The 56,817-nt window shown below is 67.6% G+C and carries 50 protein-coding genes (1 of these 50 only partly in view); 32 read left to right on the top strand and 18 right to left on the bottom strand.

Going from position 1 to position 56,817, the window contains the following annotated elements; translation table 11 throughout:
* Positions 1–750 carry the 5' portion of an AcaB family transcriptional regulator gene (locus tag FJ694_RS02815; RefSeq protein ID WP_157264138.1) on the bottom strand. The gene continues 87 nt to the left of window position 1, outside the view, so 750 of the gene's 837 nt are visible here — the first part of the coding sequence; the start codon lies at positions 748–750; its stop codon lies beyond the left edge, outside the window.
* A gap of 495 nt (positions 751–1,245) precedes the next feature.
* On the opposite strand from FJ694_RS02815, the gene FJ694_RS02810 reads away from it, so the two are divergent.
* The 4 genes from FJ694_RS02810 to FJ694_RS02795 all read left to right on the top strand — a co-directional run bounded on the left by FJ694_RS02810 (position 1,246) and on the right by FJ694_RS02795 (position 4,296).
* On the top strand, positions 1,246–1,848 hold the full coding sequence (locus FJ694_RS02810) for a hypothetical protein (protein WP_157264136.1): 603 nt from the start codon (positions 1,246–1,248) through the stop codon (positions 1,846–1,848).
* A gap of 13 nt (positions 1,849–1,861) precedes the next feature.
* Positions 1,862–2,179 (top strand): hypothetical protein, encoded by a 318-nt coding sequence (locus FJ694_RS02805; protein ID WP_157264134.1) that lies wholly within the window; start codon positions 1,862–1,864, stop codon positions 2,177–2,179.
* Between the two features lie 10 nt (positions 2,180–2,189).
* Entirely contained in the window at positions 2,190–2,486 is a 297-nt protein-coding gene (locus FJ694_RS02800) for a hypothetical protein (RefSeq protein ID WP_157264132.1), read from the top strand.
* A 208-nt stretch (positions 2,487–2,694) separates the two neighbouring features.
* A complete protein-coding gene (locus tag FJ694_RS02795; RefSeq protein WP_157264130.1) occupies positions 2,695–4,296 on the top strand; it encodes an ATP-binding protein in 1,602 nt (533 codons plus the stop codon).
* A gap of 70 nt (positions 4,297–4,366) precedes the next feature.
* On the opposite strand, the gene FJ694_RS02790 is transcribed toward FJ694_RS02795, so the two are convergent.
* From FJ694_RS02790 to FJ694_RS02780, 3 genes are all read right to left on the bottom strand, one after another.
* Positions 4,367–5,641 carry an RNA-guided endonuclease InsQ/TnpB family protein gene (locus FJ694_RS02790; protein ID WP_157264128.1) on the bottom strand — a complete coding sequence of 425 codons (1,275 nt, stop codon included), beginning with the start codon at positions 5,639–5,641 and terminating at the stop codon, positions 4,367–4,369.
* A 584-nt stretch (positions 5,642–6,225) separates the two neighbouring features.
* A complete protein-coding gene (locus tag FJ694_RS02785; protein ID WP_157264126.1) occupies positions 6,226–6,861 on the bottom strand; it encodes an RES family NAD+ phosphorylase in 636 nt (211 codons plus the stop codon).
* Complete coding sequence (locus FJ694_RS02780; RefSeq protein ID WP_157264124.1) at positions 6,858–7,688, bottom strand: hypothetical protein; 831 nt, start codon at positions 7,686–7,688, stop codon at positions 6,858–6,860. The genes FJ694_RS02785 and FJ694_RS02780 overlap by 4 nt, the downstream gene beginning before the upstream one ends.
* A 321-nt stretch (positions 7,689–8,009) precedes the next feature.
* Here FJ694_RS02780 and FJ694_RS02775 point away from each other — a divergent pair, with 321 nt between their 5' ends.
* Positions 8,010–8,513, top strand: coding sequence for a hypothetical protein (locus tag FJ694_RS02775; RefSeq protein ID WP_157264122.1), 504 nt, complete (start codon positions 8,010–8,012; stop codon positions 8,511–8,513).
* A gap of 354 nt (positions 8,514–8,867) precedes the next feature.
* Positions 8,868–9,416 (top strand): RNA 2'-phosphotransferase, encoded by a 549-nt coding sequence (locus tag FJ694_RS02770; protein WP_157264120.1) that lies wholly within the window; start codon positions 8,868–8,870, stop codon positions 9,414–9,416.
* A 33-nt stretch (positions 9,417–9,449) separates the two neighbouring features.
* Here FJ694_RS02770 and FJ694_RS02765 read toward each other — a convergent pair whose 3' ends face one another.
* Both FJ694_RS02765 and FJ694_RS02760 read right to left on the bottom strand, forming a co-directional pair.
* On the bottom strand, positions 9,450–9,758 hold the full coding sequence (locus tag FJ694_RS02765; protein ID WP_157264118.1) for a hypothetical protein: 309 nt from the start codon (positions 9,756–9,758) through the stop codon (positions 9,450–9,452).
* Between the two features lie 127 nt (positions 9,759–9,885).
* On the bottom strand, positions 9,886–11,331 hold the full coding sequence (locus FJ694_RS02760; RefSeq protein WP_157264116.1) for an MFS transporter: 1,446 nt from the start codon (positions 11,329–11,331) through the stop codon (positions 9,886–9,888).
* 151 nt (positions 11,332–11,482) lie between these two features.
* Between FJ694_RS02760 and FJ694_RS02755 the strand changes: the two genes are divergently transcribed.
* A complete protein-coding gene (locus FJ694_RS02755; RefSeq protein WP_157264114.1) occupies positions 11,483–12,424 on the top strand; it encodes a LysR family transcriptional regulator in 942 nt (313 codons plus the stop codon).
* A 76-nt stretch (positions 12,425–12,500) separates the two neighbouring features.
* Here the strand turns inward: FJ694_RS02755 and FJ694_RS02750 are convergent, their stop codons facing one another.
* From FJ694_RS02750 to FJ694_RS02740, 3 genes are all read right to left on the bottom strand, one after another.
* Complete coding sequence (locus tag FJ694_RS02750) at positions 12,501–12,845, bottom strand: hypothetical protein (RefSeq protein WP_157264112.1); 345 nt, start codon at positions 12,843–12,845, stop codon at positions 12,501–12,503.
* An 18-nt stretch (positions 12,846–12,863) separates the two neighbouring features.
* The gene (locus FJ694_RS02745; RefSeq protein WP_157264110.1) at positions 12,864–13,559 is read right to left on the bottom strand and encodes a UPF0149 family protein; all 696 of its coding nucleotides are present in this window, start codon (positions 13,557–13,559) and stop codon (positions 12,864–12,866) included.
* 139 nt (positions 13,560–13,698) lie between these two features.
* Positions 13,699–15,423, bottom strand: coding sequence for a site-specific integrase (locus FJ694_RS02740; protein WP_375140189.1), 1,725 nt, complete (start codon positions 15,421–15,423; stop codon positions 13,699–13,701).
* A 306-nt stretch (positions 15,424–15,729) separates the two neighbouring features.
* Here FJ694_RS02740 and FJ694_RS02735 point away from each other — a divergent pair, with 306 nt between their 5' ends.
* From FJ694_RS02735 to leuB, 4 genes are all read left to right on the top strand, one after another.
* On the top strand, positions 15,730–16,635 hold the full coding sequence (locus tag FJ694_RS02735) for a LysR family transcriptional regulator (RefSeq protein ID WP_157264106.1): 906 nt from the start codon (positions 15,730–15,732) through the stop codon (positions 16,633–16,635).
* Positions 16,636–16,807: 172 nt separating this feature from the next.
* On the top strand, positions 16,808–18,775 hold the full coding sequence (locus FJ694_RS02730) for an aconitase family protein (protein ID WP_157264104.1): 1,968 nt from the start codon (positions 16,808–16,810) through the stop codon (positions 18,773–18,775).
* An 80-nt stretch (positions 18,776–18,855) separates the two neighbouring features.
* Positions 18,856–19,794, top strand: coding sequence for a Bug family tripartite tricarboxylate transporter substrate binding protein (locus FJ694_RS02725; protein WP_157264274.1), 939 nt, complete (start codon positions 18,856–18,858; stop codon positions 19,792–19,794).
* On the top strand, positions 19,791–20,891 hold the full coding sequence (gene leuB, locus FJ694_RS02720; RefSeq protein WP_232539870.1) for a 3-isopropylmalate dehydrogenase: 1,101 nt from the start codon (positions 19,791–19,793) through the stop codon (positions 20,889–20,891). The genes FJ694_RS02725 and leuB overlap by 4 nt, the downstream gene beginning before the upstream one ends.
* 13 nt (positions 20,892–20,904) lie before the next feature.
* On the opposite strand, the gene FJ694_RS02715 is transcribed toward leuB, so the two are convergent.
* The gene (locus FJ694_RS02715) at positions 20,905–21,837 is read right to left on the bottom strand and encodes a LysR family transcriptional regulator (RefSeq protein WP_157264103.1); all 933 of its coding nucleotides are present in this window, start codon (positions 21,835–21,837) and stop codon (positions 20,905–20,907) included.
* Between the two features lie 111 nt (positions 21,838–21,948).
* On the opposite strand from FJ694_RS02715, the gene FJ694_RS02710 reads away from it, so the two are divergent.
* The 15 genes from FJ694_RS02710 (at position 21,949) to FJ694_RS02640 (ending at position 41,422) form a co-directional block, all read left to right on the top strand.
* Positions 21,949–25,482 (top strand): indolepyruvate ferredoxin oxidoreductase family protein, encoded by a 3,534-nt coding sequence (locus FJ694_RS02710; RefSeq protein WP_232539869.1) that lies wholly within the window; start codon positions 21,949–21,951, stop codon positions 25,480–25,482.
* Between the two features lie 116 nt (positions 25,483–25,598).
* A complete protein-coding gene (locus tag FJ694_RS02705; protein ID WP_310735027.1) occupies positions 25,599–26,774 on the top strand; it encodes an isovaleryl-CoA dehydrogenase in 1,176 nt (391 codons plus the stop codon).
* A gap of 9 nt (positions 26,775–26,783) precedes the next feature.
* Positions 26,784–27,428 (top strand): carbonate dehydratase, encoded by a 645-nt coding sequence (can, locus tag FJ694_RS02700; protein WP_157264101.1) that lies wholly within the window; start codon positions 26,784–26,786, stop codon positions 27,426–27,428.
* 27 nt (positions 27,429–27,455) lie between these two features.
* Positions 27,456–29,063 (top strand): carboxyl transferase domain-containing protein, encoded by a 1,608-nt coding sequence (locus tag FJ694_RS02695; RefSeq protein ID WP_157264100.1) that lies wholly within the window; start codon positions 27,456–27,458, stop codon positions 29,061–29,063.
* Between the two features lie 8 nt (positions 29,064–29,071).
* Complete coding sequence (locus tag FJ694_RS02690; RefSeq protein ID WP_157264099.1) at positions 29,072–29,866, top strand: enoyl-CoA hydratase/isomerase family protein; 795 nt, start codon at positions 29,072–29,074, stop codon at positions 29,864–29,866.
* An 18-nt stretch (positions 29,867–29,884) separates the two neighbouring features.
* On the top strand, positions 29,885–31,885 hold the full coding sequence (locus FJ694_RS02685) for an acetyl/propionyl/methylcrotonyl-CoA carboxylase subunit alpha (protein WP_157264098.1): 2,001 nt from the start codon (positions 29,885–29,887) through the stop codon (positions 31,883–31,885).
* Positions 31,885–32,808, top strand: a complete 924-nt coding sequence (locus tag FJ694_RS02680; protein WP_157264097.1) for a hydroxymethylglutaryl-CoA lyase — start codon at positions 31,885–31,887, stop codon at positions 32,806–32,808. Before FJ694_RS02685 ends, FJ694_RS02680 begins: the two co-directional genes overlap by 1 nt.
* Positions 32,809–32,812: 4 nt before the next feature.
* Positions 32,813–33,478: a glutathione S-transferase family protein gene (locus FJ694_RS02675; protein WP_157264096.1), complete on the top strand. Its 666-nt coding sequence runs from the start codon at positions 32,813–32,815 to the stop codon at positions 33,476–33,478.
* 85 nt (positions 33,479–33,563) lie between these two features.
* A complete protein-coding gene (locus FJ694_RS02670; RefSeq protein WP_157264095.1) occupies positions 33,564–34,313 on the top strand; it encodes an electron transfer flavoprotein subunit beta/FixA family protein in 750 nt (249 codons plus the stop codon).
* Between the two features lies 1 nt (position 34,314).
* On the top strand, positions 34,315–35,259 hold the full coding sequence (locus tag FJ694_RS02665) for an electron transfer flavoprotein subunit alpha/FixB family protein (RefSeq protein WP_157264094.1): 945 nt from the start codon (positions 34,315–34,317) through the stop codon (positions 35,257–35,259).
* Between the two features lie 204 nt (positions 35,260–35,463).
* Positions 35,464–37,104 (top strand): electron transfer flavoprotein-ubiquinone oxidoreductase, encoded by a 1,641-nt coding sequence (locus FJ694_RS02660; protein ID WP_157264271.1) that lies wholly within the window; start codon positions 35,464–35,466, stop codon positions 37,102–37,104.
* A gap of 65 nt (positions 37,105–37,169) precedes the next feature.
* On the top strand, positions 37,170–38,378 hold the full coding sequence (bioF, locus tag FJ694_RS02655; RefSeq protein ID WP_157264093.1) for an 8-amino-7-oxononanoate synthase: 1,209 nt from the start codon (positions 37,170–37,172) through the stop codon (positions 38,376–38,378).
* Positions 38,375–39,106 carry a dethiobiotin synthase gene (gene bioD / locus FJ694_RS02650; RefSeq protein WP_198320697.1) on the top strand — a complete coding sequence of 244 codons (732 nt, stop codon included), beginning with the start codon at positions 38,375–38,377 and terminating at the stop codon, positions 39,104–39,106. The genes bioF and bioD overlap by 4 nt, the downstream gene beginning before the upstream one ends.
* A 34-nt stretch (positions 39,107–39,140) precedes the next feature.
* Positions 39,141–40,193 (top strand): biotin synthase BioB, encoded by a 1,053-nt coding sequence (bioB, locus tag FJ694_RS02645; protein WP_157264092.1) that lies wholly within the window; start codon positions 39,141–39,143, stop codon positions 40,191–40,193.
* Positions 40,190–41,422 (top strand): cytochrome P450, encoded by a 1,233-nt coding sequence (locus FJ694_RS02640; protein WP_157264091.1) that lies wholly within the window; start codon positions 40,190–40,192, stop codon positions 41,420–41,422. The genes bioB and FJ694_RS02640 overlap by 4 nt, the downstream gene beginning before the upstream one ends.
* Positions 41,423–42,262: 840 nt before the next feature.
* On the opposite strand, the gene FJ694_RS02635 is transcribed toward FJ694_RS02640, so the two are convergent.
* From FJ694_RS02635 to mhpA, 7 genes are read right to left on the bottom strand one after another with little or no spacing between them, the layout of a single operon-like run.
* Positions 42,263–43,126: an alpha/beta fold hydrolase gene (locus FJ694_RS02635; protein WP_157264090.1), complete on the bottom strand. Its 864-nt coding sequence runs from the start codon at positions 43,124–43,126 to the stop codon at positions 42,263–42,265.
* A gap of 34 nt (positions 43,127–43,160) precedes the next feature.
* Complete coding sequence (gene dmpG / locus FJ694_RS02630; RefSeq protein WP_157264089.1) at positions 43,161–44,204, bottom strand: 4-hydroxy-2-oxovalerate aldolase; 1,044 nt, start codon at positions 44,202–44,204, stop codon at positions 43,161–43,163.
* A gap of 16 nt (positions 44,205–44,220) precedes the next feature.
* Positions 44,221–45,165, bottom strand: a complete 945-nt coding sequence (locus FJ694_RS02625; protein ID WP_157264088.1) for an acetaldehyde dehydrogenase (acetylating) — start codon at positions 45,163–45,165, stop codon at positions 44,221–44,223.
* Positions 45,166–45,176: 11 nt separating this feature from the next.
* Positions 45,177–46,160, bottom strand: coding sequence for a Bug family tripartite tricarboxylate transporter substrate binding protein (locus FJ694_RS02620; RefSeq protein WP_232539868.1), 984 nt, complete (start codon positions 46,158–46,160; stop codon positions 45,177–45,179).
* A gap of 36 nt (positions 46,161–46,196) precedes the next feature.
* Positions 46,197–46,985, bottom strand: coding sequence for a 2-keto-4-pentenoate hydratase (gene mhpD / locus FJ694_RS02615; protein WP_157264087.1), 789 nt, complete (start codon positions 46,983–46,985; stop codon positions 46,197–46,199).
* Positions 46,986–47,004: 19 nt separating this feature from the next.
* Complete coding sequence (locus FJ694_RS02610; protein WP_157264086.1) at positions 47,005–47,955, bottom strand: 3-carboxyethylcatechol 2,3-dioxygenase; 951 nt, start codon at positions 47,953–47,955, stop codon at positions 47,005–47,007.
* On the bottom strand, positions 47,952–49,739 hold the full coding sequence (mhpA, locus tag FJ694_RS02605; protein WP_157264085.1) for a bifunctional 3-(3-hydroxy-phenyl)propionate/3-hydroxycinnamic acid hydroxylase MhpA: 1,788 nt from the start codon (positions 49,737–49,739) through the stop codon (positions 47,952–47,954). Before mhpA ends, FJ694_RS02610 begins: the two co-directional genes overlap by 4 nt.
* 130 nt (positions 49,740–49,869) lie before the next feature.
* Here mhpA and FJ694_RS02600 point away from each other — a divergent pair, with 130 nt between their 5' ends.
* Positions 49,870–50,685, top strand: a complete 816-nt coding sequence (locus FJ694_RS02600) for a DNA-binding transcriptional regulator (RefSeq protein ID WP_157264084.1) — start codon at positions 49,870–49,872, stop codon at positions 50,683–50,685.
* A 365-nt stretch (positions 50,686–51,050) separates the two neighbouring features.
* Here FJ694_RS02600 and FJ694_RS02595 read toward each other — a convergent pair whose 3' ends face one another.
* On the bottom strand, positions 51,051–51,962 hold the full coding sequence (locus FJ694_RS02595; RefSeq protein ID WP_198320696.1) for a LysR family transcriptional regulator: 912 nt from the start codon (positions 51,960–51,962) through the stop codon (positions 51,051–51,053).
* Positions 51,963–52,181: 219 nt separating this feature from the next.
* On the opposite strand from FJ694_RS02595, the gene FJ694_RS02590 reads away from it, so the two are divergent.
* The 5 genes from FJ694_RS02590 (at position 52,182) to FJ694_RS02570 (ending at position 56,751) form a co-directional block, all read left to right on the top strand.
* Positions 52,182–53,000 carry an ABC transporter substrate-binding protein gene (locus tag FJ694_RS02590; RefSeq protein ID WP_157264083.1) on the top strand — a complete coding sequence of 273 codons (819 nt, stop codon included), beginning with the start codon at positions 52,182–52,184 and terminating at the stop codon, positions 52,998–53,000.
* Between the two features lie 46 nt (positions 53,001–53,046).
* Positions 53,047–53,745, top strand: coding sequence for an amino acid ABC transporter permease (locus FJ694_RS02585; RefSeq protein ID WP_157264082.1), 699 nt, complete (start codon positions 53,047–53,049; stop codon positions 53,743–53,745).
* Positions 53,746–53,752: 7 nt separating this feature from the next.
* On the top strand, positions 53,753–54,505 hold the full coding sequence (locus tag FJ694_RS02580; RefSeq protein ID WP_157264081.1) for an amino acid ABC transporter permease: 753 nt from the start codon (positions 53,753–53,755) through the stop codon (positions 54,503–54,505).
* Between the two features lie 59 nt (positions 54,506–54,564).
* Complete coding sequence (locus FJ694_RS02575; protein ID WP_157264267.1) at positions 54,565–55,293, top strand: amino acid ABC transporter ATP-binding protein; 729 nt, start codon at positions 54,565–54,567, stop codon at positions 55,291–55,293.
* A gap of 162 nt (positions 55,294–55,455) precedes the next feature.
* Complete coding sequence (locus tag FJ694_RS02570; protein WP_157264080.1) at positions 55,456–56,751, top strand: aminotransferase class V-fold PLP-dependent enzyme; 1,296 nt, start codon at positions 55,456–55,458, stop codon at positions 56,749–56,751.
* The last annotated feature ends 66 nt before the right edge of the window (positions 56,752–56,817 follow it).

Here is a 56,817-nt window from a genome sequence, read left to right as displayed (position 1 = left end):
CGACCGCCCGACAGGGAGCACCGGTGCCGCCACCGCTGCGGTCTGGGCCAAGGCAAGGACGTCGCTGCACGCGCTGATTCCCGCGTCCGACCCGGCCGGTGCTGCCTCATCCAAGCCGGTGGCAACAGCGGCGGGCAGGGCCGTGGGCCCCGGATCGCGCATCTCCATGCGCAACCGGTCCGCCAGCAGCCTTGCCAGGGAGGCAGGGCGCCCGGTGATGCGCTTGGCCTTGGCCCGCATCCTGTCAAGCTCGGTCTCGGTCACCAACTCCTCGATCTCCAGTGTCTGCAGCAACGGCATCAACTGGTCGAGCTTGTGAATGAGCTCGAAGTAGCGCCTGCCAATGGCCGAGACGATTGCAACGTCCTCTTCCATGGGGGTCGTCGTGAACGAGGCAACAGCGTCTATGCTGGATTCCTTCAGGCGCTGCTCCATGGCGTCCATGAGCCTGTCGATCAACTTGCTGGCATCGGCGATGGCCTGCTTGATCTGTAGTTCCAGGGCTTCGATTTCCTGATGGCTCTTGCGCGTGCGGCCGATCGTGGAGATGTAGTACACCCTGGACTGCAACACGTAGAAGAAGCGCACGAACAACCGCTTGCCCTCCGCGCTGTGCAGCGAAGTACGGCGCGTGATGGCCGCGGCTTCGACCCGGCGGAAATCCGTTGGCGTTTCCTTGGCCAGGATGCGCCTGTTGGCTTCGCCATGGTCGGTCCGGACCATCGCCGGTAGCTGTCTGGAGTTGTCCATTGTGCGGATCACTTGCGTGAGGGACCTGGCTCATCATCACGAAGCATCCGGATTGTTTCCAGGAAAAATCCCGCCGTTTTTTCCGAAGATCAGGCCCCAACCCCCCGCAGACCCCTCGTTGCGGGCTGGCGTTGACAGCGGCCGTGGTCGGATTTACTTTGGCGGCATGTGCAGCAGCTGGCCCTGCACTCAAGCATCAGGCAAGCCACCCAAGGCGCCGCCCCAGTGGCCGGCGCACCCCCGCTCGCAGCGGGAACGTTCTTACCAGCCGAGCTGTCAGCTTGGCTTTTCGAGGCGCGACGCCACGCCCTGAGCGGGATCGTGCGCCGAAAAGCTTTCTGATCGGTAGCTGGTAGACCGATCAAGCGGCTCACGCCGCCAGTTCAAACCAGCGCAAGCGGTCGGCATCGATGCCGACGTCATCAACCCTGCGGGGCAATGTGCCTCGCAGGAGTTCTCCTGCAGCGCATTGCTTCGCCCGTTTGGGAGACAGCAATGTCCGTTTATCACCGGGCGTGTGCGTCATCCGCGCGCGACCCAACTACCGTACCCGTTCCCGGGGCACTGCTTGGTCAGGAAGAGCTCAAGCTGACCTTCGAAGACCTGCCGCCCAGCGCGCAGCAGGCTGTAGCTGACATGCTTGGCGACCTCGGCGGACGCACCGTCGAATGGTCCGAGCAGGACGTCGTGTACCTGCACTGGCGGCTGCTGCAGGAACTGCCTCGCCTGGCAGACCCTGAAACGCCGCTGGAGGAAAAGCTCGACACGTTGGCCTGGGCCTTCGCGGAGTCCGAGCACGATGGCGAGCCTTTCAGCTTCGCGCAGTGCCTTCGGGTCGTCGGCACGAGCCCACTGTCGCCTGCGCCCTACGTCGGCCTGGTGGATGTCGACGACATCCGTGCATGGCTGCGCTGGCACTCGCGGCGCTGGATTGCAGCGACGCTGGAACGGTACCCCCAGTGGGTGCGCGATCTGGTTCGGGCCCAGCCCGACATGGTGTGCCGGGAACTGCAGCGCAATCCCCAGTGGATCAACGAGCAGATCCGAGCACGAGAGCAGGGCCCTCAAGGGGACCTGTTTGGTTCGGATTGCCCGTAGGCGGGAGCTGACCATGCAACTTCCCGCGATTCCCCCGCGGCTCGCGCTGGCCATGCTGATCGTGCTGTTCGGCTTGGCAGGTGCGTTGGACCGTGACACGACTGGCGATCCGGTCGCTCCTGCTGCTTCGCACGCCACGGCCGGGTCGCAGGCCCACGCCTTCCGGCGTGCGCCGCAGCAGCTGCGCTTGCTGTGCCAGGTGCCAATCGAAGAGCGACACGAGGCGGTACGCCGTCTCGTGCGCGCCTCGGCGGAGGCCGTGACGATCGTCCAAGGTCAATCAGAAACCGGACCGGCGCGCGAACTGCGTTGCACGGTCATCGACGAATAGGAGAGCTGCCATGAACACGGCTGTTGAGTCCACTCTGCGTCAGGTCCTGTCGCGGGAAATGCTGGACTACTACGTCAAGGAGTACGAACTCCTGACCGCAGAGCGCGGCCGCGAGTTCGTCGTGCTTGGGGCAGAAAAGATCGCGTACCGCGTGGGGCTTTGCCAGAACGGGTACGAAATCCAGCGCGAGTCGGAGAGCGGGACGGCGGTGCATCCGCTGCTTCGCGCGCCAGCTCACGATCTGCACAAGCACGCGATCGGCAAGGCGATGGTCAGTGGTGCGCTCTTCACGAGCGCGCTCCATTGACACACCCGATGCCGGCTTGATCGATGCACGCGGCTGCAACTGCAGCTGTCGTGCACCGCAAGCATGAGGCCAAGCAACCCCACAGGGGCTTGGTTCGATACCGGCTACCCGCGGCTTCATGCCGCGGTGACGCCAACCACCTCAACCCGAAGCGGGTCGCGCATCCGCCTCGGCGGCGCCGCGTCCTGCTTTCCCACTGGAGATGATCATGAAAGTGCATGTTCAAGTGAATGAGCAAGGCGCGTTGCGCAACGGTCGTTACGCCTTCGGCAACCGCTATACGGTGCTGTCGGAGTTGCTGCAAAACGCCCGCCGGGCCGGCGCATCGGCTGTACACGTCGAGTACCTGGACGTGATTCAGCGGTTGCGCGTCACCGATGATGGTTGTGGCATCGATGACTTCCAGAAGCTGCTGAGCCTTCACGAAAGTGGCTGGGACGAGCAGCTGGCCAACAGCGAAGGAGCTTTCGGCATGGGGTTCTCGAAATGCCTGTACGCCGCCAAGTCAGTGTCCGTGACGTCCCGCGGGATGACGCTGGCGTTCGAATGCGCCGATGCGCTGGCACAAGCCGAGCTGGAAGTCGTTCCGGCGCCTGAGACAGACCGTCGCAAGACGGTCGTACAGCTCGATGGCGTCGAGCTGCCGCACCTTCGCGTCATCATCGGCCGCATGGTGCGGGGCTTCCCGATCCCGGTGTACTTCAACGGCGAGCCGTGCGAGCGTTCCCATGCGCTCGATGCGCGGCTCTTCGTGAAGACGCCTATCGGCATGGTGCACCTCGCCGGCGTCGAAACCGGTAGGCCTTCCGACCTGGTGGCCGTCTACCTGCAGGGGCTGCTCGTGGCCGACGCCGCGCTCGCTGGCTACCTGTCGCAGGATGAAGTTGACGTCATTCACCTTGACCTGCAGCGCTTTGCCGCTCGTCTGCCAGACCGTACGGAGCTCATCGACCCGCTGGAGGCACGCGAGCGCATCGACCGCAGGATCAAGCGGACGTGGAGGCTGACGCTGCTGCAGCACAAGGCCTTGATGGCCCCGCAGGACTTCGTGGATCGCTACTACGAGGCCGCGCGCTGCAAGGACCTGCTCGAGGTCTTCGACGACGTGGACGTGTTGCCACGCCGCGCGTACTCGCTGGTGTCGGCCTATCCGGGCGTACCGATGCGGGAGGAATGCGACTACCGCCTGGTCGGGGAGTCGCATCTGCATCGCTCGGATATCAACGCCGGCGTGGTGCGGTTGGCCGCGTACGAACCTGGCCTGAAAGGCCCGAACGTGGCCACGCTGATGTACGCCCAGGCCGCGTCGGTGGTGCTGGTCGATCTCGGCATGCTCGGACCCAATCATTGGGTCCAGCACGGCCTGCGCGACTTGACACGGGAAGCCGTGACCGTGACGGCCGTGGACGTCACCGCGGAGGCCAGCTTCCGTGGCGCCTACGCGCAAGCGCCGGTGCGTGCCTGCGACCACATCGAGATCGTCCACGGCAACGACAAGGTGGTGCTCCGGGACAAGGCCATCTTCTGGGACGGCGCGATCTTCTACCCACGCAGCTGCCGCGACGGCCAGGTCGTGATGCAGGTCAGCGACTACAGGACTGCGCAAGACCATGTCGATGAACTGGCTTGCGGGGTTGATGAGGACCTGCTCGCGCGATTCATGCGCAAACTTCGTTGTCCTGACCCGGTGGCCTTGCTCCAATGTGTGCTGGAGGAGATCTGCTGGACGGACTACCCGCAGCTCAGTGGCAGACGGTTCCGAGTGATCATCGGTTCGTCCGACGCCACGCTCACGGTCATCCAAGCGTAATACGCTGGGTAGGCCGGGAAAGATTCCTTCGTGGTTCTTTCCACAGCGTGCTCGGGTTGTGCGCTATGAACTACTCCACCCTTTGCTGCGCAAAGGATGGAGTTTCACAGGGGCGCTCACGCGCCCCTGTACCGGCCAGTTCCTGACCGTCATGTGTACCCAGCGCCCAGTTCAGCACGACGCGCGCCGAAGCCAGGTCGCGAGGTTCGGTGTGCCCGCATTCCGTGCATGTATGCGTGCGCACCGACAGGCTCTTTTTCGCCAGCGCCCAGCATGCGGGGCATCGCTGGCTCGGCTTGAGCTTGCGCGTCGGCGCCTCTACCCATTCGCCGCCAGTCTCCGTCACTTTGAGGCGAAACAGGGAAGTGAACAGCGCGGGGGCTGTGTCCAGAATCTCGCGGTTCAGGCCCGCTTTCTGTGCAACGTTCTTGCCGGGTTTCTCGACGGTCCCGGTGGCGCTGCGCGTCATGTTGGCGATGCGCAGTTCTTCGGTAGCAACCAGCGCGAAGCGGCTGGCGAGCTTGGCTGTTTCCTTGTGCGCCCAATCCAGGCGGCGCCGTGCGGTCTTGGCGCGTGCGCTGGCGAGCCTTTGCACGGCCTTGCGGCGGCGGTTGCTGCGCTTGTTCTTCTTGCGCGAGACGGCCTGCTGCAGCCCGGTGATGCGGTCCTTCTCGGAGCGCCACCAGCGCGGGTTGTCCAGACACACTTCGTCGCCCGCGTGATCCAGCCCCGTGAGGAAGGTTTCGACGCCCCAATCGAAAGCCATGGCCGCGTCGCCCGTGCGCGCGCGCTGCGGCGTGCCGATGTCCAGCGTGAGCGACAGGAACCACTTGCCGTCGCGGTGCAGCACGTCGCTGGCGCGAATGTCGCCACCCTGGCGGGCTTGCCCGCGTGCGCGCAGGTGCCCGATGCCCGACAGCCGCAGCGTGCCGTGGCGCCAGTCAGCGCCGGGCGTGAAGCGCCAGCCATCGCCGTGCCCCTTGAACGAGAAACCGGGGAAGCGCGCGAGCGACTTGAACCTTGGGAACCCCGGCGCCTGTCCCGCCTTGACGCGGCGGAAGAACGCGGCAAATGCCTTGTCCAGCCGGCGCAGCGTCATCTGCTGGCTGGAGCAGTTCGCGGCTTCGGCCCACTCTGGGCATTCCTTGCGCAGCACGGTGAGCGACTTGCACTGCGCCGCGAAGGTGAGCGACTCGCCGGTCTTGCGGTAGCAGTCGATGCGTTCCTCAAGAGCGGCGTTGTAGAGCTGCTGGTGCGAGCGCAGCAGCGCATGCAAGGCCGCCTCCTGCTTCGGCGTCGGGTACAGCCGAAGAGTTGTCTTGCGAAGGTTGCACGGTGCGTCCATAGCAAAGTCACTGTAAAAATCACATACCACACGGCAACGCAGAAATGGTTTCGTACGTAACTGAAATCAGGACTTGCGGCCGGCGCGCTATCCCTCTCCACCCAATGCGGACGGCTTTGCCTCCAGGCCGATTACGCGGCCGACCTCACTGGATGGAGACCCTCGCGCTTTCGGTGGAAAGGGTCGTCCCGTTTCGCAGGCTTCGCTGAAGCGGAATGCGCTTCTGGCGATGCGGATCCCTACGGCTCATAGCCGCCGAGCCAGATTAGGCGGTTGATATTTCCGCTTAGCAGCGGCGAGGTCAAGCGCACAGACGACAAGGCAGGCTGCCTGCCGTTGCTGCAACGGGTCACCGGCAAGCCCATGCGCGAGAAGACCCTATAAACTTGCGCACGCAACGCTCTCGCGGTGTCCACCACTGGCGTGAGAAGTGCCAACTGAACCAGTTTTCAGGGCGATTTGCAGAGGTGGGCCCTGTCCTCTAAGGTACATCCAGCCTCCAATTCCCGTCCTGCGCAGCTTCGGCTGCCGCCATTTTTCTCACAGACCCCATCGCTCATGACACTGCGGCAGTTCGGTCTACCTCAAACGAAGAACTCTATGCCCAGGTCGCGGCAGATCCGGTCGATGCCCTTCACGTTGGGCAAGGCGGTGTAGATCGGCGGCCCCAACTTGGCTCGGGTGGAGGACTTGTCGAAGAGCACGACAGCCGGACGATCATTGAGCTTGCGCGACAGGTAATGGATGCCGTCGAAGCCCGCAGGGTGCGTATGGACCTGGTGGCTCCACTGCTGCGGCACGTCATAGGGCACGACGGCGGACAGTGCGGCATGGCCGCCGGCGCGCAGCAGCCCGATGCCGGTCAGGTCCGCCAGCTTGAGCCTTTGATCATCGACATTCTCGAAGCGAACGATCCAGCGGGAAGCAAACTGTGCTGCGGCCACGAGGAACCGGCCGCTGACGGGCCGCAGGTCGTGCAGCAGCGTCTCGGCAAGGGCTGTGTGAAGATCCAATCCCAGGTAGCAGGTGCCATAGGCCTTATCCGGGGCGTCGAAGCGGTTGGCCGCAGTCCGACCAAAGAAGGGTTCGCCGCTGTCACGGGGGCCGCTACGGTAGAGCTTCGAGGGCAGAACCTGTTTGATTCTGAGATTGAGCTTGTGAAAGTCGTTCGGAGGACGTGGGCAGATGTCTGGGAGCGGGCTCTTTTTCTTGTCGCTCATGTCTGGGCGAAGGCCTGCGCCGCGTTGAGCACCAGGGCCATCTTGCCGGCTGCTAGGGCTTCCAGCGGCGTCTGGTCGGCCAACGAGCCGCGGGGAACAGTGAAGAACGCCAGCTTGGCGCTTCCCGGCATGTCGCCCAGCGTTTTCGACACCTTCTCAATCTGCTTGCGATCGTGGCGTGGGTCCGCCAGCCAGGCCGGGAAGTAACGCACGCCCTTGTGTTCGACGCAGAACATGCGCCGCGCAGCGAGGGCCTTGCTCACCGCCTGCATGCTCATGCCCAGCCGCTCGGCGAGCACGTCGCCCCTGACAAGTTCGCCGCTGCCGATCATCCGGCGCAGGCTTTCTTCGGCTTCGCAGCGTATCTTCTCCATGAAGGCCGTCGTCTGCTCGGCCGACTGCTCTTCGACGCGGGCCGGTTCAAGCCGGCTTTGCGCCTGCTCGACATCGGCGACCACTTGCCGGAACCGGTCTAGCATCTGCTTGCGCTGGCGGTAGTAGGTGCTGCGCGCGCCGCTGCGGCTGCGCAAGTCAGGCATCACGCCGTCCAGGGGCAACGCCTTGAGCAGGCTGCTGGCGCTCTCCATCAGCGCCAGGACGTCCATGACCACACTGGGCTCAACCGGTGCGGCCGCGGTCTTGTGCTGCGTTATCTCCCGCCGAGCCTGCTGCAGCTTCTCGGCCGCTTCCGCCAAGGCCGGTGTCAGAGCGAACTCCCGGTGAAGGTGCATGGACACCTCGGCCAGTGGGAGCTGTTTGCCCGCCTTGGCCGTGCCGGTACGCGCTGGGCGTTGGACGGACTTTGCGACAGCCGGGACAGCAGCCATGGTGTATCTCCTGAGTGCGCCCATTGTAGCGCTCAGGAGAGACTTGCTAAACAGAATCAACCGCTACTTACGCCAGAGAAGAGGCCTTCTCGTCAAGAGGACAGGGCAGCGACCTACTGCCTGTCCGATTCCAACATGCCGACTACTCTTGCAGGACGCAACGGTTGGATCGACTTCCAAAAATCCAACCATCAGTCATGTGTGCAGACCCAGCAGGGAGTTGGCCTGCGAAGGCAGACGCTCCGGTTTGTCGAAGCAGTGCCGTGTCAGTGATCTGGAACTTGTATATTTATACAGTATTCCGCTGGAACGATTGCGTGTGTGGCCGATCCCGCGAAGTTCCCCCTTCCAGTTCTTCCTGGCCTGTTCATGACTCACGGTTTGCCTCTGCGTCCCAGCCGTCTGCTGCTGGACTTCTACGCGCGCCTGGCCGCACGCCACATGGGCCCTCAGGTGCAGTTGGCCGGCTTTCAGCGGCGCTGGACTGCTTGGCGGCACGACGACCTTGTGCAAGGCGTCGAGCGTGCCGTCCTGGACTGCTACCCGGAGGTACCGTTGCACGAAGTCGAAGACATGCTCTTGGCACAGGCACATGACTTGGCCGGGGCGGACACGGCACTTGTCACGGCAGAGACTTCCTTGCAGCGTTACCGGACCGAGGAAGGGGATGAGTTGGGTGAGGAGGACGAGGGCTTGGTTCTCACGATCAAGTTGGAGGAAACCGGACAGCCCACCGGGGTGCTGGGCTGGATAGAGCTGGATGCGCAGCGCCGCCCGGTGCGGGCCTGTCGCCCACTGCCGCTAATGCTGCCCGGTGCCAACTGAACCGGCAGCCATGAGTTCGTCGGCGTCTTCACATGATGAACGTTCAACGAAGCCCAGGCACCTGGATGACAGTGGTGCTGGCCGCACTGCTGCTACTTTCCATGGAGGTTCTTTTAGCTTTTCGCAGCAGCGAGCAGGCCGAGCGTGCCGATTGCGAGTCGCGTGGCGGGCGTTGGCTAGACCCGCGGCGGCATGATCAACGCTGCTTGGACCCGGGCCAGCCGCTTGGGCCTTGAGCCCGAGCTTGCCAAGCTTGCACGCAAGGCGGTGTCAGCTTGACGCGGCAGGTACTGCGTGAGCGCGGACAAGCTCTCGCTGGTAACGGCTGAGCGCCAATTCGGACCGGGGTCCTGCTTGAGCGGCAGGCTTGTCGAGGCCAGCAAGTTCCTGAGCTTCGTATTGCGCCACCAGCCCGAGGCCGTTGGCCTAGTACTCGACGCCGACGGCTGGGGCAACGTGGACGAGCTCATTGCCGGCACTGCGCGGCAAGGGAAGCAGCTTTCCCACGAGCTCATCGAGCAAGTCGTGGCCACCAACAACAAGAGGCGCTTCGAGCTTTCCGATGACGGCCAGCGAATCCGCGCCATCCAGGGCCACTCGACGCGCAGCGTGGACCGTCAGTTCGAGCAGCGGCAACCGCCTGAGGTGCTGTTCCACGGCACGGCCTCGCGCTTCGTCGCGGCGATCAGCCGGGAAGGCCTCAAGCCCGGCGCACGGCACCACGTGCACCTGTCGGCCGGCGAGCAGACGGCCCGCGCTGTCGGCCTTCGCTACGGGCTGCTCGTGGTGCTCGCGGTGGACGCCGTGCGCATGCATGCGCAGGGCTTCGTGTTCCACCAAGCCGAGAACGGGGTGTGGCTGACGGTTAGGGTGCCGCCGGCCTTCCTGTGCCGCGCCGGCTGACGTGGCAGCGATGCCGGCGCCGGCATCAGGTCTTCAATGCGAGGTTCCGCGCCGCGGGGCAGGCCAGGCATCGTCCCGGGATGCCTCGCCCACGACGGCGGCCAGGTCCCACTCGCCGGTCGCGTCCTCGCACACCAGGATGTAGAAGCCCTCGTCGGTGGAGACTTTCCACCAGGTGCGATCCCGGCCATGCCAGCGGTCGCACACCTCGTTGACCGCCACGCGCCGAGTGCCGAAGTGGACGGCGCAAGGCCGGGCCTCGCTGCCGGCGGTGTCCAACTCTACCGACAGGCCCATGCTGACCGACCCGATCCACGATTCATGCACGGGCTGCGGCAACACGCGCGCCTGCGTCCATCGTGCGGCTCCCGCGGCCCGGCCATCCGGACGCCAGACCATCGCAGGGCTCTCGGGCGGTGCCGAGCAGCAGGCCAGGGCCGTTCAGGGCCTCGGCTGCGTCGCGCATGGCCTACGCCCTCCAATGCCGCCCAAGCCGCAGGCCGCCCCCGCTGAGCGCCGCGACACCCAGCGCGACGCCGATCAGTCCCGCCGCCACCGCGAACGTTGTGCGCATGCCGCCGGCAACCGCCTCGGGCAAAGCCGCAGCGAAGTCCACGCCTGCAGCGGCCCATGCGAACACGCTGCCCATGACGGCCGCCCCGGTGACCAGCCCCAAGTTGCGCGAGAGGTTCAACAATCCGGACACCACGCCACGCTGGTCCGCGGCCACGTCCGCCATGACCGCGGTGTTGTTGGCCGCCTGGAACAGCGCGTAGTGGCCCGTGAGGAGGGCCATGGGCAACACGTAGCCGGCAACGCCCCAGGCGGTCGGCGCCAGGCACAGCGCCAGGCAGCCCGCGGCCATTCCGGCCAGCGCTGTGACGGTCATGTGCCGCGCCCCGAAGCGGTCCACCAGGCGCCCGGCGGGCACGCCGGCCAGCGCCGCGACCGCCGGGCCGGCCGACAGGGCCAGGCCGACGTGCAGGGTCTGCAGGCCCAGCGCGCGCCCGAGGTGGAAGGGCCCCACCACCAGCGTCGCCATCATCACCGTCGAGACGAGCGCGCTCATCGCCAGGCCCGCTCCCAGCACGGGGTCGCCCAGCCGGGCCAGCCGCACGAGCGGCGCCGCCGAGTGCGCCTGCACCCGCAGGAACAGCGCCAGGCCCGCCAGGGCGACCAGCAGCAGCGCCAGGTTGAGCGCACCGAAGCGGCCGCGGCCTGTGGTCATCGCCAGTGCATAGGCCGCCAGCGTCAGGGCCAGCAGCAGGATGCCCATCCCGTCGAAGCCGGTCCGGGCCGCGTCCGGCGCGCGGCGGTCGCGCGGCAGGTGGCGCCATGCCAGCCCCAGGGCCAGCAGGCCCAGCGGCACGTTGACCAGGAAGACGGCCGGCCAGCCCAGGCCGGCGATGAGCAGTCCGCCCAGGGTCGGGCCCAGCGCCGTGCCGACGGCCGAGGCCGTGCCCAGCAGCCCCATGGCCCGCCCGGCCTGAGCCTTGGGCACCACCTCGCCCACCATCGCCACGGACAGCGCCATCAGCACGGCCGCTCCCACGCCCTGGACGGCCCGGGCGGCGATCAGCAGCGCGAGCGACGGTGCCGCGCCGCACAGCGCCGAGGCGGCCGTGAAGACCAGCAGGCCGGCCAGCAGCAGCCGGCGGCGCCCGGCCAGGTCGCCCAGCCGCCCGGCGCCGACCACCAGCGTGGTGTTGGCCAGCAGGTAGGCCAGCACCACCCACTGCACCTGCTGGAACGAGGCAGCGAAGGCCTCGGTGAAGGTCGGCAGCGCCACGTTGGCGATGCTGGTGCCCAGCGCGGGCAACAGCGCGCACAGCGCCAGCGCCCACGGCGCCCGGCCGGCCGGCGCAATGACGCCTGCCGTAGTCGCGACTTTGTGACCTGCTGAGGTTCCTGACATGTGCCATCTCCTGATCAAGGGCTGCCAGTGCAGCCGTCACGATCACGATAGGCACGGGCCGGTCACGGCGGAAGGCGCATCATTTGCACTCCATTCGTGCGTCTGACGCCATGTCAGCGCCGTTTACGCCGTTTACGCTGGTGCGTTTGCCATGTCACAGCCCGATCTGAACCTGCTTGTCGTGCTTGACGTCCTGCTGGCTGAAGGCAGCGTCGCGGGCGCGGCCCGGCGGCTGCGCCTGAGCCCTTCGGCGATGAGCCGGGCCCTGGCACGGCTGCGCGAGACCACGGGCGATCCACTGCTGGTGCGCGCTGGGCGGGGCTTGGTGCCGTCACCGCGGGCGCTGGAGTTGCGCGAGCAGGTGCGCCGCATCGTGCAGGACGCCGAAGCGGCGCTGCGCCCTGCCACGCCGCCGGATCTCGTCAAGCTGGAGCGAACCTTCACGCTGCGCACCAGCGATGGCTTCGTGGAGACCTTCGGGCCGGGGCTGATCCGGCGTGTCGGTGTCGAGGCGCCCGGCGTGCGGCTGCGCTTCATGCCCAAGCTCGACAAGGACAGCGCGCTGCTGCGCGACGGCACGGTGGACCTGGAGACCGGCGTGGTCAGCAGCGCGATGGGCCCGGAGGTGCGGACGCAGGCGCTGCTGCGGGACCGCTTCGTCGGCGTCGTGCGCGCCGGTCACCCGCTGGGCGAGGGCGAGGTCACGCCCGCACGCTACGCGCAGGCTAAGCATGTGCTCGTCGCGCGGCGCGCCCAGGCTCAGGGGCCGGTGGAGGAAGCGTTGGCCGCTGTGGGCCTGCAGCGCGACGTCGCGGCGGTCGTGGGCGGGTTCTCCGCGGCGCTGGCACTGGCGCGCGCGTCGGACCTCATCGCCAGCGTTCCCGAGCGCCACACTGCCGGACTGCGCACGGGCATGCTGTGCTTCCCGCTGCCGGTCCAGGTACCGGAGATCACGGTGTCGCTGCTTTGGCATCCGCGGCTGGATGCCGACGCGGCCCACCGCTGGTTGCGTGGCTGCGTCCGGGACGCCTGCGCCGAGCCGGCCGCGCTGATGGCGCATCGGCCCCCAGCGCTGCCCGAGCAGGCCTCGTAGGCGCCGAGAACTCGGCAAGGCAGGACGCGCTTGTCAGACGTGAGGGCGGTGGCTGGCTTTGAGGCTCGACCCCGGCTCAGGGCGCGTCCAGGCCCGCCAGGCCGGCGACGTCGCCCTCGCGCTCGATCAGCGCCAGCCAGCTGCGCAGCTCGGCCTCGCTGCCTTCAAGCAGCCGCAGTGCCAATGATTGGTCATTGGCCTTGGCCAGCATGTTGTGCAGACCCAAGTGCGCCACGAGCAGGTAGTACATCGGCGCAACCAGCGCCTGCCGCTGCTGCGGATGATGGCGGGCGAAGTGATGGAGTTCCTCGATCGCGTGGCCCAGCTTCTCGCCGACGTAGACCAGCGGCACGCCATGGCGCTGCTGCGGTGTGGTGTAGGCCGGGCCGTTGGCGTCCAGCGGGAAGTCATCCTGGCTCACGGGAGTTGTCCTGTGTCTTCAGTGCAGCGTCTGGGCGCAGCAGTGTTTGTACTTGCGCCCGCTGCCGCAGGGGCAGGGCTCGTTGCGACCGATCTTGGGAACATGCCGGCGCAGTGGCGCGGGCCCGGCGGCACCCGCGCGCCGGGCCGACTCGAAGTGGCGGTAGCACTGGGTCGCGCCGGCAATCATGGAGGCGATCACCTCCTGGCGCTTCTGCGCATCGATGGGCGGCGGCCGCATCCCGGGATCTGGGTCGTGCTCGTGAACGAGCATCATCATCGGCACCACGCAGCCGCCGTCCTTGTCGCTGGCAATCAGCTCGTTCCAGCTGCCCGGGCGTGCCTGCATGCCGCGCATGAAGCCGCGCGCCCAATCGTTGCCGTGCGCCACGCCCGCGTCGTCCTCCAGCAGCACCGGCAGGTACACATCCGGCTCGGTCAGGGTGCGCTGCAGTTCCGCGGCGATCCAGTTCCAGTGCCGCATCATCAGGCCGGTGATCCTGCCGGCCTGCTCGTCGCTGTCGAAGGTGAACTGGTCGCCCAGTACCTGCTGCACGGCCTCGGTCGGCGGCACGAACACCGGCCCGCAGATCAGCGCCGCGAAATACCCGTCCATCGCTTCGAGCTTCATGGCCGCTGGGCCGGCTTGCAGGGCCTCCTGGAGCTGGTCGAACTCCTGCTCGGTGAGGGAAACGGGGGTCGAGGCGGCAAGCATGGGCGTGAGGGTCGGACGTGCGGCGCACTGCTGCGGCATTGTGGCGTATCGGGGCTGTCCATCACTGCAGCCGCACAGCTGCAAGCCACCGGGGCCCTTCAGGCACGCGCTGGAGGCAGCCGGCCGGAATTTGCTCCAGTCACACTCCTCGGTGCGAGGCCCAGCGCCGTTGAGCACCGAAGGCAGCCGCCATCTCGCGTGCCCGCTTGGTGTCGTCGCTGTGCAGGTAGGTCGAGGTGGTGGAAATCGAGGCGTGACGCAGGTTATCGCGCACGGTGGTGAGCTCCGCGCCGAGTTCAAGGGCGTGCGTGGCATGGGTATGCCTTGTCCAGTGCGGGCTGGCGCGGCGCAGCTTCTCGGCCAGCGGCGGGTTGTCGGCTTCGAGGAGGCCGGCGGCCGTGGCGAAGAAGCGCCGCATCAGCGCCCACAGGCGCGCCGTCGTGATGCCGCCGACGTCATCGGCCAGGCGGCCCACCAACGGCGTGTCGGACGCCCATCGCGTGGGCGTCACGGGCAAGCCCCGTTGCACCAGGTAGCGCTCCAACGCCGTGAGGGCCAGCGGCGGCAGGGTCACCTTGCCGGTCTTGGCGCCCTTGCCCACGAGGTGCAGCCAGGATTCCTGCCGCGCGTCGGTCTCGATGGCGCCCAGCGTGGCGCCCACCAGCTCGCTCGCGCGCAGGCCCGTGGCATAGGCAAAGTCGAGCACGAAGCGCAGCCGCTGCGCCGCCGGCGCGCTCCAGCCGTACGACCATTCCAACCCGTCGGCGACGACGCGCAGCAGCCGCCACTCGGCCTGCGAGAAGCCGCGCGCGGCGTCCAGCGGCGCCGTCGATGAGGCGCCGCGCACCCTCATGCCCGCAAACGGGTTGGCCAGCACGTAGCGCTGCTCGACCAGCCAGCGAAACAGCGCCCCCAGCACCGACACCGAGTACTTGATGGAGCGCGCTGACAGCGCCCCGGCGAAGGGCCGCCACTCGGGCGAGTGCCGTGGCCGCGGCGGCCCGATCCAGCGCGCCGCAGGTGCAGGCCGGCGCAGGAAGGCGAGGTAGGCGGTGGCGTCCTCGGTGGCCAGCGAAGACAGCGCCTTGCCGCGCTCCAGCACCGCCCACAGGATCAACCGCTCGGCCTCCTTGCGGTACGCGCGCCGCGTGGCCTCGGACTCGTGGCGCTGCAGCCAAGCCTGTACCGCGGCGTAGTCATCGCGGGCGTCGAGCGCGCAACTCTCGCGCGGGGCACGGAAGCGCCCTTGCGAGCCGTCGAGATCCTGCGGCAGCGCGATGCGCTCCCACGGCTGCACGTCTGTGGGTGCTGCCGCCACCAGCGCGCGGGCACGCTCGGTGAGCTGGGGGTGCGCAGTGAAGAAGGCTTCCACCTGGCGCGCGCCGGTGGCGCCCAGCCCGGGCACGGCCGTCCACCAACGCCGGCGGCGCGGCACGCGCACCGTCAGCGCCGCGAGCGTGTCGATGCCTGCGGCCTGCAGCGCGGCGGCGATACGCGCGGGCAGCCAGGCGTCCACCCGATCGCCGATGAGCGGCTGCGGCGGGGGCAGGGTGCGCAGCGTCTCGATGGCCTGGGCCACGGCGCGGGCGTGGGCGGCGTCGCCGCGGTGCTCCACGGCGAAGGTCTGCGCCAGGTCTGCCCGGTGGCGCGAGCGCGCCAGGCGCTGCAGCCGCCGGCGGATGCCCCCGAGCACGCCGCGCGCTGACGAGCCGTCCTGCAGCGCCTGGGGCAGGTACTGCTCGACCGCGGCGCGTGCCGGCAGGCCCTCATGCCAGGCGCGCAGCGCCGCCAGCGCTGCGGCGTCGGGCAGTTCGTCCAACCCGGCAGGGGTGCCAGGCGCTTTTCGCGAGGTGAGTTTGCTCACCTGAGAATGCTACTGTGATAGATAAGACTTATCTCGATAGCACCATGAAATAGGCAGCCATTGAAGATCGATTGCGGCTCACCCAACTAGACAAGACGACTTAACTTCTTGAAGTGGTTCGCCTCCAGGTCGAGGATCGGTTGGAGTCCAAGAGGAACAGCGCTCTGGACGGGTGGCGACATTCCTCGTGTGAACGAGCAGTTCTCAGCATCCGACCACGGACGCATTTCGTTAAAGCGAAAGCTATTGATGGCGGTCATCGAAGTGCCTGTGCAACACTTCACCGCTCTGTCTTGAGCTACCCCAATGTCTGAGCCAACGTCGCATGTTCCCCGTCTTGACGTGTACAGCCTGCGCCTGTTCGTCGCGGCTGCCCGGGAAGGGTCCATCGCTCGTGCGGCTGAGCGGGAGCACATCGCGGCGTCGGCACTGAGCCGGCGCATCGCTGATCTGGAGCACGCTCTGGGCGTGCCGCTGCTGGTGCGCTCGGCCCGCGGTATTGAACTCACGGAGGCTGGCCGTTGCGTTTTCGAGCGGGGGGCACGCGTAGAGGACGAACTGCTCACGTTGGTCAAGGACGTGTGGGAGTTGAGCGGCAGCGTGGTCGGCACGGTACGGCTGTGTGCCAACGCGTCGGCCATCGTTGGGGAGTTGCCCGAACGGTTGCAGGCTTTCAAGCACGCCTACCCGGCGGTGGAGATTGCTCTGCAGGAGCAACGGAGCTGGGAAGTCATCCGGGCCTGCCTGGACGACCGTGCGGACGTCGGGATTGCTGTGGCCACGGAAGCGCCCAAGGGGCTGGATTCCTGGCATTTCGCCACCGACCCGCTCATTGTCCTGCTGCCGGCAGGGCACCCATTGGCCAGCCAGCAGCACATCACGTTCAAGGAAGTTGCAGCCAGTGGCCTGGTTGGGATCCAGCCTGGCGGTGCGTTGGACCAGTTGATCCATGAGCAGGCCCAGATGGCGCAGATCTCGCTGTGCATCGGCGTCACGGTCAGCAGTTTTGACGCCGCCTGCCGCATGGTGCAGGCCGGGCTGGGGGCTGCCATCGTGCCGACCAGCGCGGCCGCAGCCTATGCCGGCACCGACCCTTTCGAGCGCCGCGAACTGGCCGAGTCCTGGGCCGCACGGGATCTATGGCTCTACGCCCTTCGCAAGGCGCCGCGGTTGCGAGCAGTTGAGCTGCTGATCGACGCGCTCAAACGCTGACGGCACCAGCAGCCTAGGGTTTTCCTGGGGCATCGTTTGTCGCGATGCCCCGCATGCCGCATGAGCACTTCTTGGGCGGGGGTGGTGTGACTAGATTCACGCCACTTTCCCACGCCCTGTGTGGAGTCCCGTGCCCGGCATTTGCGCCGGCCCGCCTCCGCCCGACGACTCCATGCAAACCCTTCAGCTCGATGGCCGCATCCTGTTCCTGAGCCGGTCTGCCGACGCCATAGCGCGCCAGCTCGCGGGCGAGGCCATCACGCCAGCGCAGGCGGGCCCGCTGCGCGACGACGTCTCCACCGACGAGATCACGCCGGTGCACATTCTGTCGCACTACGACGACCGGCTCGGCCGCTTCACCTACACCGGCTTCCAGGCCGGCGACAGCCTGCCCTTCGGGCCGGAGGCGGCGCGCGCCGGCGGCTTCGCCGTCACGGTGGCGGGCAAGCGCTACGGCAAGGGGTCGTCGCGCGAGCACAGCCCCTTTGCCGAGAAGCTGGCTGGCATCCGCCTCGTCATCGCCGAGAGCTTCGAGCGCATCTACCGCCAGAACGCCGACAACATCGGGCTGTTCACCTCGACCGACTTCGGCCTCATCCCGCGCATTCAGGCCGGGGAGGCCATCTCCATCGATGAGCTCGTGGCCGGGCGCGACGCGCTGGCCGCGGCCATCCTGCGTGCCGGCGGGCTGCTGCGCTTCGGGCAGCGGTTCATGCGCGACGTGCGCCCGGTGGCGGTGCCCGAAGGCGGGCGGCCGCGCACGCTGTTCGAGAAGATCGTGGCGCGCCACGCGCTGGCCACCGAGCTCACCGCGGCCGACCCGGCGCCCGGCGACGGCGCCTTCGTGCGCGCGGACCTGCGCTTCATCCACGAGTACTACACCGGCATGGCCGCGCACATGCTGGGCGCCACCTTCGGCGAAGGGCTCGCGCTGCAGGACCCGGCGTCCATCGTCGTGTTCGAGGACCACACCAACTACGTCACCGAGAGCCCGGCGCACGTGCGCGGCGGCTTGGTGGACAACGTGCTGGCCATGTGCCGCGCGCAGCGCGCCTTCGCGGCAAAGCATGGCCTGCGCGAGTACCGCGCGCTGACCGAGGCCGAGGCCGCGCAGGACGACGGCCGCAACGTCGCCGGCATCTCGCACGCGATGGTGGCCGAGCACCACGCGCTGCCCGGCGGCCTGGTCGTGGGCACCGACTCGCACACGCCGCACAGCGGCGCCCTGGGCTGCGTGGCCTTCGGCGTGGGCACCACCGACATGGCCAACGCCTTCGTCACCGGCGCGGTGCGGCTGACCGTGCCGCAGTCGCTGCTGGTGCGGCTCGACGGCGCGCTGCCTGCCGGGCTCACCGCCAAGGACGTGGTGCTGCACCTGCTGGCGCTGCCGGCCATCCGCGCCGGCGCGGGGCTGGGCAAAGTGTTCGAATTCACGGGGCCGGTGGTGGAGAAACTGTCCACCGACGAGCGCGCCACGCTTACCAACATGACGGCGGAGCTGGGCGGCTTCACCGGCATCGTGGCGCCGGACGCGGAGACCGTGCGCTTCCTCAAGCAGCGCCGCGGCCTGGACGTCGCGCTGCAGCCGTGGATGAAGAGCGACGCGGGCGCCGCCTATGCCGGCGTGATCGAGGTGGACTGCGGCCGGCTCGCGCCGATGGTGGCGCGGCCCGGCGACCCGGGCAACGGCGTGGCGCTGGCCGACGTGGCCGAGCGCCCGCACGTGGACATCGCCTACGGCGGCTCGTGCACCGCGGGCAAGCTGGAGGACTTCGAGCACTACCACGCGGTGCTGGCCTGGGCCGCGCAGCGCGGCCTGCGCGTGGCGCCGGGGGTGCAGCTGTACCTGCAGTTCGGCACCACGGCCGTACGCGACCAGTGCATCGCGCGCGGCTACGTCGAGGCCTTCGAGCAGGTGGGCGCGCGCATCCTGCAGCCCTCGTGCGGCGCCTGCGGCAACTGCGGGCCCGGCTCGTCCACCGAAGCCGCGCAGGTGACGGTGAGCGCCATCAACCGCAACTTCCCCGGCCGCGGCGGCCCCGGCCAGGTCTGGCTGGCCAGCCCGCCCACCGTGGCGGCCAGCGCCATCGCAGGGCGCCTGGTGTCGTTCGAAGAGCTGCAGGCCCAGGCGGGCAGTTGAAACCCAGCCGGCGCCGATCCATCCATCACACAGGAGACAACGTGACGATTCGCACCCTCACGCGCCGAGGCGCCCTGGCCATGGCTTGCCTGGCCTTGGCGCTGCCGGCTTCGCTGGTACAGGCGCAGTCCGACAAGCCCATCCGGGTCGTCGTGCCGCTGTCCGCAGGCTCCACGGTGGACGCCGTGGCGCGTGCCATGAGCAACCAGATGGCCAAGGTCATGGGCCATCCGATCGTGATCGACAACCTGCCCGGCGCCGGCGGCATGACGGGCACTGTGCAAGTCGTGAATGCACCCAAGGATGGCCTGACGCTGGGCATGATTTCTTCCAACCACGTCATCAATCCCAGCATCTACAAGAAGGTCCCTTTCGACACGCTGAAGGACATTACGCCGATCACCGTCATCGGCACCGTGCCGCTTGTGCTGGTGGTGCACCCCTCGGTCAAGGCCAACAACGTGAAGGAACTCGTTGCGCTGATGAAGGCCAAGCCCGGCACCCTGAATCTCGGCTCGGCGGGCAATGGCAGCACGCTGCACCTGGCCGGCGTGATGTTCGGCACCGAGGCCGGCGTGGAGATCCGCCATATCCCCTACAAGGGCACCGGGCCGCTGACCTCGGACATCGTGGGCGGCCAGGTGGACATGGCGTTCATCTCCGTGACGGCAGCAGCGCCGCACATCAAGAGCGGCAAGTTGCGCGCTTTGGGCATGTCCACCAAGACCCGCTCCCCGGTGCTGCCCGACGTGCCGACGCTGGCCGAGTCCGGACTGCCCAACTACAGCTTCGATGCCTGGATCGCCCTCGTGGGCCCGGCCGGGCTGCCCGCACCCATGGTCCAGAAGGTCTACGCCGACACCAAGACCGTGCTGGCGCAAAAGGAAGTGCAGGAGGCCCTGGTCCAGCAAGGCATCACGGTCATCAACAGCACGCCGGAGCAGGCCGTGCCGTTCTTCAAGTCCGAGCTGGACAAGCACGCCAAGCTGGTCAAGCAGTCCGGCGCCACGGCCGAGTGAGCGCGCTTGTGAGCCGGCCGCACCGCATCGCTGTCCTGCCCGGGGAAGGCATCGGCCCGGAGATCGTGGCCCAGGCGCTCAAGGTGCTGCGGGCCCTGCAGGGCCATGGTTTTGAATTCGAGGCCAGGGAAGCCCCGGTGGGCGGTAGCGCCTGGCTGCTCACCGGCACGCCGCTGCCGCAGCCGACCATCGATCTGGCGCTGGCCAGCGACGCGGTGCTGTTCGGCGCCGTGGGCGATCCGCGCTTTGACCACCTGGAGCCCGCGCTGCGCCCGGAGCGCGCCATCCTCGGCTTGCGCAACGCCATGGGCCTGTTCGCCAACCTCAAGCAGGTCAGCGTGCCGGCCGAGCTGGCGGAGCTCTCGCCGCTGCGTGCCGAGAAGGTGTCGGGCGTGGACCTGCTGGTGGTGCGCGAGCTCAACGGCGACGTCTACACCGGGAGCCCCAAGGGCGTACGCGCGGCGCCCGACGGCCCGTTTGCCGGCGAGCGTGAGGGCTTCGACAGCATGCGCTATGCCGAAGGCGAGGTGCGGCGCATCGCCCACGTGGCCTTCAAGGCTGCGCAGCGCCGCTCGGGGCGGGTCTGCAACGTGGACAAGGCCAACGTGCTGGCCACCTCGCGCGTGTGGCGCGAGGTCGTCATCGAGGTCGCGCGCGAGTACCCGGCCGTCGAGCTGAGCCACCTCTATGCCGACAGTGCGGCGATGCAGCTGATCTCGAATCCGGGTCGCTTCGACGTCATCCTGTCCGGCAACCTGTTCGGCGACATCCTGTCGGACGCCGCCTCGGTGCTGACCGGCTCGATCGGCCTGCCCGCCTCGGCGCTGCTAGGTGAGGGCCCGCGCGGCATGTTCGAGGCCGGACACGGCACGGCGCTGGACATTGCCGGGCGCGACGTCGCCAACCCACTGGCGTGCATCCGCGCCGCCGCGCTGATGCTGCGCCATTCGCTGGGCCGCGACGACCTGGCGCATCGCATCGAGGCCGCGGTGACGGCTGTGCTGCGCCAGGGCCTACGCACGGCGGACCTCGCTGGCGGCACCCGCGTGGTGGGCACCGGCGCCATGGGTGACGCCGTGGTGGCCGCTCTGGGTTGACCCCGCCTGCAGCTCATTCCGAACCGGGCGCTGCCACGGACAACTCCAGGTACTTGCACAGCGTGCTGGCCAGGGGGCTGAGGCGTTGCCCCTTGCGCCACACCAGGCCCACCTCCATGGGCGGGATTGGGTCTTTGAGCGGAACGGTCTGGATGCGCCGGCCATCGAGCGACCAGGGGCGAAACACCATGTCGGAGAGGATCGTGACGCCCAGGCCCAGCGCCACCATCTCGCGCACGGCCTCCATCGAGGTGGTGCGCACGAAGGACTCGGGCTCGATGCCCGCGTCGCTCCAGTAACGCATTGCCGCCGTGTCGCCCTCGTCCACCGCGGGCAGGATGTACGGATAGGGTGACACGTCGTCCAGCGAAGCCTGGCTCAGCTCGGCCAGTGGATGGTTGGCCGCCACCCACAGCTGGCGCCGCGAGCGCGCCAGCACCCGGCGCTGCAGGCGCTTGGGATCCAGCAAGTTGGAGGTCAGTGCCACGCCCATCTCGATTTCGCCCGCCTCGATGCTGGCCTCGATGTGCTCGCGGTCGCGCTCCACCGGCACGATGCGCACGCCCGGATAAAGCTTCTGGAACTTGGCGATGAAGGGCATGAGGAAGTAGCCCAGCACCGTGTAGCTGGCCGCGAGTTGCAGCGTGCCCGACACCGTGCTGCGGTCGCGGAACGGATGACGTGCGGCGTCGGCCGCGGCTTCCAGCACCGTTTGCGCGTGCTGCAGGAACAGGTGGCCCTCGTAGGTCAGCGTCACGCCGCTGCGGCTGCGCTCGAACAGCAGCGTGCCCAGCACGCGTTCGAGCTCCGCGATGGCCGCCGTCATCGTGGACTGCGTGATGCTGGCCTCGGTGGCCGCCAGCGAGATCTGGCCGGTGCGGGCCACGGCGGCGAAGTACTGCAGCTGGCGCAGCGTGAAGCGGATGGGAGGTTGGGAGGTGGACATCGATTTCTTCGATGGCAAATAGCGAACATTTGCGTTTTACCTCAGAGCGGCCGACGACGAAACTGCCGTCAATCACCACGTATCAAGCCGATGCCAGGCCCCGAGACCACGATGGACAACGCACAGACCCTTGCCAACGTCACGCTGGAAGACAAGTACACGCTGCCGAAGGGCCGCGTTTACATGACGGGCACCCAGGCCCTGGTGCGGCTGCTGATGGCGCAGAAGGAACGCGACGCGGCCGCGGGCCTGAACACCGGCGGCTTCGTCTCGGGCTACCGCGGCTCGCCGCTGGGCGCGGTGGACCAGGAGCTGTGGAAGGCCAAGAAGCACCTGGCCGAGCACGACATCAAGTTCGTCCCCGGCCTCAACGAGGAACTGGCAGCCACCGCCGTCTGGGGCACGCAGATGGTCAACCTCGACCCCCAGGCCACGGTCGATGGCGTGTTCGCGCTGTGGTACGGCAAGGGCCCCGGGGTGGATCGCAGCGGCGACGTGTTCAAGCACGGCAACATCGCCGGCTGCTCCAAGCACGGCGGCGTGCTGCTCATCGCCGGCGACGACCATTCGTGTAAATCGTCGAGCCTGCCGCACCAGAGCGAGCATGCCTTCATCGCGGCCATGATCCCGGTGCTCAATCCGTCGGGCGTGCGCGAGTTCATCGAGTTCGGCCTGCACGGCTGGGCCATGTCGCGCTACTCGGGCTGCTGGGTGGGTTTCAAGTCCATCAGCGACACCATCGAGTCGTCCTCGTCCTTCGAGATCGACCCGATGGCCGTGGAGATCAAGGTGCCCGACACCTATCCGATCCCCACTGACGGTTTCCACATCCGCTGGCCCGACCCGCCGCTGGAGCAGGAGAACCGGCTGCAGCGCGAGCGCCTCTATGCGCTGCTGGAATACGTGCGCCTGAACCGCCTCAACCGCCAGGACTGGGCCGCGCCCGTGGCGAAGCTGGGCATCGTCACCACGGGCAAAAGCTACCTCGACGTGCGCGAGGCGCTGGCCATGATGGGCATTGACGAAACGACCGCGCAGTCCCTGGGCGTGCGGCTGCTCAAGATCGGCGTGTCCTGGCCGCTGGAGCCCGAGTGCATCCGCGAGTTCGCCGAAGGGCTGGACGAGATCCTGGTGGTCGAGGAGAAGCGCCAGATCATCGAGTACCAGCTCAAGGAGCAGCTCTACAACGCGCCCATCGCCTCGCGCCCCCGCGTGGTGGGCAAGTACGACGAGAGCGGCGAATGGGTCAAGGTGCCGCACGACGGCATCCTGCTCTCGCCCAACGGCGAGCTCACGCCGGCGGCCATCGCGGGCGTCATCGCCGCGCGCATGGCCAAGGTGCTGGGCGTGGAGCAGTTGCCTGCTGGCGCGCGTGCGCACCTCACGCCGTGCCGGGCTGCCGACGGCTTCACCCGCGTCGAACCCGGCTCGCAGCAGCGGCTGCCGTACTTCTGCTCGGGCTGCCCGCACAACACCAGCACCAAGGTGCCCGAGGGCTCGCGTGCCGTGGCCGGCATCGGCTGCCACTACATGGCGCAGTGGATGGACCGCCGCACCGAGACGTTCACGCAGATGGGCGGCGAAGGCGTGAGCTGGATTGGCCAGGCGCCCTTCACGGGCACGAAGCACATCTTTGCCAACCTGGGTGACGGCACCTACATGCACTCCGGGTCGCTGGCCATCCGCGCCGCCAAGGCCGCGGGCGTGAACATCACCTACAAGATCCTGGTCAACGACGCGGTGGCCATGACCGGCGGCCAGCCGGTGGAAGGCTCGCCCACCGTGCCGCAGATCCTGCAGCAGCTTGCGGCCGAGGGCGTGGAGCACCTGCATCTCGTCAGCGATGAGCCGGATCTCTACGAGGGCATGAGCGGGCTGCCCGCCGGCGTGGCCATCAGCCACCGCGACGGCATGGACGACCTGCAGCGGGACTTGCGCGAGAAGCAGGGTGTTTCCGTGATCGTCTACGCCCAGACCTGCGCGGCCGAGAAGCGGCGCCGCCGCAAGAAGAAGCAGCTCGTCGATCCGCCCAAGCGCGTCGTGATCAACGAGGAGGTGTGCGAGGGCTGCGGCGACTGCGGCGTGCAGTCCAACTGCGTCTCCATCCTGCCGCTGGAAACGCCGCTGGGCCGCAAGCGCCAGATCGACCAGAGCTCGTGCAACAAGGATTTTTCTTGCGTCAAGGGTTTCTGTCCGAGCTTCGTCACGGTGGAAGGGGGTGCGCTGCGCAAGCCGAACAAGTCCAAGGCCGTGCCGCCGCAAAACCTGCCCGCTCCCGTGCTGCCGGCGCTCGACGCGCCGTGCAACGTGGTGGTGACCGGTGTCGGCGGCACCGGCGTGGTGACCATCGGTGCCCTCATGGGCATGGCCGCGCACCTGGAAGGCAAGGGCGTGCTGGTGCTGGACATGGCGGGTCTGGCGCAGAAGGGCGGCGCGGTGATGTCGCACGTGCGCCTGGCCGCCACGCCGGCCGGACTGCATGCAGCGCGAGTGGCGGCAAAGCAGGCCGACGTGGTGCTGGGTTGCGACCTGATGGTCGGCGCCGGCAAGGAAGCGATCGGCACCATGGACGCAGGCCGCACGCGGGCGGTGATGAACACCGACGTGCCGCCCACCGGCGCCTTCACGCAGAACCCGGATTGGGCAACCGACCCGGAGGCCATGCTGCAACGCGTGCGCGGCGCGGCGCAGTCGGTGGAAGCGCTCAACGCGGCGGCACTGGCCACCGCGTTGATGGGCGATGCCGTGGCGACCAACGTGTTCGTGCTGGGCTTTGCCTGGCAGAAGGGCTGGATCCCGCTGCGCGAGGATTCCCTCATGCGCGCCATCGAGCTCAACGGCGCTGCGGTGCCGATGAACAAGGCCGCGTTTGCCTGGGGCCGGCAGGCCGCGCTGGATCTGGCCGTGGTGCAACAGGCTGCCGGTCTGGCCAAGCCGGCTGCGGTGGTGATGATGCCCCAGCGCACCCTGGGCCTGGAGGCGCTGATCGAGGACCGCACCAGGCGCCTTGCCGCCTACCAGAACGGGGCCTATGCCCAGCGCTTCGAGGCCTTCGTGCGCGAGATCGCCACGGCCGAGAAGCAACGCACCGGCGGCGACCGCCTGGCGCGCGAGGCGGCGGTGAGCCTGTACAAGCTCATGGCCTACAAGGACGAGTACGAGGTGGCGCGCCTGTACGTCGAGACCGGCTTCTTCGACCGCGTGGCAAGCCAGTTCGAAGGCGACTACAGGCTGAACTTCCACCTGGCGCCGCCGCTGTTCTCCAGGAAGGATGCCCAGGGCCACCTGGTCAAGAAGTCCTACGGGCCGTGGATAGCCACTGCCTACAGGTTCCTGGCCAGGGCCAAGCGGCTGCGTGGCACCCCGCTGGACATCTTCGGCTACACGGCCGAACGCCGTGGCGAGCGTGCGGCCATCGGCGAGTTCGAGGCGCTGATGCGCCAGGTCACGGGCGCGGTGACTCCGGAGCGGCTCACGACGGCGCTGGAACTGGCCCGCCTGCCGCAGACCGTGCGCGGCTTCGGCCACGTCAAGGAGCACAACGCCGCGGCGGCCCAGCAGCGCCAGCAACAGCTGCTGGCTGCGCTCACGTCGCCGCAAGGCCCTGCCTCGCAACCCGAAGCGGCATCCCGCGCCGCTGCTTGACGCTGGCCTCCGGCGCCGCCGGACATGGCGCGAATTGCAACCATCCTGGCTCCCGCCATACCGCGCCGGCACCTACGCTTGCCGCCAAACCGACCCCACACACGGAGACATTTTTCATGATGCACCTTCCCGGCCTGAGCTTTGACCTCGGCGAAACCATCGAGATGCTGCGCGACACGGTGCGCAGCTTCGCGGCCGACGAGATTGCCCCGCGCGCAGCAAGCATCGACCACGACAACCTGTTCCCCGCGGACCTGTGGAAGAAGCTGGGGGACCTGGGCCTGCACGGCATGACGGTGAGCGAGGAGTACGGCGGCACCGACCTGGGCTACCTCGCGCACATGGTGGCGATGGAAGAAGTCTCGCGTGCGTCGGCCTCGGTGGGCCTGAGCTACGGCGCGCACTCCAACCTGTGCGTCAACCAGCTGCACCGCAACGGCAACGCGGCACAGAAGGCGAAGTACCTGCCGCCGCTGGTGGCCGGCGACCACGTCGGGGCGCTGGCCATGAGCGAGCCCAACGCCGGCTCCGACGTGGTCAGCATGAAGCTGCGGGCCGAGAAGCGCGGAGACCGCTACGTGCTCAACGGCTCGAAAATGTGGATCACGAACGGCGGAGACGCCGACACGATGATCGTCTATGCCAAGACCGATCCCGAGGCTGGCCCCAAGGGCATCACCGCCTTCATCATCGAGAAGAGTTTCAAGGGCCTGGGCTTCGGCAACAAGCTCGACAAGCTCGGCATGCGCGGCTCCAACACCTACCCTGTGTTCTTCGAGGACTGCGAGGTCCCCGAGGAGAACGTGCTGGGCGGACTGGGACAGGGCGTGAAGGTGCTCATGAGCGGCCTGGACTACGAGCGCGCCGTGCTCTCCGGTGGCCCGCTGGGCATCATGGCCGCGTGCATGGACGTGGTGGTGCCCTTCGTGCACGACCGCAAGCAGTTCGGCCAGAGCATCGGCGAGTTCCAGCTCATGCAGGGCAAGCTGGCCGACATGTACACCACGCACCAGGCCTGCCGCGCCTACGTCTACGCGGTGGGCCAGGCCTGCGACCGCGCCGACCATGCGCGCACGCTGCGCAAGGATGCCGCGGGCGCCATCCTGTACTCGGCCGAGAAGGCGACGTGGATGGCCGGCGAGGCGATCCAGGCCTTGGGCGGCGTGGGCTACACCAAGGAATTCCCGGTGGAGCGGCTGTGGCGCGACGCCAAGCTCTACGAGATCGGCGCGGGCACCAGCGAGATCCGCCGCATGCTCATCGGCCGCGAGCTGTTCAGCGAAACCATGTGAGGCCCGGCCATGTGCAGTCTCGACGGGCTCTTTGCCAACAACCGTGCCTGGGCCAACCAGCGCGTAGATGCCGATCCCGAGTTCTTCACCCGGCTGGCGCGCCAGCAGGCGCCGCGCTACCTGTGGATCGGCTGCTCCGACAGCCGCGTGCCGGCCAACGAGATCCTGGGACTCGACCCGGGCGAGGTGTTCGTGCACCGAAACATCGCCAACGTGGTGGTGCACTCGGACCTGAACTGCCTGTCGGTGCTGCAGTACGCCGTGGAGGCCCTGAAGGTCGAGCACGTCATGGTCGTGGGCCACTACGGCTGCGGTGGCGTGCAGGCCGTGGCCGAGCACCGCTCCGCGGGCCTGGCCGACAACTGGCTGCGCCACATCGAGGACATCGCCTTCAAGCACGAGCTGCGGCTGGGCGCCACTCTGGACGACGAGGCGCGCGGCCGGCGCCTGGTGGAGCTCAACGTCGTCGAGCAGGTGGCCAACGTGTGCCGCACCACCATCCTGCGCCGCGCCTGGTACCGCGGCCAGCGCGTCGAGGTGCACGGGCTGGTGTACGGCCTGGCTGACGGGCTGCTGCGCCGCGTGGGCATGAGCGTCAACGGCGGGCAAGCGTGGGACGAGCGCTACCGGGCCTCCCTCATGAGCCTGGCCTGAACTTCAACGAATCTCAAGCGAGACAACATGCAAGCACTCAAGACGCAGATCGACCCGCGCTCAGCCGAGTTCCGCGCCAACGCCGACGCCATGCGCACGCTGGTCCAGGACCTGCGCGCCAAGGCGGCCGAGACGGCCCAGGGCGGTGGCGAGGCGGCGCGGGCCAAGCACACCGCGCGCGGCAAGCTGCTGCCGCGCGAGCGCGTAGCGCAGCTGCTCGACCCGGGTGCGCCCTTCCTGGAGATCGGCCAGCTCGCGGCCCACGGCATGTACGGCGGCGACGCGCCGGCCGCGGGCGTGATCGCGGGCATCGGCCGGGTGCAGGGCGTGGACTGCATGATCGTGGCCAACGACGCCACGGTGAAGGGTGGCACCTACTACCCCATGACGGTGAAGAAGCACCTGCGCGCGCAGGAGATCGCGCAGCAGAACCACTTGCCGTGCATCTACCTGGTGGACTCGGGCGGTGCCTTCCTGCCCAAGCAGGACGAGGTGTTTCCGGACCGGGACCATTTCGGGCGCATCTTCTTCAACCAGGCCAACATGTCGGCGCTGGGCATTCCGCAGGTGGCCGTGGTGATGGGCTCGTGCACCGCAGGCGGCGCCTACGTGCCGGCGATGAGCGACGAGACCGTGATCGTGCGCAACCAGGGCACGATCTTCCTGGGCGGCCCGCCGCTGGTGAAGGCCGCCACCGGCGAGGTGGTCAGCGCCGAGGACCTGGGCGGCGGCGACGTGCACACGCGCATCTCGGGCGTGGCCGACCACCTGGCCGAGAACGACGCGCACGCGCTCTTCATCGCGCGGCGCATCGTCGCCAACTTCAATCGCGTTAAACCCTCTTCGGTCACGCTGGAGTCCAGCGAGGAGCCGCTGTACGACCCCGAGGAAATCTACGGCGTGATCCCCCAGGACACGCGCAAGCCCTATGACGTGCGCGAGGTCATCGCGCGCGTGGTGGACGGCTCGCGCTTCGACGAGTTCAAGGCCCGCTATGGCAGCACGCTCGTGACCGGCTTCGCGCGGCTCTACGGCATGCCCGTGGGCATCGTGGCCAACAACGGCATCCTCTTTGGCGAGTCGGCGCAAAAAGGGGCCCACTTCATCGAGCTGTGCTCGCAGCGCGGCATCCCCTTGCTGTTCCTGCAGAACATCACCGGCTTCATGGTCGGACGCAAGTACGAGAGCGGCGGCATCGCCAAGGACGGCGCCAAGATGGTGACGGCTGTGGCCACGGCCCAGGTGCCCAAGATCACGATGCTCATCGGCGGCTCCTTCGGCGCGGGCAACTACGGCATGTGCGGCCGGGCCTACTCGCCGCGCTTCCTGTGGATGTGGCCCAACTCGCGCATCAGTGTCATGGGCGGCGAGCAGGCGGCGTCGGTGCTGGCCACCGTGCGGCGCGAGGGCATCGAGGGCAAGGGCGGCGCCTGGAGCGCGCAGGAAGAGGACGCCTTCAAGGCGCCCATCCGCGCGCAGTACGAGGAGCAGGGCCACCCGTACTACGCCACGGCGCGGTTGTGGGACGACGGCGTGGTGGACCCGGCGCAGACGCGCCGCGTGCTGGGCCTGTCGCTGGCGGCCACGCTCAATGCGCCCATCCTGCCGACGAAATTCGGCGTGTTCCGCATGTGAGGCCGGCCATGGACTACAAGACCCTCAAGATCGAACACCGGGGCGCCAGCGCCTGGATCTGGATGAGCCGCCCCGAGGTGCACAACGCCTTCGACGAAACGCTGATCGCCGAGCTCACGGACGCCTTCAAGGCCCTGGATGTCGCGCCTGCCGTGCGGGCCATCGTGCTGGCCGGGGAGGGCAAGAGCTTCTCCGCCGGGGCGGACCTGAACTGGATGCAGCGCCAGGGCGCCGCCGCGCTGGAGGACAACCTGGCCGACGCGCGCAAGCTCGCCGGTCTGTTCCGCGCCATCTCGATGTGCGCGACGCCCACGCTGGCCCGTGTGCATGGCGCAGCACTCGGCGGCGGCATGGGCCTGGCCTCAGCCTGCGACATCTGCGTGGCCTCAACCAAGGCGCAATTCGCAACTTCCGAGGTTCGGCTGGGGATCATCCCGGCGGCGATCGGCCCCTATGTGGTGCGCGCCATCGGCGAGCGCCAGGCCTACCGCTACTTCCAGACGGCGGAGCGGATCAGCGCCGAGCAGGCCGGCCACATCGGGCTGGCGCACGAGGTGGCCGAGCCTGAAGAGCTCGACGCCCGGGTGCAGCAGGTGGTGGACGCGCTGCTGCTGGGCGGGCCGCTGTCGCAGGCCGCGGCCACCGACCTGATCCGTGCCGTGGCGCACCGCCCGGTGGACGATGACGTGGTCGAGGACACGGCCCGGCGCATCGCCACGCTGCGCGCGACGCCTGAGGCGCGCGAAGGCCTGGCGGCTTTCCTGGGCAAGCGTGCTCCCGAGTGGACGCAAGGCCGAGCCTGACAAGAACTGGAGACACGCATGTTCAACAAGATCCTGATTGCCAACCGGGGTGAGATCGCCTGCCGGGTCATCAAGACGGCGCGCCGCATGGGCGTGGCTACCGTGGCCGTGTATTCGGAAGCGGATGCCAATGCGCGCCATGTCCGCCTGGCCGACGAGGCGGTGCTGATCGGCCCGGCGCCGGTGCGCGAGTCCTACCTGCTGGCCGACCGCATTCTCGAAGCTGCGAAGCGGACGGGCGCGCAGGCCGTTCACCCGGGCTACGGCTTCCTGTCCGAGAACGAGGACTTCGCCGAGGCCTGCGAGGCCGCCGGCATCGCCTTCATCGGTCCGCCGGCTTCGGCCATCCGCGCCATGGGCTCCAAGTCGGCGGCCAAGGCGCTGATGGAGAAGGCCGGCGTGCCGCTCACGCCCGGCTACCACGGCGACAACCAGGACCCCAGCTTCCTGGCGGCGCAGGCCGAGCGCATCGGCTACCCCGTGCTGATCAAGGCCAGCGCCGGCGGCGGCGGCAAGGGCATGCGCCGCGTGGACCACGCCGCCGACTTCGAGGCGGCGCTGGCCTCTTGCCAGCGCGAGGCCACCAACGCCTTCGGCGACGACCACGTGCTGGTCGAGAAGTACGTGCTCAAGCCGCGGCACATCGAGATCCAGGTGTTCGGCGACAAACGCGGCGACTGCGTCTACCTGTTCGAGCGCGACTGCTCGGTGCAGCGCCGGCATCAAAAGGTGCTCGAAGAGGCGCCCGCGCCTGGCATGACGCCCGACCGCCGCGCGGCCATGGGCAAGGCCGCGGTGGATGCGGCCAAGGCGGTCGGGTACGTGGGTGCCGGCACGGTGGAGTTCATCGCCAACCAGGATGGGTCGTTCTACTTCATGGAGATGAACACCCGGCTGCAGGTCGAGCACCCGGTGACCGAGATGATCACGGGTCTGGACCTGGTGGAGTGGCAGCTGCGTGTGGCCTCGGGCGAGCGGCTGCCGCTGCGGCAGGAGCAATTGTCCATTGACGGCCACGCGTTGGAGGCGCGCATCTACGCCGAGGACCCGGACCGCGGCTTCCTGCCTTCTACCGGGCGCCTGGTGCATCTGGCGCCGCCGCCGGAGAGCGACCACGTGCGCGTGGACACCGGCGTGGAGCAGGGAGACGAGATCACCCCGCACTACGACCCGATGATCGCCAAGCTGATCGTCTGGGGCGCGGACCGGCGCCAGGCGCTGTCGCGCATGCGCCAAGCCCTGGCCCAGTACCGCGTGGTGGGCGTGCAGAACAACGTGGAGTTCCTCTCGCGACTGGTTGCCGTGCCGTCGTTTGCGGACGCCAACCTCGACACTGGGCTGATCGAGCGCGAGCAGGCCCTGCTCTTCCCGGAAACCGGCGAGGTGCCGGCCGACGTGTGGCTGCTCACGGCCCTGGCGGAGCTGCTTCGCGAGCAGCGCCTGGCGCAGAAGGCCGCGACCAGTGCGCCGGACGAAGCCTCTCCCTGGCGGCTGCTCGACGGTTGGCGGCTCAACGGCAGCGCGCAGCGCCAGCTCGCGTTGCGCCTGGGCGAGGTGGTCCAGGACGTTGGCGTGGCTGTCGTGCGCGGTGGCTGGGAGCTGACGCTGGGCGACCAGCGCATCTTCGCCCGCGGCACGCTGGGCGCCGACAGCGAGCTGATGGCGCAGCTGGGCGAGCGCCGCCTGCGTGCCGCGGTGGTGGCTACCGGCGAGCGGCGCCAGGTGTTCTTCGAGGGCCGCTCCTGGCCGCTGGCCATGGTTGACCGGCTGCACGTCGGCGGTGCAGGCGAAGAAGCGGAAGGCGGCCTGCGCGCGCCCATGCCTGGCAAGGTCATCGCATTGATCGCTCAGCCCGGCGCCACGGTCGAGAGGGGTGCGCCGCTGCTGGTGCTCGAAGCCATGAAGATGGAGCACACCATCGCCGCGCCTCGCAAGGGCGTCGTCAAGGCCTTCCGCTTTGCGCCGGGCGACCAGGTGGCCGACGGCTCCGAGCTGGTGGAATTCGAGAGGGCCGAGTGATGGCAACGACGGACAACCGGGTACGCGTCGTCGAAGTCGGGCCGCGCGACGGCCTGCAAAACGAGAAGCAGTCCATCTCCACCGCGATCAAGCTGGAGCTCATCGAGCGGCTGGCGAAGGCGGGCCTGCGCGACATCGAAGCCACCTCCTTCGTGTCGCCGAAGTGGGTGCCGCAGATGGCCGACCATGCCGAGATCATGGCGGGCCTGCAGCGGCGTCCTGGCGTGAACTATCCCGTGCTCGCGCCCAACCTCAAGGGCTTCGAGGCGGCGCTGGCGGCCGGTGCCACGGAGGTGGCGGTGTTCGCCGCGGCGTCGGAGGCATTCTCGCGGAAGAACATCAACTGCTCGATTGCCGAGTCCATCGACCGCTTCGTGCCGGTGTTCGAGGCGGCGCGCCAGCACGGCGTGAAGGTGCGCGGCTACGTCTCCTGCGTGGTGGCCTGTCCTTACGACGGTGCCATCGCCCCGGACAAGGTGGCCGAGGTGGCGGCGCGGCTGCACGAGCTGGGCAGCTACGAGGTGTCGCTGGGCGACACCATCGGCGCGGGCACGCCCGCGTCCGTGCTGCGCATGCTCGACGCCGTGGCCAAGGACGTACCGGTGGCGCAGCTGGCCGGCCATTACCATGACACCTACGGCATGGCCGCGGCCAACGTCTACGCGTCGTACCAGTTCGGTCTGCGGGTGTTCGACAGCTCGGTGGCCGGGCTGGGTGGCTGTCCCTATGCCAAGGGCGCCACGGGCAACGTCGCGACCGAGGACGTCGTCTACCTGCTGCAGGGGCTGGGTGCCGACACCGGCGTGGATCTCGACGCGCTGGTGGACTGCGGCGCCTGGATCAGCGAGCAGCTCGGTCGTGCGCCGCAGTCGCGCGTAACACGCGCCCTGCTGGCCAAGCGTCCCGCTGCCCACTTGGCCTGAAGCCATGATCACGCTGCACCACTGCGTCAGCGCGCGGTCCTTCAGGCCGCTGTGGATGCTGGAGGAGCTGGGCCTAGCCTATGAGCTGCGGATGCTGCCGTTCCCGCCGCGTGTAAAGGAGAGGGCGTACCTGGAGGTCAACCCCCTGGGCACCGTGCCGGCATTGTTCGATGACGCCGTGCGGATGACCGAGTCAGCGGCCATCTGCCAGTACCTGGCGGCGAAATACTCGCCCGGCGTCATGGACGTGGCGGTGGACGAGCCGGATTTCGGTGCCTATCTCAACTTCCTGCATTTCGGCGAGGCCACGCTGACCTTCCCTCAGACGCTGGTGCTGCGCTACCGGCATTTCGAGCCGGCCGAGCGGTGCCAGCCGCAGGTGGCCGACGACTACGCGAAGTGGTTCCTGGCGCGGCTGCGCACGCTGGAGCCACGCCTGTCGGTGCAGGCGACCCTGTGCGCGGGGCGCTTCACGGCGGCGGACGTGTCGGTGGGCTACGCATTGCTGCTGGCACAGCACCTGGGGCTGAGCAACGCCTTCACGCCTGCGGTGCAAGCGTACTGGCACGGGCTGCAGGCCCGCGAAGGCTACCGGCGTGCCCTGCATGCGCAGCAGGCGGCCGCTGTGGCGCAAGGCGTACCGACCCTTCCTGCACCCGATACCCGTTAAAGCTGCGGGGCAGCAACGCTCTCCGGCCGCGAGGCCGGAGAGCGGCGCTCTGCCCAGCTTCCAACACTTTTCAAGGAGACAAGCAATGAAGCTTCTGGTACCCGTGAAGCGGGTGGTGGACTACAACGTGAAGGTCCGGGTGAAGTCCGACGGCTCCGGGATGGACCTTGCCGGCGTGAAGATGAGCATGAACCCCTTCGACGAGATCGCCGTCGAAGAGGCGGTCCGGCTCAAGGAAAAGGGCGTCGCCACGGAGATCATCGCCGTGTCCTGCGGCGTGGCGCAGTGCCAGGAAACGCTGCGCACCGCGCTGGCGATTGGCGCCGACCGCGCCATCCTGGTCGAGACCGACGCCGAGCTGCAGCCGCTGGCCGTGGCCAAGCTCCTCAAGGCGCTGGTGGACCGGGAGCAGCCGGGCCTGGTGATCCTGGGCAAGCAGGCGATTGACGACGACTGCAACCAGGTCGGCCAGATGCTCGCCGCGCTTACCGACATGCCGCAGGCGACCTTCGCCTCCAAGGTCGAAGTGGCCGACGGCAAGGCGCAGGTGACGCGCGAGGTGGACGGCGGCCTGGAGACGATCTCCGTGGCGCTGCCGGCGGTCGTGACGACCGACCTGCGCCTGAACGAGCCGCGCTACGTCACGCTGCCCAACATCATGAAGGCCAAGAAGAAGCCGCTGGAGAACGTCAAGCCGGCGGACCTGGGCGTGGACGTGGCGCCGCGCATCAAGACGCTCAACGTCAGCGAGCCGCCCAAGCGCGGCGCCGGCGTGAAGGTGCCCGACGTGGCGACCCTCGTGGACAAGCTCAAGAACGAAGCCAAGGTGATCTGACATGACCGCACTCGTCATCGCCGAACACGACAACGCGAGCCTGAAGGCCGCGACCCTGAACACCGTCACCGCCGCGCTGGCTTGCAGCGGCGAAGTGCACGTGCTGGTGGCCGGCGAGAACGCCGCCGCCGTGGCGCAGGCCGCCAGCCAGATCGCTGGTGTCGCCAAGGTGCTGCACGCCGACTCGCCCACCCTCGGCGCGCAGCTGGCCGAGAACGTCGCCGCGCAGGTGCTGGCCGTCGCTGGTGCCTACAGCCACATCCTGTTCCCCTCGACTGCCGCCGGCCGCAACGCCGCCCCGCGCGTGGCCGCCAAGCTCGACGTGGCGCAGCTCAGCGACATCACCAAGGTCCAGGGCGCCGACACCTTCGAGCGCCCGATCTACGCCGGCAATGCCCTGGCCGTCGTGCAGAGCAGCGACCCGGTGAAGGTCATCACCGTGCGCACCACGGGCTTCGACGCCGCAGCCGCCACCGGCGGCAGCGCGGCGGTGGAGCCCATCGCCGCGGTGGCTGACAGCGGCAAGAGCGCCTTCGTCGGCCGCGAGCTGACCAAGAGCGACCGCCCCGAGCTGACGGCGGCCAAGATCATCGTGTCGGGCGGCCGCGCGCTGGGCTCGGCCGATAAGTTCACCGAGGTGCTCACGCCGCTGGCGGATAAATTGGGTGCGGCCCTTGGTGCATCCCGTGCCGCGGTGGATGCCGGTTACGCCCCCAACGACTGGCAGGTCGGCCAGACCGGCAAGATCGTGGCGCCCACGCTCTACATCGCCTGCGGCATCTCGGGCGCGATCCAGCACCTGGCGGGCATGAAGGACTCCAAGGTGATCGTGGCGATCAACAAGGACCCGGAAGCGCCCATCTTCTCGGTGGCTGACTACAGCCTGGAGGCCGACGTGTTCGAGGCCGTGCCTGAGCTGGTCCGCTCGCTCTCGCGGGCGCATTGACCACAAGGAACGGGTGCCAGACATCGACGCAGTCGATGTCTGATAGCAAATATTTGAGTTTTACACGGGCTATGCCAGCAATCAGACTGGCTCCAACGCAGTCAGCCGCTCGGGCTGCTCAACCCTGGAAACACTGGAATCCCCGTGAAGCTCTCTGCCCAACAGTCCCAAGCCCTGCTGGACAAGTATGGTCCGCGCGACTCGATGGAGTACGACGTGGTCGTCGTGGGCGCCGGCCCGGCGGGCCTGGCCACCGCGATCCGGTTGAAGCAGCTTGCCGCTGAGCGCAACGAGGAGATCGCGGTGTGCGTGCTGGAGAAGGGCTCGGAGCCCGGCGCGCACATCCTCTCGGGCGCCATCATGGACCCGCGTGCGCTCACGGAACTGCTGCCCGGCTGGCGCGAGCAGGGCGCGCCACTTACGCAGGCCGTCACGCGCGACGAGTTCCTGTTCCTGAGCGCCCACGGTGTCAAACGCACGCCCGAAGCGCTGCTGCCAGACTGTTTCAAGAACCACGGCAACTACATCGTCAGCCTCGGCAACGTCGTTCGGTGGATGAGCGGCCAAGCCGAAGCGCTGGGTGTCGAGGTCTTTTCTGGATTCGCCGCGGCCGAGGTCCTGTATGGCCCGGATGGCGCGGTGCATGGCGTGGTCACGGGCGACATGGGGCTGGGCAAGGACGGCGAGCCCACCGACAACTTCCAACTTGGCATGGAGCTGCGCGCCAGGTACACGGTCTTCGCCGAGGGCTCGCGCGGCCACCTGGGCAAGCAGCTGATCGAGAAGTTCGGCCTTGACGAGGGCAGGGATCCGCAAAGCTATGGCATCGGCCTCAAGGAGGTGTGGGAGATCGAGCCGCAGCGCCACCGCCCCGGCTTGACCATGCACACCGCCGGCTGGCCGCTCGACCCGGACACCTATGGCGGCTCGTTCGTCTACCACGCCGAGGACAACAAGGTCTACGTCGGCTTCGTGGTGGGACTCGACTACAAGAATCCGTGGCTGTCGCCCTTCGAGGAATTCCAGCGCTTCAAAACCCATCCGGTGATCCGGCAGGTTTTGGAAGGTGGCCGGCGCTTGAGCTACGGCGCGCGTGCGATCACCGCGGGCGGGCTGCTGTCGCTGCCCAAGACCGTGTTCCCCGGAGGTGCACTGGTGGGCTGCGACGCCGGCTATCTCAACGTCAGCCGCATCAAGGGCAGCCACGCCGCGATCAAGACCGGCATGCTGGCAGCCGAGGCCGCTTTCGAAGCGCTGGTTCAGCGGCGCGAGCATGACGAGCTGACGGCCTATCCGCAGGCCTTCGAGGCGAGCTGGCTGCTCGCCGAGCTGCGCCAGGCGCAGAACTTCAAGCAGTGGTTCAAGAAGGGCCGCGGCACGGCCACGCTCATGACAGGCATCGAGCAGTGGCTGCTGCCGCGGCTGGGCATGAGGAAGGCGCCGTGGACGCTGCACCGCAGGGCGGCGGATCACACGAACCTGTTGGCAGCCCGCCAGTGCGCGAAGATCGACTACCCCAAGCCCGACGGCAAGCTGAGCTTTGACCGGCTCTCCTCGGTGTTCCTGAGCAACACCAACCACGAGGAGAACCAGCCGGCACACCTCACGCTCAAGGATGCGTCGGCGCCGCTGCGCGTCAACCTGAGCGAGTTTGCCGGCCCCGAAAGCCGCTACTGCCCGGCCGGCGTGTACGAGTACGTGGCTGCCGACGGCGGCGGTGAGCGGCTGCAGATCAACGCCCAGAACTGCCTGCACTGCAAGACCTGCGACATAAAGGATCCGGCGCAGAACATCGTCTGGGTCGCCCCGGAAGGCGGCGGCGGACCCAACTACGTGGGCATGTGAGGCTCTTGCCCATTGGCCCACCGCGACACGGATCTTCACCAGGTTCGGGACTGACGGATTGACCCATGCTGATCGAGCACATCGACCGCCAACTGCTTGAGCTCGACGCCGCGGCGCTGCGCCGGCGTCTGCGCGTGGCCGAGTCGCCCTGCGCGCCGCTGCAATCCTTCGAGGACGAGCAGGGTGGCGAGCCACTGCTGGCCTTCTGCAGCAACGACTACCTGGGCCTGGCGCACCACCCCACGCTGATCGAGGCCATGGCCGAGGGCGCGCGGCGCTGGGGCACCGGCAGCGGCGCATCGCATCTGGTCAACGGCCACATGCGGCCGCATGCTCAGGTCGAGGCCTTGCTCGCACGCTGGTTCGAACCCCACATTCCGCATGCGCGAGCACTCCTGATGTGCAGTGGCTACATGGCCAACCTGGCGTTGACGACAGCCCTGGGTGACGGCAGCGCCACGCTGTTTTGCGACAAGCTTAACCATGCCTCGCTCATCGACGGCGCGCGGCTTGCGCAGGCCCAGGTGCAGCGTTACGCCCACGGCCGGCTGGACGTGCTGGAGCGCCAGCTGCAGTCCTGCACTACGCCGGTCAAGCTGATCGTCACCGACGCCGTGTTCAGCATGGACGGCGATGTGGCGGACCTGCCCACGCTGCTGGCGCTGGCCGAGCAGTACGACGCCTGGATCGTGCTCGACGATGCTCACGGCCTGGGCGTGCTGGGCGAGCAGGGCCACGGCACCCTGGAGCATTTCAGGCTGCGCAGCAAGCGCTTCATCGTCATGGGCACGCTGGGCAAGGCTGCGGGCGTTTCCGGTGCCTTCGTGGCTGCGCACCCGGCCATCATCGAGTGGCTGGTGCAGCGCGCACGGCCCTACATCTACACCACGGCCATGCCGCCAGCATTGGCGCACACGGTGCTGGTCAGCTTGCGGTTAATTGAAAGCGAAGAAGGGCGCACGCGCCGGGCTCAGCTGCAAGGACTGGTGGAGCAACTGCGCACGGGATTGCGGGCCCTGACGGGCATTCAATCCTCCTGGGTGCTGGGCGAAAGCTTCACCGCCATCCAGCCCTTGATCGTCGGAGACAACGCCATCGCGTTGAAGCTGTCCGCGGCACTGCGCCATTGCGGCCTGTACGTGCCGGCCATGCGCCCGCCCACGGTGCCGGTGGGCACGGCGCGGCTGCGCATCACGCTCAGCGCCGCGCACACGCCGGTTCAGGTCCAGCGCCTGCTGGATGCACTGGCGCAGGCCTCCAAGGCGGCGCAATGAACGCCCTGGTGGAGAGCGGCCTGCGCGGCTGCTTCGTTACCGGCACCGATACGGGCGTCGGCAAGTCCCATGTCAGTGCCGGGCTGTTGCACTGGCTGGGCCAGCGCGGCCAGCGCGCCGTGGGCTACAAGCCGGTGGCCTCCGGTCTCGACATGACTGCTGATGGCCGTCTCTACAACGAGGACGTCGAGCGCCTGCGCAATGCAGGGAACGTTCCACTGCCGGCCACGCTGATCGGACCCTTCCAGTTCAAGGAGGCCTGCGCGCCGCACATCGCCGCGGAGCTCGAACGCCGTGTCATCAACCGTGCGGCGTTGCTGCGCGGCGCCCAGAAGCTGTCGTGGCGCGCGGACTTCGTCGTGGTCGAGGGCGCGGGCGGGCTGGTCATTCCCTTGGGCATGGAGTGGGACAGCACGCAGCTGATGAGCGCCCTGGGCCTGCCGGTGGTGCTGGTCGTGGGCATGCGCCTGGGCTGCCTCAACCACGCACTGCTCACCGCCGAAGGCGTGCTGGCCCGAGGACTGCGGCTGGCGGGCTGGGTCGGCAACGTCATCGACCCCAGCATGCCGCACCTGCAGCGCAACGTCGAGACGCTGCACCATGAGCTCGCCCGCCGGCATCAGACGCCCTGCCTGGGCGTGGTGCCGCACCTGGCAGAGCCCGATGCCGCTGCGGTGGCCAGCTACCTCGACAACGAGTCGCTCCAGAGCCTCTTCGACTGCAAGTGATCGCACCCCTAATCCCATCAGGAGCAGTACCGCCATGAGCACTGTCGTCGCCACCGTCCCTGTTTCTTCCCTGCGCCGCAGCGCTGCCATCGAGCCCAAGGCCAGCCGCTGGTCCGTGGCCGAGGTGCAGGCGCTCTATGAGCTGCCGTTCATGGACCTGCTGTTCCGCGCCCAGCAGGTGCACCGCGCGCATTTCGATGCGAGCGAGGTGCAGCTCTCCACGCTGCTGTCCATCAAGACCGGCGGCTGCGCCGAGGACTGCGGCTACTGCCCGCAGTCGGCGCACTTCGACACCGGCGTCGAGGCCAGCAAGATCATGTCGATCTCCGAGGTGCTGGGCGCCGCGCAGGCCGCCAAGGAGCAGGGAGCGACGCGCTTTTGCATGGGTGCCGCCTGGCGCAGCCCCAAGGAGCGCGACATGGAGCGCGTGACGGAGATGGTGCGCGAGGTGCGCGGCCTGGGCCTGGAGACCTGCATGACGCTGGGCATGCTCGACCAGGAGCAGGCGGCGCAGCTGAAAGAGGCGGGCCTCGACTACTACAACCACAACCTCGACACCGCGCCGGACCACTACGGCAACGTCATCCACACCCGCACCTACCAGGACCGCCTGGACACGCTGCACCACGTGCGCGACGCCGGCATCAACGTCTGCTGCGGCGGCATCGTCGGCATGGGCGAGACGCGGGCGCAGCGCGCCGGGCTGATCGCGCAGCTGGCGAATCTCGACCCGTTCCCGGAGTCGGTGCCCATCAACAACCTGGTGCCGGTGCCCGGGACGCCGCTGGCCGACAGCGAGCCGATCGACCCGTTCGAGTTCGTGCGCACGATTGCCGTGGCGCGCATCACGATGCCGACGACCATGGTGCGCCTCTCGGCCGGGCGCGAGCAGATGGACGACGCGCTGCAGGCGCTGTGCTTCATGGCCGGCGCCAATTCGATCTTCTACGGCGACCGGCTGCTGACCACGACCAACCCGCAGGCCGAGAAGGACCGCCGCCTCTTCGAGCGGCTGCAACTGCGCCCGCAGGGCCAGCGCCCGGAGCTGCAGGCGCACCTGGACGTGTCGGGCGCGGTCGCCAAATGAACGCTGTCCTGACGCCGCCGCGGGCGTCGGTGGCCCCGTTCGTCGATCTGGAGTTCCTGCAGGACCCGTATCCGGCCTACCACGCCTTGCGCGAGGCCGGGCCGATCCACTGGAGCGAGGAATTCTTCGGCGGCGCCTGGCTGCTGACGCGCCATGCCGACGTGGAGGCCGCGCTGCGCGACCCGCGCCTCTCCGCCCGGCGCACCGGCGGCTGGGTGATGCGCGCGGCCGAGCCGGATGCGCGCGCCGAGCTCACGCCGATGCAGCGGCTGTTCACGCGTTGTCTGCCGTTCCTGGACGCGCCGGACCACACGCGGCTGCGCAAGGTGCTGCAGCCCGCGTTCCGGCCGGACCGCATTCAGGCCTTGAAACCCGTGACGCAGGCGCTCATCGACGAGCTGCTGGACGAGGCGGGAAGCCACTTCGACTTCATGCAGGCGATCGCGCGCCCGCTGCCGGCGCGCGTGATCGCCAAGCTGATGGACGTGGACGCGTCGGTGTACGGCGACTTCACGGCCTGGAGCGAGGACATCGCAGCCTTCCTGGGCTCGGTGAGCCCGACGCAGGCTGAAGTGCGCGCCGCGCAGCGCAGCGTGGTGGCGCTGGCCGGCTACTTCGAGCGCGAGCTGCTGCCGCGGCGCCGGCGCGAACCGGGCGAAGACCTGGTGAGCCTGCTGCTGTCGGCCCAGGCCGACGGCAGCGTCGAGGACGGCGCGGAGCTGCTGGCGCAGTGCGCGATGCTGCTGTTTGCCGGCTACGAGACGACACGCCACCTGCTGGGCAACGCGGTGCATGCGCTGCTGTCCGAGCGCGAGCAGTGGGAGCGGCTGCAGGCCGAGCCCGACCTGATCCCGAATGCCGTGCGCGAGCTCCTGCGCCATGACACGCCGGTGCAGTGGAGCGGGCGGCGGGCAACGGCCGATTTCGCCCTGTGCGGCCAGCGCGTGCGCCGGGGCGAGCTGGTGCTGGCGCTGCTTGGCTCCGCCAACCGTGACCCAGCACGGCACAAGAACCCGGAGCGGCTGGACGTGACACGGGACAACCCGGGGGCGCTGTCCTTCGGCACCGGGCCGCACGTGTGCTTGGGCGCGTCACTGACGCAGCTCGAAACCCAGACAGTGCTGGCAACGCTGCTGCGCCGCCGACCGCGATTGCAATTGCAAGGCATAGCGCAACGAACTCGCACTCCGATGTACCGTGGTTTTTTTGCTTTTCCAGTGGGTGGCTAAGCAATTCGGCAATGCTTTTCGCACAACGAGGTGACGCAAATGCGATTGCGTGCAAAACAATAATAAATAATCCAGGCAATTTTTGAGAAAGCGCGACAAGCAAAGACTTATATCAACGTCGAAGCAAATACCGTTTGTTCAGCCGCACCGGCCTCTGCCTCTACCTGCGTTACGCCCGCGTGGAGGACGACAAGGGCGGCTAGAACAGCCACGCCACCACAACGCTGTTCGACATGTTCGGTCCGGGCAATGCACTACCGGGCAACGGCTCCCTACCAGGCTGGCCCTGCGAATGCGGCACGTGTTTTCAATCTTTCGGGCATGTTATGAGCAAATCGTGGTGGCCGGGACTACATGACATGCTGGCCACAGCATTGCTCATCAAGAACGCGCCTCATGGCCGAAGCTGCTTAAAGGCTCCTGTACTTACCGCGAGCTGGAGCACGCTTTTTATCCATGCTAACAAGACACAGCATCGACACGTATATTGATGATTCCGCGACTTATGCCGTATACATCACATTGTGTTTGGCATGCAAGAGCTCAACCGCTTTTTTAGAGACGCGCCGAGCGAATTCTGGTCCCCATAAAAAAACCAACTATTTGCTAAATTTCACACCGGTGTCGGTATCGTTGACACCGGTGTGAAGGAGCCTTTTTGGACTGCACGTGGTAGGCCAAGGCTGCCATCGAGTACCGACGGACTCGATCAGTGCTGACGGGGCCTACGGTCTATCCGGGCTGCCCCCGGTTTTCCTGACACTGGGCTGAAGACCTTGGCGCGACTCCAAGCAACACCGCCCGGCGGGCCGGATGGCAACGGCTTTCGGCGCAGCGCTTTCACTGCCCCAGGAAGTCCAGCACCATGCGGTTGAACTTGTCTGCATGCTCCCACTGCGCCCAGTGGCCGCAGCGGCTGAAGACGTGCAACTCAGCGTTCTGCAGCCCCGCCATGAGGCGCAGGCCCACGTCCAGGGGCACGAAGCGGTCGTCGCGGCCCCAGATCACCAGTGCCGGCGCCTTGATCTCGCCAAGCCGGTGACCCACATCGGGGAATTGCTTCGGATTCGCCTCGGCGCTCTTGACGAAGTTCTCCAGATGTTCGCGGCGCGTGAGCATGTTGTCCAGCCGTGCCTGGAACAGCGCCTCGGTCAAGCTGCTCGTGTCGTACACGAATACGCTCATCATGCGCTTCAGGTTCTCGATGGTGGGCTGGCGGTACAGCGCACCGATGAGCTTGATGCCCTCGGTGGGCATGGGCACGAAGGAGCTCACACCACCGGTGCCGCCGCCCATGAGGATGAGCTTGCCTACCCGCTCGGGATTGGCCAGGGCAAAGGCCACGGCGCTGTGGCCGCCCATAGAGTTGCCGATGAGGTGGGCCTTCTCAAGGCCGATGGCATCCATCAGCCCCTTGAGGGCGCGCGCGTTGAGCTCGGAACGCGAACCGATGCACACGATCGGATCGCTCTTGCTCCAGCCGGGGCAGTCCATGAGGATGACGCGGTAGCCGGCCGCGACCAGCGGCTCGACATTGCGGTTGAAGTTAGCCCAGCCGCTTGCGCCGGGGCCCGAGCCGTGCAGCATGACGACCGTATCGTCGCCGCTGCCGCAGTCGTTGTAGTGGAGCTGCAACTCCAGGTCGCTTTCGCGGATGCGGACGAAGCGGCTGGTGGCGGCTTCGCTCAAGGTGGTAGTGCTCATGGCATGTCTTTCGAGGCGTGGATGGTGGAGTTGATTAGGCGGCTTCTGCGGCGATGCGGCTGGCTTCCCGGGCCTTGATCAGGTCCAGAGCCACGTCCACGATCATGTCCTCCTGCCCGCCGACCATGCGTCGCCGGCCCAGCTCGACCAGGATGTCCACGGCGCTGAGGCCGTACTTCATGGCCGCGGCCTCGGAGTGGCGCAGGAAGCTGGAGTACACGCCCGCGTAGCCCAGCGCCAGCGTCTCGCGGTCCACGCGCACCGGGCGGTCCTGCAGCGGGCGCACGATGTCGTCGGCCGCGTCCATCAGCCGCATCAGGTCGGTGCCGTGGTTCCAGCCCAGGCGCTCGGCGGCGGCGATGAACACCTCCAGCGGCGCGTTGCCCGCACCCGCGCCCATGCCGGCCAGGCTGGCGTCGATGCGGTCGCACCCTTCCTCCACCGCGACGATGGAGTTGGCCACGCCCAGGCTGAGGTTGTGGTGGGCGTGCATCCCGGTCTGGGTTTCAGGTTTGAGCACGTCCTTGAAGGCGCGAAAGCGCTCGCGCACGTCCTGCATGCCCAAGGCGCCGCCCGAGTCCACCACGTAGCAGCACGTCGCGCCGTAGCTCTCCATCAGCCTGGCCTGTTCAGCGAGCTTCTGCGGCGTGGTCATGTGGCTCATCATCAGGAAGCCTACGGCCTCCATGCCCAGGTGGCGCGCGTACTCGATGTGCTGCTTCGAGATGTCGGCCTCGGTGCAGTGCGTCGCGACCCGCACGACGCGCGCGCCGGCCTCATAGGCTGCCTTGAGATCGTGCACGGTGCCGATGCCCGGCAGCAGCAGCGTGGCGATCTTCGCGTGCCTGACCACGCTGGCCACCGCCTCGATCCATTCCAGGTCGGTGTGCGCGCCGAAGCCGTAGTTGAAGCTGCCGCCCTGCAGGCCGTCGCCGTGGGCGACCTCGATGGAATCGACCTTGGCATCGTCGAGCGCCTTGGCGATCTGCGCGGCCTGCGCCACGCTGTACTGGTGGCGGATGGCGTGGCTGCCGTCGCGCAGCGTCACGTCGGAGATGTAGAGCTTATTGCCGTTCATGGTGAGGTACTCCGTTTCAGGCCGTGAGCGGCTGCAGCAGCCGTGCGGCCATGCTTTCCGCGGTGCGCAGCGCGGCGCTGGTCATGATGTCGAGGTTGCCGGCGTAGGCGGGCAGGTAGTGCGCCGCGCCTTCGACCTCCAGGAACACGCTAGTCTTCAGGCCCGCGATGCGGCCCACGCCGGGAATGAGTAGCGGCTGGTCGATGCGGTCGAACTGCACCCGCTGCTTGAGGCGATAGCCGGGGACGTAGGCCTGCACGTCGGCGGCCATGCGCTCGACCGAGGCGGCTATTGCCTCCTCGTCGGCGAAGTCCGAGAGCGTGTAGACGGTGTCGCGCATCATCAGCGGCGGCTCGGCCGGGTTGAGCACGATGATGGCCTTGCCCTTGGCGGCGCCGCCCACGGCCTCGATGGCCTTGGAAGTGGTCTCGGTAAACTCGTCGATGTTGGCGCGCGTGCCCGGCCCCGCGCTCTTGCTGGAGATGGAGGCGACGATCTCGCCGTAGTGCACCCGGGCCACGCGGCTCACGGCCGCCACCATGGGAATGGTGGCCTGGCCGCCGCAGGTGACCATGTTGACGTTTTTCGCGTCCAGGTGGTGCGCGCCGTTGACCACGGGCACGCAGTAAGGACCGATGGCCGCGGGCGTGAGGTCCACCATGCGGATGCCCGGTTTCAGATGGCGCAGGAAAGCGTCGTTCTTCACGTGCGCGCCGGCCGAGGTGGCGTCGAAGACCATGTCGATGTCCGCGAACGCCGGCAGCCGGGTCAGCCCTTCGACGCCCTCGTGCGTGGTCGCCACGCCCAGGCGTGCCGCGCGCGCCAGGCCGTCCGATGCGGGATCGATACCCACCATCGCTGCGATCTCGACGTGCTTGCCGTGGCGCAGGATCTTGATCATCAGATCCGTGCCGATGTTGCCGCTGCCAATGATGGCGGCCTTGAGCTTGGTGCTGTTCATGGGTGGGTTCCTCAATCGACGGACGCGCCGCTCGTCTTGACCAGCGCGCTCCAGCGCGTGATCTCTTCCTTCATGAAGGTGCCGAAGGCCTCGGGGCTCATCGGCATGGGCTGCAGACCCTGGTCGGTGAAGCGCTTGACCACGTCCGGGCTGCGCAGCGCCTTGGCCAGCGACTCGTTGAGCCGGGCCACGGCCGGCGCCGGCGTGCCGGCCTTGACCACGGCGCCGAACCACACACTGGCGTCCACGCCGGTGGTGCCCAGCTCCTGCAGCGTGCGCACCTCGGGCAGCTGCGCCGCGCGCTTCGGTGCGGCGATGGCCAGGGCCTTGAGCTTGCCGCTCTGGATCAGCGGCGCGGTGGTGATGACGGGGTCGAACATCAGGTCCACCTGCCCGCCCATGAGGTCCTGCAGCGCCGGCGCCGAGCCCTTGTAGGCGACGTGATGGAAGTCGCCGCCGCCGCTGCGGCTGCGGTAGAGCTCGCCCAGCAGGTGACCGATGGAGCCCACGCCCTGCGAGGCGAAGTTCAGCCCGCCGTCCTTCTTCTTGCTGGCAGCCACCAGCTCGGCCACCGAGCTCACCGGGCTGCCCTTGGGCACGACCAGCACCAGCGGCGAGGAAATCAGCGCCGTGACGGGCTGGAAGTCCTTGACCGGGTCGTAGCTGAACTTGCGGTACAGCGTCGGGTTGACGGCGAACATCTCCGTGGCGGCGACGAAGACGGTGTGGCCGTCGGCCGGCTGCGTCTTGACGGTCTGGGCCGCGATCTGGCCGCCGGCACCGGGCTTGTTGTCCACGATCACGGTCTGGCGCAAATCTTCCTGCAGCTTGCCGGCCAGCACGCGTGCAATCTGGTCCGTGACGCCGCCGGGCGGGAAGGGCACGACCAGCGTGACGGATTTGCTCGGAAAATCCTGGGCGACAGCCGGGCCGGTGATGACGAGAGCGGCTGCGGCGGCCAGCGCACCCATGGTGAAGCGACGGAAGTGGTTCATGCGAATCCTTGTCGGGTCGGGTCTCTGTTGAACGGGTCAGGCCGCGCAGAAGCGGGCGCGCACGCTGCCCACGCCCTCGATGCGGGCCTCGAATCGGTCGCCTGGCTGCACCGCGACCATGGGGCCCAGTGCGCCGGTGAGCACCAGGTCGCCCGCGCGCAGCGGCTGGCCCAGCACGGCGAGCTTGCGTGCCAGCCAGACGGCGGCATTGAGGGGGTGGCCCAGGCAGGCCGCGCCGCTGCCGCTGGAGACCACCTCCTCGCTGCGCGTCATCGACATCGCGCTCAGCTTGAGGTCCAGGCCGTCGAGCTTCGTGGGCGCGCCGCCGAGCACCACCAGGCCACTGGAGGCGTTGTCGGCCACGGTGTCGGTGAAGCGGATGTTCCAGCGCGCGATGCGGCTGCCCACGATCTCGATGGCCGGCAGCACGTAGGCCGTCGCGTTGATGAGCTCCACCAGCGTGGTGTCGGCCGCGCTCAGGTCGCGAGAGAGCACCAGCGCCACCTCGGCTTCGACCTTGGGCTGCAGCGTGCGCGACAGCGGCACGGCTTCGTCGTCGCCGTAGAGCATGTCGGCGAAGAGCGTGCCGAAGTCGGGCTGGTCCACGCCCAGCTGCTGCTGCACGGCAGGCGAGGTCAGGCCGATCTTGCGGCCGACGATGCGCCGCCCTTGAGCCAGCGCATGCGCCACGTTGGCCTGCTGGATGGCGTAGGCCATGCGGCCCTCAGGGTCGGGACCGATCTCGTCGCGCAGCGCCTCGATGGGTTCGCGCTGCGCCTCGGCCTGACGCAGACGCTGCGCCCATTCATTGATGCGGGAATCCATGTCTTCTCCTGGAGTGGGTTCAAGCCTGCAGGCACAGCAGCCCGAAGCCGGCGATGTATTCGGGGATGGCCTGGTAATGGCGCAAGGTGCAGTGCGTCGCGCGGCCGGCTGGCAGGGCGCTGCGCGCCACCAGCCAGCTCTTGGACTCGTGGGCAGAAAGGCCAGCCTCGCGCTCGATGCTGTCCTCGCTCAGCGCGCACAGCGCGTCGAGCGCGGTGCCACCGGTTTCCAGCGCATCCATCCAGCGCGCGTCCCACGCCGGGTTGAGCGGCTTCATCGCCGGGTCGCCCACGGCCAGGGCGCGGCCCGCGGCCATCACGCGCTGCGTCTTGGCGTCGCGCTCGACCGGCGTGGACTCGCGCCTGAAGGTGATGCGTTCGCGCACGGCCGGGTCCGGGTGCGCCAGCGTCGGTACCGGCGGCTCGTGGGACAGGCCACCCGAGCCGATGAGCAGCGTGCGGCCGGGCACCGTGTCCAGGAAGCGGCCGATGGCCTGGCCCAGCTGGCGGCAGCGGCGCAGCCGCGGGATGCCCGGCTGGGCCACGGCATTGACGAAGAGCGGCAGCACTGGCGGCGTGTCCAGGCTGCCCCACAGCAGCTGCAGCGCCTGCGCGAAGCCATGGTCCACCTGCATGCGGCGCGAGACGGCGATGTCGAAGTCCTCGTCCATCAGGCGCTGGGCCAGCGCCAGCGCCGCGTCGGCGTCCACGTGCAGCTCGCCGGGCGGCGTGAGGTAGTCGCCCACCGAGCGTGCAGCCGTGCCGATGCAAAACGGTGGCATCAGCTCGTTGAAGAAGCCGTTGTAGTGGTCAGGCGCCACCAGCACCACGAGCTCCGGCCGGAAGGCCTGCACCTGCTCGCGGGCCTGCGCGATGGCGCCCCGCAGCGCCGCCTCGACCGGCGCCGCCACGGGGTTGAGGCCCATCAGCGGCGAATGGGACAGGCCCAGGAAAGCGCGAGCCGTCTTCATGCGGCCTCCGCGAGCTCGAACACCGGCGCGGCGGTCGCCGGCGCCGCCAGCGGCATGGCCATCACATCGGCCAGCGCACGGGTGGTGGCGTCCACCTGCTGCGGTGAGCACAGCGCGGCCACGAAACGGTCCGGACGGATGAACACCACGGAACTCGGTTGCTGCGCGAACCAGGCCTTGAGCCGGTTGCCCAGGTCGCCGATGCAGATCACGCCATGGCGGTGGTCGTCGCGGTGCGCCATCTGCACCACAGGCTTGACGGTGATGAAGCGCGCGCCCAGCCGTTCCCAGAACGCGCGCGCCTGCGCGCTCATGCCATGGGTCGGGTCGGTACCCCAGGCCATGATGGCGAAGTTCAGCCCGACCACCTCGTCCAGCAATTGCGCTTGCCCGTCCTCGCACAGCACGCGCGGCTGGATGAACATGCGGCCCACGGCAGTACCCTCGTCAGCCTGGCGGCCGTGCACGAGGCGGTGCACGGGTGAATCTTCCTTCTCGGCCATGAGGCCCAGCATCCGGCCCAGCGCCGAGCCGCCCGCGCGCTCCAGCATGCGCGCCAGCAACCCATCGCGTGTCGTCATGCCGCTGGTGAGCACGGCACCCTGCCGGTAGCGCGGCATGGGCTTGAAGCGCATCTCGACGATGTAGCGCTTGGCCGAGGGCAGCCGGTTGAGCGCCAGCGTCAAGCCGTCGCGCAGCCTGGCGCCCCAGCGGCTGGCAGGCGCGAAAATGTCGCCCGCCACTTCCGACAGGTGGATCATCAAGCGCGCGTGGCTGCGCCGCTCCTGGGTGTAGGTGTCTAGCAGCCGCTCACCGGCCAGGCCCTTGACCACGTGTGCCAGCTTCCAGGCCAGGTTGCTGGCGTCGCGCAGGCCGCTGTTGTAGCCCTGACCCTGCCACACCGGCATGATGTGCGCCGCGTCACCCGCCAGCAGCACACGCTGCACGCGGAACGTCGCGGCCAGCCGCGCGTTGTGCGTGTAGACGCGCTTGCGGATGTAGTCCACCTTGTCGGGGTCGGCCACCACCTTGCGCATGAGGCGCGCCATGTTCTCGGGCCGCGACAGCTCTTCCTCCGTCTCGCCAGGCATCACCATGAACTCGAAGCGCCGGATCCCGTGCGGCAGCGCCGCCGAGACGTAGGGACGCTCCGGATCGCAGTGCATGTAGACGTGCGGCGTGCCCAGCGGGTCGTTGCGCACGTCCACCACGATCCACTGGTTGGGCTTGGTACGGCCCTCGAACGGTACGTCCAGGCTGCGGCGGATGAGGCTGTTGCCGCCGTCGCAGGCCACGAGATAGCGAGCGCGCGCCTGCCGCCCTCCCTCAGCGCCCTTGAGCTGCAGCGTCACGCCGGCCTCGTCCTGCGTGAAGGACGCAACCTCGTGGCCGAACAGTACCTGCACGTTCTCGAAGCGCACTAGGCCCTGGAACAGGATGTTGTCGATCTGCGGCTGGATGAAGGCATTGCGCCGCGACCAGCCGAACTCGTCGGTGCGCGGGTCGATGTCGGCGAAGCAGCGCCCGCCGCCGGTGACGAAGCGCATGGCGTGGTCGGGCGTGATGTGGGCCTGCACCTGCGCGGCCAAGCCGGTGGCCTGCAGCGTGCGCAGCGACTCGTCGTCGATGCCGATGGCGCGGGGGTAGTCGATGATGCTGTCGAGCTTCTCCACCACGAGCACCCGTACGCCGTAGAGGCCCAGGGTGTTGGCGATGGTCAGCCCGACCGGGCCAGCGCCGACAATGAGCACGTCGGCGTCGAATCGGGTGCGGTGGGTGGACACGGCTGTCTCCTTCGGGATCGCAAGCGGCGTCGCGCCGCGGTGACCGCAATGTCCTTGCGCTGGATCAACGCGTAAACTGCGTGCACCAGGTGCACGTCTTGGCCTGGGTTAACCCGGATCAAGCTTTGCCATGTCGTCAACCGCTATCGACCGCGACGAAGGCGTCTACAAGGAGGTGCGCGGCCTGTCACGCGGGCTGGCGGTGCTCAAAGCCCTGAACCGGCTGCCCGGAGGCATTGGCAACACCACCGAACTGGCTCGCCTGTGCGACCTGGACCGCACCACCACCAAGCGTTTGCTGGAGACGCTGCGCGCGCAGGGCTTCGTGCGCCAGGGTGAGAAGGACGGGCAGTACTACCTGACCTTCGAGGTGCGGCGGTTGAGCGAGGGTTTCGAGGACGAAGCGTGGGTGGCGCGCATTGCTTCACCGGCCATGCAGGCGGCGGTACGCGAGCTGGTGTGGCCATGCGATCTGGGCACGGCGGAAGCGGGCTTCATGGTGGTGCGTGAGTCCACGCACCGTTGGAGCGCTCTGTCGCAGCACCGCGCCATGATTGGTGAAAAGCTGCCGATGCTGGAGACGGCCATCGGGCGCGCCTACTTAGCCGCTGCTGACGAGGCCGAGCGCGAGGCCCTGCTGGAGCTGCTGCGCCGGCGCACAGACCGGCTGGGCGAACTCGCGCGCGACACCGCTTTCGTGCAGCGGCTGATCGATCAGACGCTGCAGCGCGGTTACGCCATCAACGAAGGCGAGTGGCTGCAGCAGTCGAACTTTGCCGCTGTGGCCGTGGCCGTACATGCTGGAAGCCGGCTGCTGGCGGCGTTGAACCTGGTGTTCCCTAAAGCTGCGGTCTCTGAGCGGGACTTGCAACAGCGCTTCGTGCCCGCGCTGCAGCGCCTGGCTGATGCCGTCGGTCGGGGAAGCCGGGCCTGGATCGAGAGTTGAGCTGCGAGCCGCATTGCGGCGGCTTGTCGCCAGAGCCAGAGCCATTCAATGGCCCTGCGCAACAGCACCGTACCAGGGCTGCGCCTTGCCTCGTACCCGGCCCGTGCTCCGCAAAGCATGGGTGCCTACTCGACAATGCCTCAACCAGCGCACATTAGCGTGATCAGGCTCCCGAGCCGGAGTTACGGGGCTGCTGATGCGCGTGGCATCCGCGTCAAGGAATCTCTGTCGGGTTGTGCCCTGTGGGTCTGCACAGCGACCAGCTTCCACCGCTATTACTGGCGCACGAATGAGGTAGTAAACCCGTTCAGTACGCCGCTTGGGGTGGTGTTGTGCAAGCAGTCGCACTTGCCTGTACCGAGAGATCAACTCGGCCGTCCGGTCTGGAACATCCGCGTGAAGTCGCAGGCTTCCTGAGCCAGCATGACGATGGAAGAGAGAAGGGGACTACGCAGCTCGCCCTTGTACATCGCGGCGTAGCTCACCTCGGGCAAGGTCGGCGTGACCTTTAGAACCGTCAGATGTCCCGCCTGAACCATCTCTTTCAGGCAATCCTTGGGCAGGTAGCTGATGCCCAGGCCAGACACCGTCATGCCAATGATGGCGATCAGGTTGCTGCTGCTGATTGTATGGGCGGGCTGCACACCCAGTGACTTCAGCCAACGCGCATAGGTCAGGCCTGTACCGGACTTGTCGCCCTGTGTAAGCAGGCGATGGGTTGCCAGTTCATGGATGCGCATCGGTCTGGATGCATCAATTAGCCCGGGTTTGCACATCCAGGTACTTTCCACGCGACCCACGACCTTGGCCGCGAACCTCGTGTCAGCCACCGTCTCAGGCGCAATGATGAGGTCCACATCGTCGGCCAGCAGCTTTTCGCTCAACCGGGTACTGTCATCCACGTCGGGCTCGATGACGACCTTGGGGTAGTACTGCTGGATGAGGTCCACCAGCCGCGGCAGCCACGTCATGGCGGTGAGTTCGGTGACGCCCAGACGCAAACGCCGCTCAATGACTTCAGGCCGGCTGAACTGCTCGATGACTTGGTCGCGATGCTCCAGAAGCTTCTTGGCAAGTAAGAACAGCTCTTCACCCTTCTCCGTCAAGCGCGCCGTGCGCTGCGTGCGGTCGAAGAGCTGGGTGTCAAACAGCAGTTCCAACTCATGCACCCGTTTGGACAGCGCCGACGGCGTGGCGTGCAGTTTCAGTGCGGCTTTCTCGAACCCGCCCAGTTGGGGAATCCAGTAGATCGCTTCGAGTTGCTTGAACGTCAGCATGTTGGTGCACTGGCCTCGTATAAACCCTGGTTATGTGAATTTTTTTCTGCTTATTTTTAAAAAAAATGTCGCTTTTTCTCAAGGGAATGGTGAACCAAACTTCTCTCCATTGCAGGCCGTTGCGCTAGCCGCTCCCAACGCTGAGAGGACGCGGATCGCACCGCCCGAGCAGCTGCGCCACCTTCTGGCGACCATTAACCCTTTTGCTGGAGAGCTTCCATGCGTCACGCCGTCCACACCACCCTTGTCGTTGCCGTGTCCCTACTGGCATCCGCGGCTGCTTGCGCCGACCAGCTGGCTGACATCAAGGCCAAGGGCACGCTCGTTTGCGGCACGCTCGGCACCGCCGAGCCGTTCAGCTTCCCCAATCCGCAGACCCGCGAAATCCAAGGCTATGACGTGGACTTCTGCCAGGCGTTGGCCAAGGGCTTGGGTGTCAAGTTGGAGCTCAAGCTGATTTCCGTGGCGGCCCGCATCCCCGAACTGCAGCAGGGCCGCGTGGACGTGCTGGCGGCGAACTTGGGCTGGACGCCCGAGCGCGCCGAGCAGATCGCCTACAGCGAAGCCTACTACGTCAGCCAGCAGAAGGTGGCGGCACGTCACGCAGACAACTTCAAGGCTACCTCGGACTTGGCCGGCAAGCGCATCAGCGCCACCAAGGGTTCGACTTCCGAGCTGGCGGTGAAAAAGGCGTTGCCCACGGCCAAGACCGTCACGTTCCAGGATCCGCCCGCAGCCTTCCTGGCCATGCAGCAGGGCAAGGTGGACGGGTTTGCCGTGTCGGAGCTGATGCTGGTGAAGTTCAAGCAGCAGGTCGAGGCCACCACACCCATCGACATCCTGGAACCCGCGCTGATGGCCGAGGCCTGGGGTGTTGGCGTGCGCAAAGGTGAGGCAGGCCTGCTCAAGCAGGTCAACGACACGCTGGCTGCCATGGAGAAGTCGGGCGAGGCGACCCGAATCTTCGACAAGTGGCTGGGCGTGGGCACCCCCTACAAGCTCCAGCGCAGCTTCAAGATCGAAGCGATCAAGGGTTGATCCCGCCAAGCTGCATGTCGCACGCATTCACCAACCGCGTCCAGCCATGAGCACCAACCTGGATTTCTCTGTCCTGCTGCGGGACGAGTACCCCCAGCGGATAGCCGAGGGCCTGCTCACGATGTTCGAGCTCACCGCGCTGGCCTGGGTGCTGGCGATGGCGGTGGGCGTCGTGCTGGCCAGCATCCGCATGAGCGACAGCTGCTGGGCACAGGCGGCAGTGGCTGCCTACGTCGAGTACCACCAGAACGTGCCCATGCTGGTGCAGATCTTCCTGTGGTACTTCGGCATCCCGGCCCTATTGCCTAGCGGACTGCAGCAGTGGCTCAACGCTAACGGCAGCGAGTTCCTGTTCGCCTTCGTCGCGGTGGGGCTGTGCATGGGAGCCTACATGTCCGAGGGCCTGCGCGCGGGCATCCGCGCTATCCCGATAGCCCAACTCGAAGCCTCGCGGGCGCTCGGCCTGAGCTGCATGCAGGCCACGCGGCTGGTGATGCTGCCCCAAGCGCTTCGCATCGCGCTGCCAACGCTGGTGAGTTACACGGTGCTGCTGTTCAAAAACTCGAGCCTGGCCATGACCATCGGCGTGGCGGAGCTGACCTACGCCACACGTGAGATCGAGAGCCAGTCGTTCCGTACCGTGGAGGTGTACCTGTTCGCCACGCTGGTGTACCTGGGCATCTCGATGCTGATCATGGCCGGCGGCGCCGCCCTCGAAGGCCGCTACCGCATCAAGACGAGGTAAGAGCGCCATGAACGACATCCTCTCCATCCTGCGCGACCACGGCATGCTGCTGCTGGTAGGCCAGTATCCGCACGGCCCGCTGGGCGGCCTGGCCATCACGTTCATCCTGTCGGTACTGGGCCTGCTGCTGGCGTTCCCGCTGGGCGTGGCCATCGCACTGGCCCGGGTGAGCCCGATGGCCTGGCTGCGCCGGCCCGCGACCGTGCTGGTCTACGTGGTGCGCGGCGTGCCGCTGATCATGTTCATCTTCTGGGTGTACTTCTTCATCCCGCTGCTGATCGGGCAGACGGTAAGCGGCTTCACGACCATGCTGGTAACGCTGGTCATCTACCAGGCCGCCTACCTTGCCGAGATCGTGCGTGCCGGTATCCAGGCACTGCCTCCCGGGCAGACGGAAGCCGCTCGTGCCATCGGCCTGAGCTACATGCAGGCCACCTTCAAGGTCATCCTGCCGCAGGCGCTCTACAACATGGTGCCGGCCATGATCAGCCAGTTCGTTTCCACCATCAAGGAAACCTCGCTGGGCTACGTCATCAGCGTCAACGAGCTGACGTTCGCAGCCAACCAGGTCAACAGCACGCTGCTGACCAAGCCGTTCGAGGTGTACCTGATCCTAGCGGCCATCTATTTCGCCCTGTGCTTCTCGCTGTCGCAACTCGCTCGGCACGTGGAGCGCAGGATCGCCCGCAAGCGTGCTGGCATCGCGACGCCGGCCAAGCCCTCGCCTTCCACGGCCGGCGCCATGCGGGTCGTCCAATGAGTCCCGATATCGCAGGAGCCTTCGCCATGCATTCCGTTCCCAGTGCGCAGATTTCGCCGATGATTTCTTTCCAAGGAGTCAACAAATGGTATGGCACCTACCACGCCCTCGATGGCATCACGGCCAGCGTCGGCAAGGGCGAGGTGGTCGTGCTTTGCGGCCCCTCCGGTTCGGGCAAGTCCACGCTGATTCGCACCGTCAACCGGCTAGAGGACATCCAGGGCGGGCGCATTGACTTCGATGGCCAAGACGTGCATGCCGCCGGGCTGGACCTCAACAAGTTCAGGAGCCACGTCGGTTTCGTGTTCCAGAGCTTCAACCTGTTCCCGCATCTGTCGGTGGCCGAAAACATCGCCCTGGCGCCCATGACGGTACTCAAGAAGTCAAAGGCCGAGGCGCGCGAGCGGGCCGAAGAGCTGCTGCGGCGGGTGGGCCTTGCGGCCAAGGCCGATGCCTTTCCAGGGCAACTCTCCGGCGGTCAGCAGCAGCGCGTGGCCATTGCGCGGGCCCTGGCCATGGACCCACCCGCCATGCTGTTCGACGAGCCCACCAGCGCGCTGGACCCGGAAATGGTGGGCGAGGTGCTGCAGGTGATGAAGAGCCTGGCGCGTGACGGCATGACCATGATGTGCGTTACCCACGAGATGAACTTTGCGCGCGAGGTGGCCGACAAGGTATGGTTCTTGGAGCAGGGACGCCTGGTTGAGACGGGCACGCCCGAGAGCTTCTTCACCAATCCTCAAAGCGAGCGCGCGCGCAAGTTCCTCTCCGACCTGCGCTCGCACTAGGCGAAGCACCTCGCGCGGTCGCCGCCACGAACCTGGCCCGCCCCGTATCGGGCCTTCCCACCCAACCTGAACATGTGCGTGCGGCAGCGCGCACCGGCTTCGCTCGTCCGGATTCCAGACCATGTGCTGGCACTGGCAGCCCCTGAACCAAGGATGCATCACATGAACACCGACAAAGGCCAGCTCTTTTCCGCCGAGCTTTCCCGCGAGATCAAGGACCGCTTCTACTACGTCGACCATGACCCGATGGGGCGCCAGCGTCTGTTCTTTGAGAACGCCGGCGGCTCCCTGCGCTTGAAGGCAGCCGTGGAGGCCGCTGCGAAGGTGGATGCGGTGCCTGACTGCCCAGAGCGCATCCACGAGGTCGCCCGCTGTCTGCAAGACGTGCAGGCCAGGGGTACCGAGGACGTGCGCCTGTTGCTCAATGCCAAGGGAGGTGCCGTCTACGCTTCGCTCACCGCGTCGGGCGCCATGTTCGACATGATGCGCGCCGTGACTGAGAACGTACCCGGCGAAAACATCGTGACCACCGTGCTGGAACATCCTTCAGCCTATGACGCAGCGTCCCTCTACGCCCAGCGGCTCGGCAAGGAACTGCGCGTGGCGTACAGCAATCCCGAAACGGGCGGCATCGACGTCGATGCGGTCGTGCGGCTGATTGATGAGCGAACCTGTGTGCTGTCGCTGATCTACGCCTCCAACATCTCTGGCGCGAAGCTGGACCTGGAGGAGGTGGTCCGGCGTGCCCGCGAGGTCAAGCCCGACCTGTACGTGATCGTGGACGCGGTGCAGCACGCCCCCCACGGGCTCATCGATGTGCATAAGACGCCGGTGGACGGCATCAACATCGCGCCGTACAAGTTCTTCGGTTGCCGCGGTTCGGGATTCTCTTGGCTGTCGGAACGGGCCGCGGTGTTGCCCCACCACAAGCTCGCCGGCAAGAAGGCGGACTTCTGGGACCTGGGCAGCGCGGCACCGTGGCAGTTCGCCGCCATCACCGAGATCGTGAACTACGTCTGCTGGATTGGCGCCCACTTCACCGCCGATACGGATCGGCGCACGCTCTTTGCCTGCGGCATGGAGCGCATCGGCGCGCACGAGCGTGCGCTGCTGGCGCGGCTGCTCGAAGGATCGGACCGCGTGTCGGGTCTTCGGCGCTTGCCCGGCGTAACTGTGCTGCTCGACCATGACGACTTGCCCAAGCGAGACCTGATTCTGGCCATTGCCCTGGAGGGCCTGGAGCACACTCAGGCCGTGCGCGAGTACGAGAAGCGCGGTGTCATCGTCTATGAACGCGTTGCCTCCAGCTTGTACTCCAGGCGCATGTTGGAATCCTTCGGTATCGAGGGCGCAGTGCGCGTGTCGCCGTTGCATTGCCATACGGCAGAAGACGTGGACCGCTTTTTGGAGGTGACACAGGACATCAGCACGGCATTTGCCGCATCGGCCGCAAGGTGAACAGCATGAGCGTCGTGGTACTGGGTGCTGGCGTGGTGGGCGTGACCACCGACTACTGATCGGTGC

This window comes from Azohydromonas aeria (genome assembly GCF_009760915.1).
GTDB lineage: Bacteria > Pseudomonadota > Gammaproteobacteria > Burkholderiales > Burkholderiaceae_C > Azohydromonas > Azohydromonas aeria.
The sequence above is the reverse complement of the archived record's forward strand: the minus strand, read 5'-3'. Positions and strand labels throughout refer to the sequence as shown.

Bases quoted from the DNA above. Each gene is read 5' to 3' on its own strand.
- FJ694_RS02810 (WP_157264136.1), top strand. From the start codon at position 1,246: ATGTCCGTTTATCACCGGGCGTGTGCGTCATCCGCGCGCGACCCAACT.
- FJ694_RS02805 (WP_157264134.1), top strand. From the start codon at position 1,862: ATGCAACTTCCCGCGATTCCCCCGCGGCTCGCGCTGGCCATGCTGATC.
- FJ694_RS02800 (WP_157264132.1), top strand. From the start codon at position 2,190: ATGAACACGGCTGTTGAGTCCACTCTGCGTCAGGTCCTGTCGCGGGAA.
- FJ694_RS02795 (WP_157264130.1), top strand. From the start codon at position 2,695: ATGAAAGTGCATGTTCAAGTGAATGAGCAAGGCGCGTTGCGCAACGGT.
- FJ694_RS02790 (WP_157264128.1), bottom strand. From the start codon at position 5,641: ATGGACGCACCGTGCAACCTTCGCAAGACAACTCTTCGGCTGTACCCG.
- FJ694_RS02785 (WP_157264126.1), bottom strand. From the start codon at position 6,861: ATGAGCGACAAGAAAAAGAGCCCGCTCCCAGACATCTGCCCACGTCCT.
- FJ694_RS02780 (WP_157264124.1), bottom strand. From the start codon at position 7,688: ATGGCTGCTGTCCCGGCTGTCGCAAAGTCCGTCCAACGCCCAGCGCGT.
- FJ694_RS02760 (WP_157264116.1), bottom strand. From the start codon at position 11,331: ATGTCAGGAACCTCAGCAGGTCACAAAGTCGCGACTACGGCAGGCGTC.
- FJ694_RS02755 (WP_157264114.1), top strand. From the start codon at position 11,483: ATGTCACAGCCCGATCTGAACCTGCTTGTCGTGCTTGACGTCCTGCTG.
- FJ694_RS02745 (WP_157264110.1), bottom strand. From the start codon at position 13,559: ATGCTTGCCGCCTCGACCCCCGTTTCCCTCACCGAGCAGGAGTTCGAC.
- FJ694_RS02735 (WP_157264106.1), top strand. From the start codon at position 15,730: ATGTCTGAGCCAACGTCGCATGTTCCCCGTCTTGACGTGTACAGCCTG.
- FJ694_RS02730 (WP_157264104.1), top strand. From the start codon at position 16,808: ATGCAAACCCTTCAGCTCGATGGCCGCATCCTGTTCCTGAGCCGGTCT.
- FJ694_RS02725 (WP_157264274.1), top strand. From the start codon at position 18,856: ATGGCTTGCCTGGCCTTGGCGCTGCCGGCTTCGCTGGTACAGGCGCAG.
- FJ694_RS02715 (WP_157264103.1), bottom strand. From the start codon at position 21,837: ATGTCCACCTCCCAACCTCCCATCCGCTTCACGCTGCGCCAGCTGCAG.
- FJ694_RS02710 (WP_232539869.1), top strand. From the start codon at position 21,949: ATGGACAACGCACAGACCCTTGCCAACGTCACGCTGGAAGACAAGTAC.
- FJ694_RS02705 (WP_310735027.1), top strand. From the start codon at position 25,599: ATGATGCACCTTCCCGGCCTGAGCTTTGACCTCGGCGAAACCATCGAG.
- can (WP_157264101.1), top strand. From the start codon at position 26,784: ATGTGCAGTCTCGACGGGCTCTTTGCCAACAACCGTGCCTGGGCCAAC.
- FJ694_RS02695 (WP_157264100.1), top strand. From the start codon at position 27,456: ATGCAAGCACTCAAGACGCAGATCGACCCGCGCTCAGCCGAGTTCCGC.
- FJ694_RS02690 (WP_157264099.1), top strand. From the start codon at position 29,072: ATGGACTACAAGACCCTCAAGATCGAACACCGGGGCGCCAGCGCCTGG.
- FJ694_RS02685 (WP_157264098.1), top strand. From the start codon at position 29,885: ATGTTCAACAAGATCCTGATTGCCAACCGGGGTGAGATCGCCTGCCGG.
- FJ694_RS02680 (WP_157264097.1), top strand. From the start codon at position 31,885: ATGGCAACGACGGACAACCGGGTACGCGTCGTCGAAGTCGGGCCGCGC.
- FJ694_RS02675 (WP_157264096.1), top strand. From the start codon at position 32,813: ATGATCACGCTGCACCACTGCGTCAGCGCGCGGTCCTTCAGGCCGCTG.
- FJ694_RS02670 (WP_157264095.1), top strand. From the start codon at position 33,564: ATGAAGCTTCTGGTACCCGTGAAGCGGGTGGTGGACTACAACGTGAAG.
- FJ694_RS02665 (WP_157264094.1), top strand. From the start codon at position 34,315: ATGACCGCACTCGTCATCGCCGAACACGACAACGCGAGCCTGAAGGCC.
- FJ694_RS02660 (WP_157264271.1), top strand. From the start codon at position 35,464: ATGGAGTACGACGTGGTCGTCGTGGGCGCCGGCCCGGCGGGCCTGGCC.
- bioF (WP_157264093.1), top strand. From the start codon at position 37,170: ATGCTGATCGAGCACATCGACCGCCAACTGCTTGAGCTCGACGCCGCG.
- bioD (WP_198320697.1), top strand. From the start codon at position 38,375: ATGAACGCCCTGGTGGAGAGCGGCCTGCGCGGCTGCTTCGTTACCGGC.
- bioB (WP_157264092.1), top strand. From the start codon at position 39,141: ATGAGCACTGTCGTCGCCACCGTCCCTGTTTCTTCCCTGCGCCGCAGC.
- FJ694_RS02640 (WP_157264091.1), top strand. From the start codon at position 40,190: ATGAACGCTGTCCTGACGCCGCCGCGGGCGTCGGTGGCCCCGTTCGTC.
- FJ694_RS02635 (WP_157264090.1), bottom strand. From the start codon at position 43,126: ATGAGCACTACCACCTTGAGCGAAGCCGCCACCAGCCGCTTCGTCCGC.
- dmpG (WP_157264089.1), bottom strand. From the start codon at position 44,204: ATGAACGGCAATAAGCTCTACATCTCCGACGTGACGCTGCGCGACGGC.
- FJ694_RS02625 (WP_157264088.1), bottom strand. From the start codon at position 45,165: ATGAACAGCACCAAGCTCAAGGCCGCCATCATTGGCAGCGGCAACATC.
- FJ694_RS02620 (WP_232539868.1), bottom strand. From the start codon at position 46,160: ATGAACCACTTCCGTCGCTTCACCATGGGTGCGCTGGCCGCCGCAGCC.
- mhpD (WP_157264087.1), bottom strand. From the start codon at position 46,985: ATGGATTCCCGCATCAATGAATGGGCGCAGCGTCTGCGTCAGGCCGAG.
- FJ694_RS02610 (WP_157264086.1), bottom strand. From the start codon at position 47,955: ATGAAGACGGCTCGCGCTTTCCTGGGCCTGTCCCATTCGCCGCTGATG.
- FJ694_RS02600 (WP_157264084.1), top strand. From the start codon at position 49,870: ATGTCGTCAACCGCTATCGACCGCGACGAAGGCGTCTACAAGGAGGTG.
- FJ694_RS02595 (WP_198320696.1), bottom strand. From the start codon at position 51,962: ATGCTGACGTTCAAGCAACTCGAAGCGATCTACTGGATTCCCCAACTG.
- FJ694_RS02590 (WP_157264083.1), top strand. From the start codon at position 52,182: ATGCGTCACGCCGTCCACACCACCCTTGTCGTTGCCGTGTCCCTACTG.
- FJ694_RS02585 (WP_157264082.1), top strand. From the start codon at position 53,047: ATGAGCACCAACCTGGATTTCTCTGTCCTGCTGCGGGACGAGTACCCC.
- FJ694_RS02580 (WP_157264081.1), top strand. From the start codon at position 53,753: ATGAACGACATCCTCTCCATCCTGCGCGACCACGGCATGCTGCTGCTG.
- FJ694_RS02575 (WP_157264267.1), top strand. From the start codon at position 54,565: ATGATTTCTTTCCAAGGAGTCAACAAATGGTATGGCACCTACCACGCC.
- FJ694_RS02570 (WP_157264080.1), top strand. From the start codon at position 55,456: ATGAACACCGACAAAGGCCAGCTCTTTTCCGCCGAGCTTTCCCGCGAG.